Annotated in this window: 51 protein-coding genes and 2 tRNA genes (1 of these 53 cut by a window edge); 8 read left to right on the plus strand and 45 right to left on the minus strand. The window is 65.8% G+C overall.

Features of this window, described 5'->3' with window-relative positions:
• Positions 1–29 precede the first annotated feature (29 nt).
• On the minus strand, positions 30–1,454 hold the full coding sequence (locus ABFX56_RS06160; RefSeq protein ID WP_346232383.1) for a dihydroorotase: 1,425 nt from the start codon (positions 1,452–1,454) through the stop codon (positions 30–32).
• A complete protein-coding gene (locus tag ABFX56_RS06165) occupies positions 1,447–2,340 on the minus strand; it encodes an isocitrate lyase/PEP mutase family protein (protein ID WP_346232384.1) in 894 nt (297 codons plus the stop codon). The genes ABFX56_RS06160 and ABFX56_RS06165 overlap by 8 nt, the downstream gene beginning before the upstream one ends.
• 134 nt (positions 2,341–2,474) lie before the next feature.
• Here ABFX56_RS06165 and ABFX56_RS06170 point away from each other — a divergent pair, with 134 nt between their 5' ends.
• Positions 2,475–2,855: a RidA family protein gene (locus ABFX56_RS06170; RefSeq protein WP_346232385.1), complete on the plus strand. Its 381-nt coding sequence runs from the start codon at positions 2,475–2,477 to the stop codon at positions 2,853–2,855.
• On the opposite strand, the gene ABFX56_RS06175 is transcribed toward ABFX56_RS06170, so the two are convergent.
• From ABFX56_RS06175 to ABFX56_RS06205, 7 genes are all read right to left on the minus strand, one after another.
• Positions 2,845–4,101: an amidohydrolase family protein gene (locus tag ABFX56_RS06175; RefSeq protein WP_346232386.1), complete on the minus strand. Its 1,257-nt coding sequence runs from the start codon at positions 4,099–4,101 to the stop codon at positions 2,845–2,847. The genes ABFX56_RS06170 and ABFX56_RS06175 overlap by 11 nt on opposite strands.
• A 42-nt stretch (positions 4,102–4,143) precedes the next feature.
• Positions 4,144–5,397, minus strand: coding sequence for an amidohydrolase family protein (locus tag ABFX56_RS06180; protein ID WP_346232387.1), 1,254 nt, complete (start codon positions 5,395–5,397; stop codon positions 4,144–4,146).
• A gap of 51 nt (positions 5,398–5,448) precedes the next feature.
• Positions 5,449–6,180, minus strand: coding sequence for an ABC transporter ATP-binding protein (locus tag ABFX56_RS06185; RefSeq protein WP_346232388.1), 732 nt, complete (start codon positions 6,178–6,180; stop codon positions 5,449–5,451).
• An 8-nt stretch (positions 6,181–6,188) separates the two neighbouring features.
• Positions 6,189–6,923, minus strand: a complete 735-nt coding sequence (locus tag ABFX56_RS06190; RefSeq protein WP_346232389.1) for an ABC transporter ATP-binding protein — start codon at positions 6,921–6,923, stop codon at positions 6,189–6,191.
• Positions 6,920–7,942, minus strand: coding sequence for a branched-chain amino acid ABC transporter permease (locus tag ABFX56_RS06195; RefSeq protein ID WP_346232390.1), 1,023 nt, complete (start codon positions 7,940–7,942; stop codon positions 6,920–6,922). The genes ABFX56_RS06190 and ABFX56_RS06195 overlap by 4 nt, the downstream gene beginning before the upstream one ends.
• Complete coding sequence (locus ABFX56_RS06200; protein WP_346232391.1) at positions 7,939–8,832, minus strand: branched-chain amino acid ABC transporter permease; 894 nt, start codon at positions 8,830–8,832, stop codon at positions 7,939–7,941. Before ABFX56_RS06200 ends, ABFX56_RS06195 begins: the two co-directional genes overlap by 4 nt.
• A gap of 157 nt (positions 8,833–8,989) precedes the next feature.
• Positions 8,990–10,216: an ABC transporter substrate-binding protein gene (locus ABFX56_RS06205; RefSeq protein WP_346232392.1), complete on the minus strand. Its 1,227-nt coding sequence runs from the start codon at positions 10,214–10,216 to the stop codon at positions 8,990–8,992.
• A 332-nt stretch (positions 10,217–10,548) separates the two neighbouring features.
• Between ABFX56_RS06205 and ABFX56_RS06210 the strand changes: the two genes are divergently transcribed.
• Positions 10,549–11,226: a GntR family transcriptional regulator gene (locus ABFX56_RS06210; protein WP_346233159.1), complete on the plus strand. Its 678-nt coding sequence runs from the start codon at positions 10,549–10,551 to the stop codon at positions 11,224–11,226.
• A gap of 141 nt (positions 11,227–11,367) precedes the next feature.
• Here ABFX56_RS06210 and hpaB read toward each other — a convergent pair whose 3' ends face one another.
• Together hpaB and ABFX56_RS06220 are read right to left on the minus strand one after the other, a co-directional pair.
• Positions 11,368–12,822 (minus strand): 4-hydroxyphenylacetate 3-monooxygenase, oxygenase component, encoded by a 1,455-nt coding sequence (gene hpaB / locus ABFX56_RS06215; RefSeq protein ID WP_346232393.1) that lies wholly within the window; start codon positions 12,820–12,822, stop codon positions 11,368–11,370.
• Between the two features lie 112 nt (positions 12,823–12,934).
• Complete coding sequence (locus tag ABFX56_RS06220) at positions 12,935–13,468, minus strand: flavin reductase family protein (RefSeq protein WP_346232394.1); 534 nt, start codon at positions 13,466–13,468, stop codon at positions 12,935–12,937.
• A gap of 84 nt (positions 13,469–13,552) precedes the next feature.
• Here ABFX56_RS06220 and ABFX56_RS06225 point away from each other — a divergent pair, with 84 nt between their 5' ends.
• The gene (locus ABFX56_RS06225) at positions 13,553–14,257 is read left to right on the plus strand and encodes an IclR family transcriptional regulator (RefSeq protein ID WP_346232395.1); all 705 of its coding nucleotides are present in this window, start codon (positions 13,553–13,555) and stop codon (positions 14,255–14,257) included.
• Between the two features lie 189 nt (positions 14,258–14,446).
• Here ABFX56_RS06225 and ABFX56_RS06230 read toward each other — a convergent pair whose 3' ends face one another.
• Entirely contained in the window at positions 14,447–15,838 is a 1,392-nt protein-coding gene (locus ABFX56_RS06230) for an amidohydrolase family protein (protein WP_346232396.1), read from the minus strand.
• Positions 15,839–16,151: 313 nt separating this feature from the next.
• On the opposite strand from ABFX56_RS06230, the gene ABFX56_RS06235 reads away from it, so the two are divergent.
• Positions 16,152–17,810 carry an FAD-dependent monooxygenase gene (locus tag ABFX56_RS06235; RefSeq protein ID WP_346232397.1) on the plus strand — a complete coding sequence of 553 codons (1,659 nt, stop codon included), beginning with the start codon at positions 16,152–16,154 and terminating at the stop codon, positions 17,808–17,810.
• 67 nt (positions 17,811–17,877) lie between these two features.
• Here ABFX56_RS06235 and ABFX56_RS06240 read toward each other — a convergent pair whose 3' ends face one another.
• The 21 genes from ABFX56_RS06240 to ABFX56_RS06340 form a co-directional block, all read right to left on the minus strand.
• Positions 17,878–18,678, minus strand: coding sequence for an IclR family transcriptional regulator domain-containing protein (locus ABFX56_RS06240; RefSeq protein ID WP_346232398.1), 801 nt, complete (start codon positions 18,676–18,678; stop codon positions 17,878–17,880).
• Between the two features lie 15 nt (positions 18,679–18,693).
• Complete coding sequence (locus tag ABFX56_RS06245; protein WP_346232399.1) at positions 18,694–19,497, minus strand: citryl-CoA lyase; 804 nt, start codon at positions 19,495–19,497, stop codon at positions 18,694–18,696.
• Positions 19,494–20,717, minus strand: coding sequence for a CaiB/BaiF CoA transferase family protein (locus tag ABFX56_RS06250; protein WP_428834406.1), 1,224 nt, complete (start codon positions 20,715–20,717; stop codon positions 19,494–19,496). The genes ABFX56_RS06245 and ABFX56_RS06250 overlap by 4 nt, the downstream gene beginning before the upstream one ends.
• 79 nt (positions 20,718–20,796) lie before the next feature.
• Positions 20,797–21,162, minus strand: coding sequence for a hypothetical protein (locus ABFX56_RS06255; RefSeq protein ID WP_346232400.1), 366 nt, complete (start codon positions 21,160–21,162; stop codon positions 20,797–20,799).
• The gene (locus ABFX56_RS06260) at positions 21,159–22,019 is read right to left on the minus strand and encodes a DODA-type extradiol aromatic ring-opening family dioxygenase (protein WP_346232401.1); all 861 of its coding nucleotides are present in this window, start codon (positions 22,017–22,019) and stop codon (positions 21,159–21,161) included. Before ABFX56_RS06260 ends, ABFX56_RS06255 begins: the two co-directional genes overlap by 4 nt.
• 64 nt (positions 22,020–22,083) lie before the next feature.
• Entirely contained in the window at positions 22,084–22,608 is a 525-nt protein-coding gene (locus ABFX56_RS06265) for a DoxX family protein (RefSeq protein WP_346232402.1), read from the minus strand.
• 209 nt (positions 22,609–22,817) lie between these two features.
• On the minus strand, positions 22,818–24,458 hold the full coding sequence (locus tag ABFX56_RS06270; protein ID WP_346232403.1) for a D-alanyl-D-alanine carboxypeptidase/D-alanyl-D-alanine-endopeptidase: 1,641 nt from the start codon (positions 24,456–24,458) through the stop codon (positions 22,818–22,820).
• 39 nt (positions 24,459–24,497) lie between these two features.
• Positions 24,498–25,481: a Gfo/Idh/MocA family protein gene (locus tag ABFX56_RS06275; RefSeq protein ID WP_346232404.1), complete on the minus strand. Its 984-nt coding sequence runs from the start codon at positions 25,479–25,481 to the stop codon at positions 24,498–24,500.
• 57 nt (positions 25,482–25,538) lie between these two features.
• Positions 25,539–26,489 carry a hypothetical protein gene (locus ABFX56_RS06280; protein WP_346232405.1) on the minus strand — a complete coding sequence of 317 codons (951 nt, stop codon included), beginning with the start codon at positions 26,487–26,489 and terminating at the stop codon, positions 25,539–25,541.
• A gap of 197 nt (positions 26,490–26,686) precedes the next feature.
• Positions 26,687–26,762 (minus strand) — tRNA-Thr (locus ABFX56_RS06285).
• A gap of 43 nt (positions 26,763–26,805) precedes the next feature.
• Entirely contained in the window at positions 26,806–27,441 is a 636-nt protein-coding gene (locus tag ABFX56_RS06290; RefSeq protein ID WP_346232406.1) for a TetR family transcriptional regulator, read from the minus strand.
• Between the two features lie 72 nt (positions 27,442–27,513).
• Positions 27,514–29,049: an alpha/beta hydrolase gene (locus tag ABFX56_RS06295; RefSeq protein WP_346232407.1), complete on the minus strand. Its 1,536-nt coding sequence runs from the start codon at positions 29,047–29,049 to the stop codon at positions 27,514–27,516.
• 1 nt (position 29,050) lies between these two features.
• Positions 29,051–30,241: a DNA polymerase III subunit delta' gene (locus ABFX56_RS06300; RefSeq protein WP_346232408.1), complete on the minus strand. Its 1,191-nt coding sequence runs from the start codon at positions 30,239–30,241 to the stop codon at positions 29,051–29,053.
• 39 nt (positions 30,242–30,280) lie between these two features.
• On the minus strand, positions 30,281–30,904 hold the full coding sequence (tmk, locus tag ABFX56_RS06305; protein ID WP_346232409.1) for a dTMP kinase: 624 nt from the start codon (positions 30,902–30,904) through the stop codon (positions 30,281–30,283).
• The gene (topA, locus tag ABFX56_RS06310; protein ID WP_346232410.1) at positions 30,901–33,723 is read right to left on the minus strand and encodes a type I DNA topoisomerase; all 2,823 of its coding nucleotides are present in this window, start codon (positions 33,721–33,723) and stop codon (positions 30,901–30,903) included. The genes tmk and topA overlap by 4 nt, the downstream gene beginning before the upstream one ends.
• Before the next feature lie 59 nt (positions 33,724–33,782).
• Complete coding sequence (locus ABFX56_RS06315) at positions 33,783–34,127, minus strand: Rv3654c family TadE-like protein (protein WP_346232411.1); 345 nt, start codon at positions 34,125–34,127, stop codon at positions 33,783–33,785.
• Positions 34,124–34,483 carry a TadE family type IV pilus minor pilin gene (locus ABFX56_RS06320; protein WP_346232412.1) on the minus strand — a complete coding sequence of 120 codons (360 nt, stop codon included), beginning with the start codon at positions 34,481–34,483 and terminating at the stop codon, positions 34,124–34,126. The genes ABFX56_RS06315 and ABFX56_RS06320 overlap by 4 nt, the downstream gene beginning before the upstream one ends.
• Positions 34,461–34,667: a DUF4244 domain-containing protein gene (locus ABFX56_RS06325; protein ID WP_346233161.1), complete on the minus strand. Its 207-nt coding sequence runs from the start codon at positions 34,665–34,667 to the stop codon at positions 34,461–34,463. The genes ABFX56_RS06320 and ABFX56_RS06325 overlap by 23 nt, the downstream gene beginning before the upstream one ends.
• A gap of 99 nt (positions 34,668–34,766) precedes the next feature.
• Positions 34,767–35,741 (minus strand): type II secretion system F family protein, encoded by a 975-nt coding sequence (locus tag ABFX56_RS06330; protein ID WP_346232413.1) that lies wholly within the window; start codon positions 35,739–35,741, stop codon positions 34,767–34,769.
• The gene (locus tag ABFX56_RS06335; protein ID WP_346232414.1) at positions 35,738–36,853 is read right to left on the minus strand and encodes a TadA family conjugal transfer-associated ATPase; all 1,116 of its coding nucleotides are present in this window, start codon (positions 36,851–36,853) and stop codon (positions 35,738–35,740) included. Before ABFX56_RS06335 ends, ABFX56_RS06330 begins: the two co-directional genes overlap by 4 nt.
• 353 nt (positions 36,854–37,206) lie before the next feature.
• Positions 37,207–37,668, minus strand: coding sequence for a RidA family protein (locus tag ABFX56_RS06340; RefSeq protein ID WP_346232415.1), 462 nt, complete (start codon positions 37,666–37,668; stop codon positions 37,207–37,209).
• 93 nt (positions 37,669–37,761) lie between these two features.
• Here ABFX56_RS06340 and ABFX56_RS06345 point away from each other — a divergent pair, with 93 nt between their 5' ends.
• The 3 genes from ABFX56_RS06345 (at position 37,762) to ABFX56_RS06355 (ending at position 41,444) form a co-directional block, all read left to right on the plus strand.
• Positions 37,762–40,332, plus strand: a complete 2,571-nt coding sequence (locus ABFX56_RS06345; protein ID WP_346232416.1) for a transglycosylase domain-containing protein — start codon at positions 37,762–37,764, stop codon at positions 40,330–40,332.
• 14 nt (positions 40,333–40,346) lie between these two features.
• Positions 40,347–41,330 (plus strand): metallophosphoesterase, encoded by a 984-nt coding sequence (locus ABFX56_RS06350; protein WP_346232417.1) that lies wholly within the window; start codon positions 40,347–40,349, stop codon positions 41,328–41,330.
• Positions 41,331–41,370: 40 nt separating this feature from the next.
• Positions 41,371–41,444 (plus strand) — tRNA-Pro (locus tag ABFX56_RS06355).
• Positions 41,445–41,561: 117 nt separating this feature from the next.
• Here the strand turns inward: ABFX56_RS06355 and ABFX56_RS06360 are convergent.
• The 9 genes from ABFX56_RS06360 to ABFX56_RS06400 all read right to left on the minus strand — a co-directional run bounded on the left by ABFX56_RS06360 (position 41,562) and on the right by ABFX56_RS06400 (position 52,027).
• A complete protein-coding gene (locus ABFX56_RS06360) occupies positions 41,562–42,257 on the minus strand; it encodes a thymidine kinase (protein ID WP_346232418.1) in 696 nt (231 codons plus the stop codon).
• On the minus strand, positions 42,257–42,931 hold the full coding sequence (locus tag ABFX56_RS06365) for a response regulator transcription factor (RefSeq protein WP_346232419.1): 675 nt from the start codon (positions 42,929–42,931) through the stop codon (positions 42,257–42,259). Before ABFX56_RS06365 ends, ABFX56_RS06360 begins: the two co-directional genes overlap by 1 nt.
• Positions 42,918–44,066 carry a hypothetical protein gene (locus tag ABFX56_RS06370; protein WP_346232420.1) on the minus strand — a complete coding sequence of 383 codons (1,149 nt, stop codon included), beginning with the start codon at positions 44,064–44,066 and terminating at the stop codon, positions 42,918–42,920. The genes ABFX56_RS06365 and ABFX56_RS06370 overlap by 14 nt, the downstream gene beginning before the upstream one ends.
• Positions 44,063–45,286, minus strand: coding sequence for a sensor histidine kinase (locus tag ABFX56_RS06375; protein WP_346232421.1), 1,224 nt, complete (start codon positions 45,284–45,286; stop codon positions 44,063–44,065). The genes ABFX56_RS06370 and ABFX56_RS06375 overlap by 4 nt, the downstream gene beginning before the upstream one ends.
• 133 nt (positions 45,287–45,419) lie before the next feature.
• The gene (locus tag ABFX56_RS06380; protein ID WP_346232422.1) at positions 45,420–46,898 is read right to left on the minus strand and encodes a malate:quinone oxidoreductase; all 1,479 of its coding nucleotides are present in this window, start codon (positions 46,896–46,898) and stop codon (positions 45,420–45,422) included.
• 69 nt (positions 46,899–46,967) lie between these two features.
• Positions 46,968–48,047 (minus strand): aspartate-semialdehyde dehydrogenase, encoded by a 1,080-nt coding sequence (locus tag ABFX56_RS06385; protein ID WP_346232423.1) that lies wholly within the window; start codon positions 48,045–48,047, stop codon positions 46,968–46,970.
• Positions 48,044–49,309: an aspartate kinase gene (locus ABFX56_RS06390; RefSeq protein WP_346232424.1), complete on the minus strand. Its 1,266-nt coding sequence runs from the start codon at positions 49,307–49,309 to the stop codon at positions 48,044–48,046. The genes ABFX56_RS06385 and ABFX56_RS06390 overlap by 4 nt, the downstream gene beginning before the upstream one ends.
• Positions 49,310–49,397: 88 nt before the next feature.
• Entirely contained in the window at positions 49,398–49,997 is a 600-nt protein-coding gene (gene recR, locus ABFX56_RS06395; protein WP_346232425.1) for a recombination mediator RecR, read from the minus strand.
• Between the two features lie 2 nt (positions 49,998–49,999).
• Positions 50,000–52,027: a DNA polymerase III subunit gamma and tau gene (locus tag ABFX56_RS06400; protein ID WP_346232426.1), complete on the minus strand. Its 2,028-nt coding sequence runs from the start codon at positions 52,025–52,027 to the stop codon at positions 50,000–50,002.
• Between the two features lie 256 nt (positions 52,028–52,283).
• Here ABFX56_RS06400 and ABFX56_RS06405 point away from each other — a divergent pair, with 256 nt between their 5' ends.
• On the plus strand, positions 52,284–53,156 hold the full coding sequence (locus ABFX56_RS06405) for a hypothetical protein (RefSeq protein WP_346232427.1): 873 nt from the start codon (positions 52,284–52,286) through the stop codon (positions 53,154–53,156).
• 78 nt (positions 53,157–53,234) lie between these two features.
• On the opposite strand, the gene ABFX56_RS06410 is transcribed toward ABFX56_RS06405, so the two are convergent.
• The 3 genes in view from ABFX56_RS06410 to ABFX56_RS06420 are tightly spaced (at most 10 nt apart) and all read right to left on the minus strand, a layout consistent with a single transcriptional unit that may run on beyond the window.
• A complete protein-coding gene (locus ABFX56_RS06410; RefSeq protein ID WP_346232428.1) occupies positions 53,235–54,680 on the minus strand; it encodes an acetate/propionate family kinase in 1,446 nt (481 codons plus the stop codon).
• Positions 54,677–56,776, minus strand: a complete 2,100-nt coding sequence (pta, locus tag ABFX56_RS06415; RefSeq protein ID WP_346232429.1) for a phosphate acetyltransferase — start codon at positions 56,774–56,776, stop codon at positions 54,677–54,679. The genes ABFX56_RS06410 and pta overlap by 4 nt, the downstream gene beginning before the upstream one ends.
• A 10-nt stretch (positions 56,777–56,786) precedes the next feature.
• Positions 56,787–57,671, minus strand: partial view of an MFS transporter gene (locus tag ABFX56_RS06420; protein WP_346232430.1) — the 3' portion only. Its footprint extends 378 nt past the window's final position; only the last 885 of its 1,263 coding nucleotides appear in the window; its start codon lies off the right edge, out of view — the gene reads right to left on this strand; its stop codon occupies positions 56,787–56,789.

A 57,671-nucleotide genomic window follows, 5' to 3' on the forward strand; every position in this document is an offset into this window, starting at 1 on the left:
CCTGGTGTTGTCGTATCTGCGGATGTCGGTCATCGGAGCCCGGCAGCCTTCAGTGCGGCCTCGCCGGAGTGCGCCCTCGGTAGGTAGGCCGCGCCGATGGCGGGCTGCAGAACTCCGTCACGCACGGCGAACTGACCCCGGATGATCGTGTCGGTGATCCGGCAGTCCACCTCCTTGCCTTCCCAGACGGAGTACTCGGCAGCACTGTGCTGGGTAGCGGCGGTAATCGTGTAGTGCCCGTTCATGTCGACGACCGCGAAGTCGGCGTCGGAGCCAACGGCAATCTGGCCCTTTCGCGGGTAAAGCCCGAACAGTTGCGCCGGACGGGTCGACGTGAGCTCCACGATGCGCTCTAACGGGATGCCGCGGCGCAGGTGAGCCTCGCTGATCATGGTCGGCAAGAGTGTGCCAGAACCGGGAAATCCTGCCGAGGCAGACCAGATGTCCTTGTCCTTGGCCGTGAAGTGACGCGGGACATGGTCGGAACCGATGGTGTCGATCCTCCCGTCCCGCACCCCCTCCCACAGCGCATCCTGATTGCCTTCTGGGCGAACCGGCGGGTTGACCTTTGCGCGCGATCCCATCGGCGAGGACGTGTCCAGGGTCAGGTAGTGCGGGCAGGTCTCCAAGAAGATGTTCTCGTACTCCGCCTTCCGCCCGCTGAGGGCGTCTAGGGCCTCGCCGGAAGACACGTGTACGCCGTAGTAGCTGGCCCCTAGCACCCGGGCTAAATAGGCGACTCGCTGTGACGCTTCCGCTTCTACGAACGGCGGGCGGGTGGCGTTCCATCCGACCAGGCCTGCATCGGGGGTCTTCGGCACGTCCTTGCGTAGCCGCCAAATCAACTCGACGTTCTCGGCGTGGGCGTTGATCATCGCCCCGGACTTCACGGCGATGCTCAGGAGGTCATACATGAAGGAGTCATCCGCTCCTGGCACGCCAAGGTAGGCCCCCTCTTCGCCGCGGAAGTTCATGAAGAACTTGAAGCTGGAAACGCCGAGATCGGCGACGTAGGACGGCAGCGCCTCGATCTGGTCCTGGGTGACGATGCAGAAGTGAAACCCGAAGTCGGTGTGGGAATACTGTTCCATCACCTTGACGGCATTGGCGAACGGGGTTTCATACGGGCCGGGTCCGATCAGGTACGCGAGGATCGTCGTCATCCCGCCCGCCACGGCCGATGCCGTCTCGGCAGACGCGTCGATGGGTTCCTCCGGCGCGGCGATGTTCTTACCGAGGTGGACATGAGCGTCGATCGCGCCGGGCAGGATGACCCGGCCGGTCAGGTCGACGGTTTCCCCCGCCGTAGCGGTGTCGTCCCGGCTCACGATCGCGGCGACGCGGCCGTCTCGCACGCAGATGTCAACCTCGCTCAGCCCGACCCCGGGCAGCATGGCCCGCGCTCCGGTCAGGCGCAGATCGTAAGGCACTGTTGGTGTGCTGGTGTCACTCATAATTCTCCTCCATGTCATTCCCGTACGTGATGCCGAGTTCGTCGAAGACGCTTTTGCGCACCAGCCGCTGGCGCTCCTGCCAGCTGGCGATTCGCTCATTGATCGCAATGCTGTCCCCGGCGTTGAGTAGATGGGACAACGCAGACTGCATGCCGGTCATGGCCGCACGCATCGCCATGTTGGCGTAGAGCACGATGTTGAAACCAAACTCCCCGAGTTCGGCCAGCGGAGTGATCGGGGTGAGCCCGCCCTCAACCATGTTGACGAGGTGCGGCCCGGGAACCCTCGCCGGGATGGACCGCAGTTCGTCGACGCTCCGAGGTGCCTCGATGAAGGCGACATCCGCCCCGGCATCGAGGTATCGGGCGGCGCGATCACAGGCCTCGTCGAAGCCGAGCACCGCACGGGAATCGGTGCGGGCAATGATGACGAAGTTGTCATCCACCCGCGCATCCGTCGCCGCCTTCACCTTGCCGATCATTTCCTCGGCGCTGATCACCGCTTTGCCGGAGAAATGGCCACAGCGTTTCGGAGCGACCTGGTCCTCGATCTGAATGCCGCTCGCTCCGGCGCGCTCAAAAAGCCGGACCGTTCGCTGCATGTTGATCGCGTTCCCGAACCCGGTATCGCCGTCGACCACGATCGGCAGTCCTACGGCATCGCGGGTTGCGGAAACATGGCCAACGATCTCGGGGAGGGAAAGCAGGCCGATGTCCGGCGCCCCCAGGTAGCTGTTGGCGATACCCGCACCGGAGAGGTACACCGCGTCGAAGCCAAGGTCCTCGATGATACGGGCGGTGATGGCGTTGGGCGCCCCGGGAAGCAAGAGCGGTTCGCCCGGCCGCGCGATCAGGCGGCGTAGGCGCAGTGTCTGGTCGTCGTTCACCGTGTTCCCGCCTGCTGGGTTCCCCTATGCGCACGCCTGCGTGCCGGCATCCGGTTCTGGCTAGACTCTCGATCGGGACGCCGGCACTGTCCGCGCCGTCCGATACCATGCGCGTCAGCTCGAAGGAAACAGGCATGCCCAAACGGATCATTTCCACCACCGCCGCCTCCTCCCCGGCTGGCGCGTATAACCAGGGCGTGCTCGCGGGCGGCACCCTTTACACCGCTGGATTCGGTCCGAGGGATCCGGAAACGGGTGCCATCGTCGGCTCCGACGTCCAGGCGCAGACACGGCAGGTGTTCGCCAACCTCCGGGCCGTGCTCGCCGAGTGCGGCATGGATCTGTCGAACGTCGTCAAGACGACCGTGCACCTGCACGACGTGGTGAGAGACGCGCGTGCCTTCGACGAGACGTATGCGCAGCTCATGCCGACGCCCTACCCGGTGCGGACGACTGTCGGCTCTGTGCTGAGCGGAATGCTGGTAGAGATTGATGTCGTCGCCGTCACTTTCTGATGCTGCCGTGAACGAGTGCCCCGTCGACGACGACGGCATCGATGTCAGCGACGCTCGCCCGCTCAACCAGGCTGGCGATGGGGTCGGCGGAGTCGCTGAGGTTGCCCGAGGTGAAGTCGAACGCGACCAGTGTGGCTGACTTGCCCTCGCTGATCGAGCCGAGTTCGTCATCCAGTCCGAGCACCCGGGCAGCGTCGATGGTTCCGGCAGCGAGCAGGGCGCGGGCGTCGATGGCAGTGTCGTGGGTCAGTGCCCGGTTGACCCGACCGAGAAAGTCCATCTCTGCGAGGATGTCGGGGCTGTTGATCATGACGTTGTCGGTGCCGAGCCCGATCAGGGCCCCCTTTGCCAGCGCCGACGCGTACGGCACAAAGCCGTTACCCAGGGCCGCCATACCGCGGCCGCAGAAAACCATCGGCAGGCCCGCGTTGATCGCCGTGTCCAGTTCCGCATCGTTGGCATCGGTCATGTGCACGACGAAGTCCGGCATCAGGTGATCGACGACTCGATCCACGTCGCCCCGACCGGTGCGGGCTAGCGAGAGCTGACGGTAGGTGTCGGACTCGCAGGCGTGGGTGGCCAGCCGCTTTCCGGTGTCGCGTACCAGGCTTGCGGTCTGCTGAAGTCCGAGATCGGTGGTCTCGTTCGCCCAGACTGCGGAGAACCCGTCGGCCACGTCGAGGCAGCGGGTGATCTCGGCGAGGTGCTCCTCGGACAGGCCTTCGCGGTTCTCGTTGAAGGCTTCTTCGGTGTGCAACGGGGCGTCGGCGTGCCTGGCGTAAATGATGGCGCGGATCGGCAGCCCGTGACAGGCGTCTCGTAGGGCGATTACCCCCTCGTAGCCACCCTCGCGGAAGTCGGCGAACGCGACGACCCCCATCGACAGCATGTGCTGCGCCGCCCGGCGCATCGCGGCGACCAACTCTGATCGAGGTGTCTCCGCCATCCATTTCCATCGAAGTCCGTCCGGCTGCCAGAGCAGGTTCGTCTCGGTGGGAAAACCGAATCCTTTTTCCTTGAACGCGGCGTCGCCGATGTGGGTGTGACAGTTGATCAGGCCGGGGATCAGCAGTCGACCACTCATGTCGATGACCGGTAGGCCGCTCGGCGGTGCGCCGGTGCCGACCGCGGCGATCACACCGTCGCGCACGACGACATGCCCCATCCGGATCAGGTCCAGTTCTTCCCCGGCGATGACATCCCCCCCGGCCAGCACGTACTCGTTACCCAGCTGCGTGGTGCTCACGGCGTTCCCTTCGATGGTGCGCTTTGAATTTGGCCGGGCACGTCACAGCGCCCCCTGCACGAGCCGGCCGTCCACGATGACCGCTCGGATGTCGGCCGACGTGGCCCGCTCGATGAGACTGGCGATCGGGTTGACCGAGAACGCCAAGTTGGCCGACGACATGTCGAACGCCACGATGCTGGCAGACTTGCCGACGCTGAGTGAGCCGAGCAGGTCGTCGATCTGGAGCGTCCGCGCGCCGTCGATGGTCAGCGACGCCAACAGGGTGCGGGCATCCAGCACCGCCGGGTCGGCGTTGACCGATCGCACCGACCGGCCGAGGAAGTCCACCTCGGCGAGCAGGTCGGGGCTGCTCATCATGACGTTGTCGGTGCCGAGCCCGACCACCGCGCCGGCGGCGATGGCTGCGGCGTACGGCGGGATCTTGCGGCCGAGCGACGCCATGGTGCGCGCGCACATGACCATCGGGATGCCGGCGGCCGCCATCTCCTCGATCTCCGCGTCGGTGGCCACCGTCATATGCACGACGAAGTCGGGGTGCAGCAGTTCGACCGCGCGGGTGATGTCGGTCTTCCCGGTGCGCTCCAACGACTGTTCGCGGTAGTCCGGTGAGGCGGCCGAGTGGGTGGAGATCATCTTGCCGTGCTCGCGGACCAGCTGTTCGATCTGGGTGAGGGCCACGTCGGTGGTGTCGTTGACTCGCACCGGTGCGAATCCGTCCGCCACCTCCAGGGTGGCGGCGATCTCTGCCAATTGGTCCCTGCTCAAACCTTCACGGTTCTTGGCAAGCACCTCATCGGACTGGACCGGGAACACCGAGTGCCCGGCGAAGATCAGGCAGCGCAACGGCAGGCCGTCGACGGCCTCGCGCAGGGCGGCGACGCCGGCCACGCCGCCGGTCTTGTAGTCGGCGACGGCCACCGTCCCGGTCGCCAGCATCTGCTGGGCGGCCCGGCGCATGCCGGCGATGAAGTCTTCTCGGGGCAACTGCGCCATCCTCACGTGCCTGCGGCCGTCCGGCTCGAACAGCAGGTTCACGCCGTTCGGCACCCCGAAGGCGAGCTCCTTCAGGGCGGCATCCTCGATGTGGGTGTGGCAGTTGATCAGGCCGGGGATCAGCAGCATCCCGGTTGTGTCGACCACTGGCGGGCCAGCGGGCGGCGTACCACCGCCGACAGCTGCGATCCGGCCATTTCGCACCTGCACATAGCCGGGGCTCAGCAGGGCAAGATCGTCACCGGCGATAACATCACCGCCGGCCAACACGTATTCAGCGGCCAAGGTGTTCTCCGTCACCACTGACGTCCTCCCATCGTGAACCTCCATGTGCCGGCCGACCCCGGCTGGCTAGACGTACAGATCGCCCAGCGCCTTCATCGGGTCGGGGCCGAGGTCGTCCCTGCTGCCCTCGAAGACCTTCTCGCCGCCGCGAATGACCACGAACCGGTCGCACAAGTCGATGGCGACCTGCACGTTCTGCTCCACCAGCAGAATGCTCATGCCGGCCGCGCGCATCTCGGCCAGAAAATGCCCTACCTCCTTGACCAGCACCGGGGCGAGCCCCGAGGTCGGCTCGTCGAGCACCAGCAGCACCGGATTACCGATCAGAGCGCGACCGATGGCCAGCATCTGCTGTTCGCCGCCGCTCAACGAGCTCGCGCGCTGCGCACGGCGATCGCGAAGGCGGGAAAACAAGCTGAAGACCTTCTCCAGCCGGCCGTCCTCGCCTGGTCGCTTCTTGGAAAGCACCTGCTGGCCGAGCACCAGGTTCTCCTCCACGGTGAGAGAGCCGAACAGTTCGCGGTCCTGGGAGACCTGCAGCACCCCGAGCCCGGCGATCTTGTGGGCGGAGAGCTTGGTGATGTCCTGCGAATTGACCCAAACCGAGCCGGAACCCTTTTTGGCCAGGCCGCTGATCGCGTCGACGATCGTGGTCTTGCCAGCCCCGTTCGCGCCGAGGAGTCCGACCACCTCGCCGGGGCGCATGCTGAGCGAGAAGTCGCGCACGACGGTGGAACTGCCTCGGATGATGCTGAGGTTCTCGATCTGAAGTACCGCTTCGGCTGCCTGCACAGTCATCTTCGCCCCTAACCCAGGTACGCGGCGACGACCGCCGGGTCGTTCTTGATGTCGGCTGGTGTTCCTCGTCGCAGTTCTTCACCGAAGTTCATGACCACGACCTCGTCGGAGACGTTGAAAAGAAAGTCGGAACTGTGTTCCGTGATGAGGATGGCCGTTCCAGCGTCGGCGACCCTGGCCAGCAGCGCTGCCAGTTCGTCCCGCTCCGAGACGGTCAGGCCGGCGGCCGGCTCGTCCAGCATGACGACGCTCGCCTCGGCCGCCATCGCTCTGGCCACTTCGACCCGGCGGCGCAGTCCTGCGCCCAGATCGGAGCCGAGCCGATTTGCGACGTCGGCGAGGTCGAAGTCGGCCAGGATCTGCTCCGCCGCCGCCCGCACCTGACGCCGGCGGAGGAACTTTCCCGTCATCCGCCCGCCGTGGTCCAGTCCGAGCGCGATGTTCTCAATCGCGCTCAGGTCTTCGACCAGGCCGCCGAGTTGGAAGGTCCGGGCGATACCCATCCTGGCTCGTCCGTGCGCGGACAGCCCGGTGACATCCTTGCCCTTAAGGAACACCTGGCCAGAGGTGACCGGCTGGTGACCGCTCAGGGTGTTGAAGAAGGTGGTCTTGCCCGCGCCGTTCGGCCCCATCAGCCCGGTGATCCGTCCCGGCTGGAGGTCGACGGACACCCCATCGACGGCGGTCAGCCCGCCGAACCGGACCACGATGTCCTGCGCCACGAGGATCGGCTCGGTGGTCATAGTACCTGCTCCCTCAGTGCTCGGATGCGAGCCGTGACGGCGCCGTAGATTCCCTTGGAGAAGAACAGGACCGCCAGCAGCAGCACGACGCCGTAGATGATTTCGCTCATGCCGGGGAAGCCGCGCAGGTACTCGCGGAGCAGCACGAGCAGCAAGGATCCGACGATCATTCCGGTGGTGGAGCCGAGGCCGCCGACGATGAGGATGAGGAACATGAAGATGAGCTCGTTGAACAGGTAGGTCTCCGGCAAGAACCGCAGCGAGAGATAGCCGTACCAGGATCCGGCGACCGAGAGGTACACCGAAGTGATGGTGAAGGCGTACAGCTTGCTGCGCCAGACGTCGACGCCGAGCCCGGAGGCAACCCCGGGATTGCTGCGCACCGCACGCCAACTCCGGCCAAGCGGGGACCGTTCAATCCGGCGCGCGGCGAAGAAGGCGATGATGACCAGCACGATTCCGAAGTAGTAGTACGAACTTCCAGACACCAGCGGCGTGTTGCCCAGCACCAGCAGCTTCGGCATCGGGATGGAGAACCCGCCGTAGCCACCGGTGATCGCCGGGAAGGTGCGGTAGAAGAAGTCGAGCAGAAACATCAGCGCGATGCCCGTGATGGCGAAGTAGTAGTGGTTGAGCTTCACCGTCAAAGCGCCGTAGGCCAGCCCGAGTACGCCGCCGGCCAGGCCGGCGATGATGATGACCACCTCGGTCGGTAGGCCGAGCACCGCCATCCGACCGCCGACGAACGCGCCGAACCCGAAGAACGCCGACCCGGTGAAGATCAGCAGGCCCGCCCAGCCGAGCGACATGTTGAAGCCGATCGTGGCGACCATGTAGCACACGGCGAGAGCGAGAATCGAGACCTGATAGCCGTTCATGAACATCGGCGCGACCAGCACGATCGCGAGGATCACGACCGCGACGATCCAGCGCCAGCGGGAGCCGTCGGCGTTCAATCGAACCCTATCCAGCAGCGCGGTCGACTTGTTCGCCCCGGCACGCACGGTTACCTCATTCATCGGGACACCTGCAATCGGATTCCGCGGAAGCCCATGATTCCGTTGGGCCGCACGATGAGCAGGACGAGGACGACCAGGAAGCCGGCCACCGCCCCGAGTTGCGTCGACACGTAAAAGTTGGCGAATTGCTCGAGCAGGCCCATGAGCAGCCCGCCGATGACGGCGCCCGGAATGCTGCCGAAGCCGCCGAGGGCCATCGCCACGAGACCGATGACCAGCGGCGTGTTGCCGACATCCGGACTGACCAGCAAAGTGGGGGCGGCCAGAATTCCGGCGAGTCCGGCCAGCACAGCACCGAGCCCCCACATGATGGCGAAGACGCGTTTGACGTTGATCCCGACCAGGTCGGCGCCACGCAGGTTGTCGGTGCAGGCGCGGATGACCAGGCCGATGCGGGTGCGCTGGAAGAAGTAGGCGAGCAGCAGCCCGACCACGATGAGGCTGGCGATCATCATCAGATACTGCGTGTTGATGATGGCGCCGCTGACTTCCAGGTAGCCCTTGCCGCCGAGCAAGGCCGGCAGGCCGCGCTGGTCCACGGTGACGAAGCGAACGGCACCAACGATGATGAATGAGATCGCCACGGTCGCGAAGACCTGGGTGACGTGGTCTTTCTTCAGCAGCGGCTGGAAGGCAAGTTTGTCGATGGTCAGTCCGAGCACCGCCAGGATGATCAGGGCAAGCGGAATAGCCAGCAGGTACGGCACCCCGGCCATGATGAGTTCCAAGGTCAGGAAAGCCCCGAGCATGAAGAGGGCACCCTGCGCGAAGTTGAGCGTCGTCGTGGAGCGATAGATGAGCGTCAACCCGAGTGCCATCAAGGCGTAGATGCTCCCCTGGCCGAAGCCCGCTATGAGTACCTGGATCAGGTCTAGGAAGATTGAACCCACGGTGTGGCCCTTCGCAGTAGTGACGGGTGTGCAGAGTCGGTGGATGGCCGCCTGTCTGGCCGGAACCGAACCCGATCTGCAGCGCTGATGCGGGCCGATGTCCGGGCCGCACGGTGAGTCTGCGGGCAATACAGACCCACCGTGCGGGGATCGGCGATTACTTACTGACCTTCAGCCACTCGTTCCAGTCCTTGACCACGACCACTTTGGCGTCGTCCGACTTCGGGTCCAGCGCGCTGAACTTCAGCTGGATACCGGGACGGCGTGACTGCGGATCAGCGGCATCGAACGGCTTGAATGCCATGGGTCCGCTGACGACGCTGTCGAACTTCAGGGTTTCCGCCGTCTTGATCCAGTTGTCCCAGGTCAGCTCATCGCCCATTTCTTTGAGGACCGCGATGTTGAACTCCGCGCTCACCGCACCCTCGAGCGCGACGGTGTCCCAAGCAAGACTAGGGTTTGCCTTGGTGAACAGGTCCTTGTACGGAGCGAACCGGGCGTCATCGAGTGTCGCGGTGTATGAGTACACGCTGAAGAACCCCTCGGCCAATGACCTGGTACCCAGGCGGCCCATCTGCTCCTCCGGCCTGGTCCCGTCACCGGTCACGATGGGGATGTTCATGCCCTGGGGGCGTGCGCTCTGCAGGAAAACCGTCATCGGTTGCGGGTAAGCGAACACGGCCGCCATGTCCGCCTTGCTGTTGATGATCTTGCGGATGGCCGGTGTCGAGTCGCCCCCTTGCGGGTCGAGCTGCTCGATGGTCGAGATCTTGAGCTTGCCGCCGCCAAGGTCCTTTTGCAGCGGCGGAACATAACCCTGTCCCCACTCATCGCTCGTGGCTGCGACGGCTACCGTCTTGGCATCCTTGTTCGATTCCATGAACGCCGCGATCGCCTTGATCTGCTCTTCCACGGTCGCCTTGGCGTGGAAGAGGTTCTTCACAGCCGGGTTGGAGATGGTGGCGCTGGCCGCGTTGACGGTGAGGAAGGGAATCTTCAGTTGCTCGATCAGCGGCTTCGCCGAGACGATCGCGTTGCTGCACGATCCGCCGTTGATCATGAAAACCTTGTCCTGCTCGACGAACTTACGGATGATGCCCTGGAGACTGGCCGCGTCGCAGTTGGTGTCCCCGGTCACGATCTCGATTTGGCGACCATTGATGCCGCCCTTCTCGTTGACCTGCTTGTACAGCGCCTCCGCCATCCGGTCGGCCTTGCTGTAAATCGACGCTGAACCCGAATACGGGCCGAGGATACCGATCTTGATGGTGTCCTTAGTGACACCCTGGTCGGTAACCGTGGCTTCCTTGCCGGGGTCGGGTGTTTCGCCCGGTCCGGCCGCGCACCCGGTGAGAGCGACCGCCGATGCTATGAGCAGGGGCAAGGCTTTCCAGACAACACCCCGACGAAGCCGAGGGCCATGGACGGTATTGCTGCGTGACTGCACGTTGACCTCCGTAGGTGGCGTCTTCTCTGACGACATTCCTCGAAAGTTACCCAAGCCAACTCGCACTTGTCAAGTTGCTCATCATATGTATTATCTATCAACATCTTGTCATATACGATGGAATATATCGATGTTATATATAGCATGTTGCTTTGTGGCGTCGCCGGGTAAGGAAGCGGGCCGGGCGGGCAACTCTTGGCGGAGTACGGCAGCAGCACAGAGAATTGAGAGCGGCACTACCCGGCTGATCAGACGAAGGAGCCACGACAATTCACGCTGACACGTCAACAAGCGGTAGCAAGTCTGAGCGCGCCCGTAACTTCATCAAGACACGAATATCAAATGGAACGTACTCGTCGGGATTCCGGCTTGTCCTCGGCCAAATCGCTGCCGAACTCGAAATGAGCGTTGTGCCGGTGCGCGAGGCGATCAGAATGCTCGAGTCGGAAGGCATGGTCACCTTCAAACCCAACATCGGCGCACAGGTCGCCGTGCTGAATACCACCGAGTACGTCGCCACTATGCAGGCCCTCAGCATCGTCGAAGGTTACGCAACCGGTGCGGCGAGCGCGTTCATCACTCCCGGCGAACTCGAGGTCGCGCGTCGGCTCAACGGCGAACTGCAGGAATGTCTCCAGCACTTCGATCCGAACAAGTTCACCAGGTTGAATTTCGACCTGCACGCCGTGCTGTATGCCCGCTGCCCCAACACGCACATCCTTGACGTCGTGAACAAAGAGTGGATACGGCTGCGTACGCTGCGGGAAACCACGTTCCGTTTCGTTCCGGGACGGGCTCGGCAATCGATCGAGGAGCACTCAGCCCTGCTCGACCTCATCGAAAGCGGTGCCGACCCCTCGACGGTGGAGATGGCAGCCCGCAACCACCGCCTGGCAACTTTAGAGGCGTTCCTCTCGCACGAAACAAACTTGCCGTTCGGGCCCTAATGCCGGGTCACACCGCCTGCGACCCACGCCCGTTTCAAGGAAAAACTGTCACCGAGGGGCCTGCCCACCGATGCGGGGAGCCAGGGACGACAGAATCTCCTTGAGACGGGTTGGGCAGCCGGGGTGGGAGTCGGGATGCGGTCAGTCGGCGCGGGCCAGGAAGTCCCGGATGCGCTGCTGCAGCGGCTCGGCGTCGTAGCTCTTCACCAGGGCGCCGGCCATCCGCACCGGGTCGCCGAAGAAGAAGTACTCGTACAGCGCCTGCCGTGAGGAGAACCCGGAGATCGACGCGTCGTAGGCGAGCTTGAACAGCTTGATCCGCTCCGGCCCAGTCAGCGACTTGCCCTGCAGGTACAGCTCGATGTCCGGCAGCGCGTCGCTGGCCAGATCCGCCTCGCCCGGCAGCGCCATCAGGCCGCTGGCGCAGAAGGTGCGGATGATCTGCGGGAACCGCTGCGCGATCTTCGGGTACCAGTTGCGGGCAGCGTTCAGCGTCTCCCACTTGGGCTGCATCATCCCCCACTCGTTGAGTTGCGCATCCACCTCGGATGCACGCATCAGCGCCTTGCCGATTTCCACGTCGACGATGAGCTCGGCCAGCGACTCCTGGATGTGCAGGAAGCCGTCGATGCCGATGGCCGCGGCGATTTCACTGGCCAGCCCGAGGAAGAACTGGCTCTTCGCGATGGTGCGCGTCACGACCTGCTGGGTCATCAGCGCCGCGGCGCCGGTCTCGGAGTAGAACGCGTTGCACAGGTCCGGGTGCCCGAGCATGAAGATACGCTCGTTCGGCACGAACACGTTGTCAAAGATGACCACCGCATCCATCTCCTCGAAACGGCCGGCCAGCGGCTCGTCGAAGACGCTGCCTCCGTTGTGCAGCGACGTGCGGCACAGGTAACGCAGCCCGGGCGCGTCGTTCTGGATGGCAAACGCATAGGAGTACGGGGCATCCTCGGGCGTGCCGCGCAGCACGGTCGAGGGGAACACGAGCAACTCGTCGGCGATCGGGCCGATGGTGGCGAGCATCCGGGCGCCGTGGATGACGATGCCGTCCTCGCGCTCCTCAACGATGCGCGCCGACAGCTGCCCGCCGAGCTGCTCGCTGCCGGACACCGAGCGATTCACCTGCGGCGGAATGAGCGTGTGGGTGGCCAGCAGGTCGTTCTCCCTGGCCAGCTCGTAGTAGTTGCGGATGCGCTCGCCGTACTCTGGGCCGGCCTGGCTGAACCACTTCTCGGCTGCGGCCAACGCGGTGAGCGAGCTGTTCATGTAGTCACCGGTGCGACCCAGGAACCCGTTGGAGTACTCAGCCCAGACCTGGATGCCGGCGCGGCGGTGCTCGAGGTCCTCTATGGTGCGCGGGATGAGGAAGGAGACGCCGACCTTGTCGCCGGTGCTCGGCGAGTCATAGGTGAGCGCATCCTGGTATTTCGGGTCGTGCTGCATGTCGAAGAGCTTCGCGTACGTGTGCGCGACGTTCTTGAACGCCGGATGCTCGGTGAGGTTCTCGCTGACCACTTCGCCGTCGATGGTGATGTGCGGCCGCATCGAGTTCAGCTTGTCGAGGTACTGCTGCCCGGTTCTGATGCCCATGTGATGACTCCTTTGTTCGGTGGGAAAGGTTGTGCTGTTCGGTGGAAAGGATCGTGCTGTTCGGTGGAGGGATCGTGCTGTTCGGCGAAAAGGATCGTGCGGCGAAAATGTGTCAGAGAAGCGCTTCGTGCCCGAGCAGGTACTCGGGAATGGTGGTGAACTGGCCGTTGACGAAACCGAGGGCATCGCCGGCGCGGTAGTCGAAGTTGATCACTTCACCCAGATACAGCGTGTGATCACCACCGTCGTAGGCCGCCCACGGCGTGCACTCGAAGAACGACAGCACACCGGAGAGCCGCGGCGCCACCGTGCCATCCACCCAGCGGGGTTCCCCGGTCGGCGCGCCGGCGAAGTTGCTCGCCAGGGCCCGCTGCTCGGCGCCGAGCACATTGACAGTGAACGGCCGGCCTGCCAGCTGATCGTGGGACTTCGTGGTCTTGGCGATGCTCACCAATACCAGCGGCGGTGTGAGCGATACCGAGGTGAACGAGTTGACCGTAATCCCGTGCCGCCCCTCGTCGCTGTCGAACGTCACCACTGCGACGCCGGTGGCGAATCGTCCCAGGCTGCCCCGGAAGTGCTGCGCGTGCGGGTGCAGCACCGAAGAAACCTTGGTGCCTGGATGCTTGGGCGTAGCAATCATCATTGATCCCTTAGGCTGATCGTGTTCGATTATCGAACGCAGTACTCTATAGTGGAACTCTGCTTACGATAGGGCACGATGACGTCAATGACAAGCCGGACCGTACCGCACTCTCAGACACTGTCTCGGGGCATCCGCGTGCTCGAGTTGCTGAGCGAGTCCCGCGAGCCGATGACGATCGCGGAACTCGCCGCGGGACTCGGGGTGCACCGTTCCATCGTGTACCGCATCATGCGCACCCTCGAGGATCACCGCCTGGTGGTGCGAGACCATGCCGGCGGTGTGGCACTGGGACCCCGGCTGGCCGCCCTGGCTGGCGGAGTGTCCCGCAACCTGCAGGCCGCGGTCCTGCCCGAACTCACCGCGCTGGCGGGCGAACTCGGCATGACGGCGTTTCTCGTCGTGCTCGATCGTGACGAGTGCGTGACGTTGGTGAGCGTGGAGCCCCGGCACCTGAACGGGTCGGTGGCGCAACGGCCGGGTACCCGGCACCACGTCAGCGTCGGTGCGCCGGGTATGGCCATCCAGTGCTCCCTGCCCGATGAAGACCTCGCACTGCTGCTGCCGCACGGGCATCCGCGCGGTGAGGTCGGGCTTGCCCGAGAGCGTGGCTTCGCCGTCAGCCATGGTGAGGTGATCGCCGGCGTGTCCTCCGTCTCGGTGCCCGTGACAGTGCACGGACAAGCACCGTCGGCGATTTCCGTGGTCTACGTGACGAGCAATCAGCCCACCGAGGTCATCGCCGAGCGGCTCAAACTGGCGGCGAAAACGGTGCAGGCCAACTACGCCTAAGCTCTCCGTCGCCGAGGTCAAACGGTAGCGAATGCGTCAGCGTACCGAGACGGCCGAGGCGACGATCACCATCGGTGCGGACGGGTTCTCCTACACCCGGGAGGGCGAACCGATGCCGGACTACAAGCTGGGTAGCCAGGTGCAGCCGGTGGGTCGCCCCGTGTGCACGGGGCGACCCCCACGGCCGGGTCAGTCCTCCGCGCGCACCAGCCGGTCGCCCCCGTCCCATGACGTGTAGGTGTAGGGGTTCGGGATGAGCTCCGCTGGTGGCAGCTCCGGCGTCATGCCTTCGGCCCAGGCCTCCTCGCCCATCGATGACCGCAGGTAGTCCACGGTGTTGGCGACGGCATCCTTCGCCTGTCGCAGGTCGCCCGTGAGTCGGTGGCCGTCGAACTTGACCACCTTTCCGTTGATGACCACCGTGTGCACATCGCCGCGGCCAGCCTGGAACACCACGTGAGCGTAGGGGTTCAGGATCGGGGTCATGGTCGGGGATTCGTCGTTCTTGATCAGCACGATGTCGGCCTTCTTGCCCGGCGTCAGCGTGCCAATGCGGTCCTCGAGACCGAGCGCGTGGGCGCCGCCCACGGTCGCGTAGCGCACTACGTCCTCCGCGCGTACGTCGTTGCCGACCACCGTCTCGTTGCGCGCGTGGGCGCCGAGGTGGTCACGCGCCCGGTCGGCGTTCAGCGTGGCACGCATGGCGGAGAACGCGTCAGCACTCCACCACACGCTCGTGTCCATGGACAGCGAAACGGGGATGCCGTGCCTGCGCAGTTCGTAAGTGCACGGATAGCCCTGACCGGCGCTGTCCTCGCTCTCGGCCGACACCGACGCGTTTCCGCCGCTGGCGGCGATGCGCTGATAGGAATCCTGGCTCAGCGTCGACGCGTGCACATAGGTGACACGGGGGTTCATGAATCCGCCCTCCGACATCTGCAGGATGCCATCGTCGGTGGTGGCGCCCCAGACGCCGGCATGAGTGGTGACCGCGAGGTCCAGATCGCGCGCCACCTCGAACGCAGCCCGCTCGGGGAACTCCGGCTGGCCGGTGACGTCGAAGGCGAGCTGCAGTGAGAGCATGTCGTTTGCTGCGGAGAAGTGCCGTTCCACGAAGGCCTTGAACTCCGGGGCGGTTGCCCACTCCCACGGTGCGCCGAGCAGGTTGCCGTAGCCGAGCACGAATCTGCCCGGCACCGCCTTGAGCGCTTCCAGTGCCGCCTCGGCGTGATCCGTTGTCTGCAGTCCGTGCGACCAGTCGAGCGTGGTGGTCACGCCGCTGTCGATGGCCTCGATGGCGCCGAGCAAGTTTCCGGCGAAGACATCCTCCGGCCGGAACAACTTTCCCCAACTGAGGTAGTAGAACACGAAGTACTGGCTCAGCGACCAGTCCCCGCCATAGCCGCGCATCGTGGTCTGCCACATATGGCGGTGGGTGTCGATCATGCCCGGCATCAGGATGCCGTCGGCGGCGTCGATCTCGATGGTGCCCTCCGGCACAGGGAGGTTCCGGCCCACCGCCTGGATGTTCTCGCCGACGACGAGCACGTCGCCGTCATGGATCACTCCGGCGGAATCCATGGTGAGGACCGTTCCGTGGCGGAATACGACTGGGTGCCCGGATTCGAAATCGGGCCTGGGGGTCTGCGACTGCACGATAATCCTTCTCTACGTTGAGTTGACTGCCGGGTTCAAAAACTGCGTACGGCTGTCCGCGTGACGGACACTGCCATAGTACTCATGGCCGCGGGGCCCCGTCAACGACGGTCGGAGCCACAGGGCGGAGGGCGCACGCTTGACACAGAAGCAACGGTTGAACCATAATTTCAGATAACCTCCGCCGCCGGTCACTTGTCCGCATGGCGGACACCCTCGAAGAGCAACGGAGCCGACGATGACAGATGCGACCATGACGCAGGACCACACCACCCCGGTGTTGATCGTGGGAGGCAGCCTGGTGGGGTTGACCACCTCGCTGCTGTTAACCACCTACGGGATACCCAACATCGTCGTGGAAAAGCATCGTGGAACCGCCATTCACCCGCGCGCGGCATCGTTCCATCAGGGCACCATGGAGGTCTTCCGTCACGCCGGCGTGCAAAACGTCGTCGAGGAGGCCGCGGCCCTCGAGTTCGAGCAGAACGGCGCAATCGTCGCCGTTGAAAGCTTGTGCGGGAAAGAACTGCAGTACTTCTACAAGTCCTGGAACGAGGGCGTTGAAGATCTCAGCGCCACGACTCGCCTCTTCATCACCCAGGTTGGCCTAGAGCCGGTTCTGCGAGACGCGGCGGCGCAGCGCGGCGCCGCCCACTACTTCGGTTCCGAGGTCGTATCGCTCACGCAGGGTGACGACGGGGTCACCGCCCAGGTGCGCTCCCGGGACAGCGGCGAGACGCACACCGTTCAGGCCCAGTACGTGGTCGCGGCCGATGGCGCACACAGCAGCACCCGTGAGCAGCTGGGTATCGAGATGGACGGGCACGGGAGTTCAGAGTGCATCACCGTCTACTTCCGGGCCGACATGCGCGAGATGATCGGCGACCGCAACCTCAGCGTCATCTACGTGCTGCACCCCGAGCTGCTCGGCTTCTTCCGCTTCTCCTTCGACAAGCAAGCCGGCTTCCTCTCGATCTTCTCCGTGACCGATCCGGCAACCGGCCAGCACCGCGACCTCATCGCCGACCTCAGCGACGAACGTTGCATCGAATACGTCAAGACGGCACTCGGCTGCCCGGCAGACACGGCGGTCGAGATTACGAGCGTGCAACGCTGGGAGGCCTCCGCCAGCTCCGCACGCCGCTACAGCGACGGCCGGGTGTTCCTGGTCGGCGACGCCGCCCACACGATGCCGCCCACTGGCGGCTGGGGTGGGAACACCGGAGTCGCGGATGCCCACAATCTGGCGTGGAAGCTCGCCATGGTGTTGCAGGGCAAAGCGCAGCCCGAACTGCTCGACAGCTATGACGCGGAACGGCGTCCCTCCGGGCTGATGACGATGGAACAGGCCTATGCGATCTACGCCGGCCGCTACGCGGAGCGAGCTACGACAGACACCAAGCCACTGGCTGCTCCGCTGGCCGCCGAGGCTGTCGAACTCGGCAGCATCTACCGCTCCGGCGCGGTCGTCGACCCGAGTGGTGCCTCCGTCGACCCGGATCGCGAGAGCGCGGTGCACGATCCGCGCGCTCCGCTGACCGACGTCGGCGGCCGCGGCCCGCATCTGTCCGTGGAGCACGACGGATCCGAAATCTCGATCCACGATCTGTTCCGTGACGCGTATGTGCTGCTGGCCGGATCCGACGGCGCTGCCTGGCGTGATGCGGCGGCCGCGGTGTCGAAGCGGGCATCCTTGCCGTTGAAAGGCCTCCTGGTAGGGTCCGGCGGCGACGTGGTCGCCCCGGATGGGCTGTTCGAGCAGGCGTACGGGCTGGCCGCCGACGGCGCCATCATCGTCAGGCCCGACGGAGTGGTTGCCTGGCGCTCCCCCGCCGCGGCCGAGGGCGCAGAAAGTGCCGTCGAGGAAGCGATGACCAGCCTGCTCGGTCGCGCCTAACCGACGCTACCGATCGCTTTCCGGACGAGCGTGGCCGCCGCGGCGCTCACACTTGTCCGGAAAGCGATCACTCGGAGATGACCTGAAGCGGGCGGGAATGCCAGGCGATCCAGTCCGAGCTGATCGCATCCGCGCACGCTAGAAGGAGCGGCAGGTGATGGCCGGTCAGCGTCTCGATCGAGGTCTCGGCACTGTTGGAGTTGACGTTGACGGCGGCCACGGTGCGGCCGTCCCCGTCGCGCACCGCGGTCGCCACCGAACGGATGCCGCGCGCCAGCTGTTCGTCGGTGATGGCCCAACCACGTTCGCGGACCACGTTCAGTGCCGCATCGATCTCGTCCCGATCCGGCTGCCATCGCGGAACCAGGCCGGAGCGGGTCGGCAATTCGAGCGTGCGATCCAGTTCTTCCGGCGTCAGCGCGGCCAGTAGCACCTTGCCTAAAGACGTGGACAGCGCGGGGAACCGCGTGCCGATCGTCACCGACAAGGTCACCAGTTTCGGCACGGCGACCCTGGCAACGTAGACGACATCCGACCCGTCCAGTTGCGCCACGGAGCTCGACTCATTGGTCTGTCTCACCAGGTCGGCAAGACTCGGCCTCACGACGTCCCAGATGCTCATCGAACCGATGTACGCCATGCCCAACTCGATCACCCGTGGGGTCAGGGTGAACCCGTCGTCACTGGAACGGACGTAGCCGAGCTGCTCGAGCGTGATCAGGATGCGCCTGGCGGTGGGGCGGGGCAGCCCCGAAGCCACTGCGACCTCGCTGAGGGACATCACCGGCCGGTTGGCGTCGAAGCCGCGAATGACGTCGAGACCCCTGGCGATCGCCTCAATGAAGTCCGGGCTGGAGTCTCGTCGCATTCGGTGCCTTTCGCGTCAGCTGCGGTCGTCCGGTGCGTAGTACGCGTGGCGATCCACAGTCATGTATACCGCCTCGCCGATCGGACGCCGCATTTCTTCGCCCAGGTGGCCGAGCAGACCGGCGCACCGGGCCAGCAGCACGGCTCCGCGAAGTAGGGCGAGTGGCACACCGATGTCGGCCAGCGCCGCACCGCAGACCCCGGCGCCGTTCAGCGGCAGCGTCTTGCCGAGGATCTCGCCGTGTACCCGGCCGATGGCCTCGAAGAGGCGCAATTGCGGCCCGCGCAGGCCCTCCTCCTCGGCAATGGCGATGATCACCGGCGTGCGGGGATCGCCGGTCTTGTGCACCGGATGCCCAAGGCCGGGGACCAGCTTCTTTTCCGCACGCGCCGCGCGGACCGCGGCCCGGGCCAATTCATCGAAGTCGGCATCCGACTCTGGTGCGCGCTCGGCGGAGTCCAGTGCCTTGGCTAGGAACCGTCCGGTGTCTTCGGTCACACCGAGGAACCGCGAGCCGCCGCCGAGCAACCCCGCGGCGAGCGCGCCCTGGATCGACTCGGGTGCGCTATACAGCGTGAGCCGGGAGGCGATGGCGATCGGGGTGAGGCCGTGGTCGGCGAGACCGGCCATCACCGCGTCGAACACCCGCGCCTGGCCTGCGGTGGGCCGCACGCCGGTCATCAGCCACATCGCCAGCTCTCCGAAGGCAACCTTGCCGAGCATCTCGGTGGCAATGTCGTGCCCGAGCAGCGACATCGTGGTGGGGGTAGAGGTGCCGATCGAGGTGGGGAACGACGGTTGGTCGGCGGTGTCAGTCATGCGGGAAGCTTCCGTTCGGTAGAGGGGAGGGAGTCGAGCCAGTCGAGCACCGCGCTGCGGTCGCCGTCGAGGCTGGGCGGCGCGAGGTCGTAGGTTGGCGGAGTCCGCGAGAAGGTGATGGGGTTGCGAATCGTCGGCATTGCGGCCTCCCCGGCGCCGGCGCTCACCACCGGCTCCAGCCCGAGACGCTCTGCCAGTTGCACACCCTGCGCGACATCCTGAATCGGTGCGCACGGGATGCCTGCATCGGAAAGGATCGTGAACCACTCCTGGGCGGTGCGTCGACCCAGCCGCTCCAGCAGGAGCGGCCGGAGTTGTTCTCGCTCGCTGTTACGCTGCGCGGGCGTGGAGAACCGCGGGTCCTCGGGCAGGTCCGGCAGATCCAAGGCGGCGCACAACTTCGCGAATTGACCGTTGTTCCCCGCGACCACGATCAGCTCGCCATCGCCGGTGGGCAGCGGTTCGTAGGGGAACAGGCTCAGGTGCGCGTTGCCCATCCGTTGCGGGATGAAATCTCCCGCCACGTAGGCCGAGGTTTGATTCACGAGTCCGGACAGTGCGGAGGACATCAGGTTCGTTTCGACGTGCTGGCCCTCGCCGGTCTCGGTCCGGTGGTGCAGCGCCGCCAATATGCCCAAACCGGAATGCAGTCCCGTCATGACGTCGAAGACCGAGATGCCGGCCCGGTAGGGCGGCCCGTCGGGGGAACCGGTGAGACTCATCAGACCGGACAGTGCCTGCACCAGCAGGTCGTAGCCCGGCAGGCCGGCGCCCTCCTTCGTGCCGAACCCGCTGATCGACGAGTAGATGATACCGGGGTTGTCGCGAGCCACCGAGTCGTAGTCCAGTCCGAAGCGCTTCAGCCCGCCGGGCTTGAAGTTCTCGATGAACACATCGGCGCTGGCGGCAATCTTGTGCGCCACCGCGAGGTCGCCGGCATCCTTAAGATCAAGGGCAATCGAGCTCTTGTTGCGATTGATGGCGAGGTAGTACGTGGCGTCGTCACCGCGGGACGGCGGGCTCCAGCTACGGGTGTCGTCCCCGGCCGGCGATTCGACCTTGATCACCGTCGCACCGAGGTCCGCGAGCAACATTGTGCAGTACGGGCCGGCGAGGATGCGCGAGAAGTCGGCGACGATCATGCCGGCCAGCGGCCCCGTCGCGGCCGGTCTCAGGCGCGCCCTCGCGAGCACATCCCGCTCGGTCGATGTCGTGGTCACTGCTGGCTCCTCATAATGCTGGACTGTGCACCGGACACACGGATGTTCGGCGAAGCGGTTGTGGGATGGAACTCCCGGTTCAACAGATCACCGACGGGTATTCCTTTCCGCGCCAGTGCTGGAGCTTCGCGCCGTATTCGAGTTGGAACGAGAGCGGTCCGGACTTGGCGACGTAATCGTCGTTGTAGATGCCGATGTAGATCGTCAACGACAGGAAGAAGTGCGCGCCCAGCTCGAACAGCGTCACGTAATCGTGGTCGATCAGGGCCTGCCGCTCCTGCGGGGTGAAGCTGGTCCAACTCGTGGTCTCGGCGTCGCTGAGGCGCGGCCCGATCTCGCGTTCCCAACGCTCCATGTAGGCGGCCGGCTCGCTCTTGTACTGCTGGAGCAACAGCGGGTCCCGGTCAGTGGTGTACAGGAACTTGTCGACGTAGTACTTGCTCATTTCTCCACCCCATTCGGATACCAGGTGATGTAGGCCTCACGCGTATGGAAGAGGTCCAGTTGATCGACGTACGATGCCTCGATCGGACCGGCGATCCCCATCATGGTGACCAGGTCCAGGAAGCCGTGCGTGGCATTGCCTGCGGTGCCCAGGTTCTCCCGGGTCACGTTGGCCAGCAGGCCCTCCACGTCGCCGGTGGCCAGCCAGTTGATCGCCCGCTTGTCGAACTCCGGGTCAGGACCGTGCTGTTCGAACTGGCGCGGCCCGCCGAGCTCCAGTGAGAGATGCCCGCTGCCCACCGCGGCGATCCGCTGGTCGGAGGGGTACTCGTCGATGATCTCGCGAATGGCCCGGCCCAGGTCCCAGAAGCGCTGCGGCGTCGGGAACGGCGGCGCGAAGATGTTGGTGTAGATGGGCACCACCGGAAGGTCGGCATCCGGCCTGGTGGTGATGATCGGGCAGATGATCGAGTGGTCCAGCTTGAGTTCGTTGCTGAACGCCATGTCGAAGCCGCGGTCGATCAAGCCCTCCAGCATGAACTGCGACAACTCTTCGTGGCCCTCGAGCACGTACTTGGGGATCTCGAATTCGCGCTCTTCGTTGTAGAAGGTGGCGTCGTACCTGGGCGCCTTGCCGATGAGGAACTGCGGGTAATTGTCCAGGAAGAACTGATGGAAATGGTCGGCGCCGACCATGACCAGGACGTCTGGCTTAGCGGCCGTGAGGGTCTCGCGGTATGCCTCCACCTTGCGTTTCCACTCGGGTGCCTGCGGGATCTGCTCCTCGGGAGGCGCCGAGGTCAATTTGAGGTAGAACGGATGATGGGTGGTCGCCAGCACGGCGGCGAGATGTGCCACGGTGTTTATCCTTCTTTCGTCATCGAACAGTTACGGAGCGAAAACTGGTGTCCTGTTGTGAGGGTCAACGGGCAAGGCCTGCTTCTGGCTCGGCGGCCTTTTTCATCCCGGCACGACGGAGCGCGAGTGGGCCCTGGGCACCCAGTACGCCGACCACCAGCGCACCGCCCGCCCAGGCGGCACCGTGGAACCAGCTCAGCCCAAGCAGATAATCGATCGACCATCCCCCGGGTCCGGTGGCCGCCAGCACCACCGCCAGCAGCCCGTAGACCAGTGCGACCTCGTAGCCGCCTTGGTGAGCCCAGATTCCGTGTCGGAAGTTGTACGCCACCGCAACGAACATGGTGCCGACCACGATCGTGGCACCCAACGGCACGAGCGCGCCAAGGACGATCAGCGTCGCGCCGACCAACTCCGAGCAGCTGGAGAGAATGACGAAGGGAAGTCCGGGACGAAGTCCCCAGGCCTCGAAGCTCGCGGCAGTACCCCGTGCACCCTGGCCCCGGAACCACCCGAAAACCTTCTGCGTCGCGTGGCCGAACAACAGGGCGGCGAGGATCACCCGGAGCATCAGCAAACCAAATTCCACCGTCGTTCCTTCCCCATCGTTGGGTCACTCTCAGAGCCATCGTAGCAATATCGGACTGCTGTCCGCTAAGTGGACAACTCCACTATGGTCGACACTATTGAACGATGTCAATGGCACGGCAGGATTTGATCGGTGCGACTCCGGCGGCTTCCTCACCGGTTGCGACTCGGCGGTCCGCCTTCGCGACGGCGAGCGCCATCATTCTGGTTTCAGTTGTTCGAGAGGTTGTTTCCGCACTTGAGAACGCCCGCGGTGAGGTTGTCCAGCGCCGTCATGGCGTTGGCCGCCACATTGCTGCCAAGGGCGAAGAAGGCGAAGGACAGCGCGCTGCCATCCGGCGAGTGCGCGATACCGGCCAGGGTTCGGGAACTGCCAATCCAGCCGGTCTTGGCGTTCACCAGGCCCCGTGCGGCGGCACTGTCACCGCTGAAGCGGGTTTTCAGGGTTCCGGTCTTCCCCGCCACGGGGAGCGCGGAGTAGATGATCCCGAGATTCTGCTTGCCGGCCAAGACCTTGGTCATCAGTGCCGCGAGATACGCGGGCGGCACCGCGTTGTCGGCACTCAGGCCCGAACCGTCTTTGATGACGACTCCTGTGGTAGGGATGCCGTAGGCGGCCAGCGCCTTCGGGATGACCGTGGCCAGTGATGCGGAGGTTCCTCCGGCGCCGGACGACACGGAGGTCACCCGGGCCAGCATCTCGCCCAGGGTGTTGTCCGAGTCGATGAGCATCTGGCCGATCAACGTCTTCACTGGCTGCGATTGCACCTGGGCGATCGGCTCGCCCGCTTTTCCGGTTCCCGGCACGATGTCGACCCCGGCTGGCAATCCCAGCGCCTTGGCGAATGCGGCGCCGGCGTCGGCCACGGGTGTGGCGCTGCGCCTGCTGGATCCTCGCGATGGATCAGACCTTCCGGCATCCACCATCAGTGCGTTGACCCTGGTCTGGTCGCCGTCAGCGAGCGCCCTTTCGCCCCAACTCGCGTTCCAGTTGTCGGCGGGATCCCACATCGTCGCATCCAGGATCACCTTGGTGATCGGCTCGTCGCTGTCTTTTTCCCAGGCCGCCTTGGTCTGTGCGGCCAGATCCGCTAGGCTCGGCGCGCCGGCGTACAGAGTGGGCGAGCCGGCATTGAGCGTCGGGTCGCCGCCACCCACCAGCACGATGCTGCCGGGTTCGGTGCCCTTGAACACCCGGGTGGTCAATCGGGCGTCGGGGCCGAGGATGGCAAGCGCCGCGGCGGCCGTCAAGACTTTCAGAACGCTCGCCGTGGGTGCCGGCTTCGACGCGGAACGATCGAAGAGCACGTCCCCGGTCGCGGTGTTGACCACGACCCCCTCGAAGGTGCGCAGTCGTGGGTCCGCCGCCAACGCGGCCACCGAGCAGGTGCGCAGCGCAGTCGCGGCCGCAGGGTGGGCCGGCACCGGCCGGGCCGGGTCGGCGGTGGGAGTCGGGGAGGCGCTGGTGGCCACGAGCGGTGCCGCGGTGTTCGGCTCGGCTGGGGCCTCGGGCGCCATCAGGCTTCCGGCGAACACGGAGCCGGTGCCCAGCAGTACGAAGACGACCGAGAGTGCCGTGGCGATCCAGGCGCGCGGATGCCTGACGAACAGCCCGGCGAGAAAACCGGACGGGGCAGGGCGCTCCGGCTCTGGCACAAATTCGCTAGTGTGCGTCGGTGCTGACGTCGGTGGTGCGGGAGGCAGGAAGAAGGCCTCCGTTGCCGGCACCTCGAGCCGCTGGGTGGCCTCACCACCCTCCGGCTGCCCGCCGTTGGTGGCGCCGTCTCTGGTTGCGCCGTCTCTGGCGGCGCGCGCGGCGCGGCGGCTGGTCGGCTTTTCTGGCGGGATCATCCGTTACATGATAACCGGCACCTAGTGCCTGCCTTCCCGTCACTCCCCCGGGTAACGCAGCCCGATCTGGTGGCGGATCTCATCGAGAACCTCCATGATCCGCAGACTCTGTTGCGGCGGGAGGATGGTCCCGGCGCTTTCGCCAAGCAGAGCCAGCCGTTCCAGCTCCTCGGCCTGATACTGCATGCCGCGTCCGGTGATCTCGGAGGTGAACCGTTCGATAGGCGTGCCCCGGCCGTCGTAGACGGTGAACCCGGTGGCCGTGTACCAGACCGGGTCGATCTCGATGCGGCCGGCGGTGCCGATGATCGCCGCGGTGTTCGGCCCAAGGGTGTCCAGTGCGGTGTGCAGCACCGCCTGCCGTCCGTCCGGGTAGCCGAACAGCATCGCGGTTTGGCGGTCCACCCCGGTTGCGGTCTTCGCCGCGATCGCATGAATCGAGTTCGGCACACCGAACAGATCGACGGCGAGCGACACCGGGTAGATGCCCAGGTCGAGCAGGGCACCACCGCCGAGGCCCGGCGCGTTGAGCCGGTTGGTGGGGTCGCCGGACAGCAACTGGTTGTGGTCGGCGATCACGGTGCGCACCTCGCCCAGTGTGCCGGCGGCGATGATCTCGCGGATGCGCAGCATGTGCGGCAGAAACCTGGTCCACATCGCCTCGAGCACCACGAGGTGTTTGCGGGCCGCGAGTTCCACCACTGCCCGGGCCTGGGCGGCGTTGAGCGTGAAGGGCTTCTCCACCAGCACGTGTTTGCCGGCGCTCAGTGCGAGTTGCGCATTGGCGGCGTGGAACGGATGCGGGGTGGCCACGTAGATCGCGTCGACCTGAGGATCCGACACCAGGGCCTCGTAACTGCCGTGTGCCGTGCTGATGCCGAATTGGTCGGCGAAGGCCTGAGCCGACTGCCGACGCCGTGAGCCGACCGCGGCGACCGTGAAGCCGTCGCCCATCAAATCGGCGGTCTGCAGGTGTGCTATCGCGCCGGTGCCCAGGATTCCCCAGCGAAGCGCGCCTGCCATGGATTCCTTCCTGCCGAACCCGTTCGGATTCGCCAGGAGGAATCTAGCATCCAGTCGTCAGCAGCCGCCCCAACGAGACGCGGCCCTGGTGAACGCGTACGATTCGTTCGGGATGCCGCCGTGAGTCATCGCGAAGTAGATGCACACGCCGGCCGTACTGCCCGTGTAGGACGGCTTGTAGAGCGAGAGGCGGTGCGAAAGCGAGTTCCACCATTTCTGCGCCACCGTCGCGCCGGTGTTGCCTGAGCCGCCGGCAAGGTTGCCGTCGCAGCCGCGGCTCGGTACCCCGTCGCTACGCTGTGAGCCCATGTGCCCCCAGGCGCTCATCGGGTCGGTACTCGGGTCTTCGGCCATCCAGACCAGCCGGGTCTCCATGCATCCGTCGAAGCGGAAGTGGCTCATCGGCACTGGCTGGAGGCAGTTCGCCACCCGGATGGAATTGTAGGTAGCCGCGAAAGACGCGAGGTCGGCGGATGTCGTACCGGTGATCGCGCCGCCGTCGTAGGAGGCCCCGGGTGCCCCGCCGGTGCCGCCGCCCACAGGTGGCGGGCAGCCGCCTCCGGATGCCGCGGGAGCGCCTGCCGGTGCCCCTGCCTTGGCGGTTCCCGCCGTACGCGGTGCCGCCGTGCGGGCCCTCGCAGCGCTCCCGGTTCCCGGGTTCGCCGTCGGCGCCTCGGCCTCCACCACGACCGGCTTCGGAACGGGTTTCTGCGCAAGGTGCTCGGTGTCGAGCGCGGTGGTTGCGGTGGCTGGTGTTGCTGACGTGGTGGGCTTTTGCAAGCTGCGCGCTGAGGCGGAATAGGCGATGGGCGATACCGAACTGGCCGCGGGTGAGACGACAGCCGACGCCGCGGGCCTCATGACGGAGGCGAAGACCGGAACTCCGGTCTGTGTCGCGGCAGCGGCTGTCTCGCCGACCAACGAAGGCCCGCTACCTCCGACAAACGGAAGTACGAGCGTGATCACCGCCGTCAACACGGCAACCAGCAACGCAGATCGCTTCTTCACTTGAATCCCCCGATTGCGGAACATACCCCTCTGCAGTGCCGCACCTCCCACGCTAAACGTGTTGAGAAGGGCTTGACAAGCCGCAGTGAGCCTCAAGCTTCGATTGCCCCTCGGTTTGGGGGCGTTTCGCTCCGCCGGTTGTCCCCCTTGGTGGGGACGCGGGCTCGATCACCGGCGAGGGTGAGGGGCAGCCTCTGTGGAGCCGCCTGTCAGAATCGAACTGACGACCTTCTCATTACGAGTGAGATGCTCTACCGACTGAGCTAAGGCGGCGTGGCGTAGGCGTAGCCACGACACAGCAAGAAAGCTTATCCGATCATCGTGCTCCGACGGTTCCGAGAACCGTTTCGAGCTCGTCGAACGATTCGCGCACCCGACGTGGCAATCCCGGGCCACCGCCGGCACCGGCCCACTTCGACCAGGCGTGCCGCAACGCCGCCAATGCCACCAGAGCGATGAGCCTGGACCGTTCGGCGAGCGCCGTTGGATCGGCGGCCAGCACCGGGTCGTCAACGGTGAGCCGACGCGCAACCACGGCCGCGAGTTGATCTTCGAGTTGGTGCATGGCGCTCATCCGCATCGCGAAGAGATGAGGGTACTTGTTCAGGAGCCTGCGTCGCAGGTTGACGATGTCCTTGTCCTCGGTGGTGGCTGCCGAACGGGCCAGCAGGCCGCCGATCCCCGAGACGATTCCCTGTCCGGTACCCGCACTGACAAATGCCGCCACTTCGTCCTCGGCCGGCAAGGCGGGTGGGTCGCCGACCAGGGCTGCCTCTTTGGTCGGGAAGTAGTTGAAGAACGTGCGTGGTGACACGTCCGCCTGGGCGCTGATCTGCTCGACTGTAACCTTGTCCAGGCCGCTTTCGGCGACCAGGGTGAGGCAGGCGAGCTGAATGGCGTGTCGCGTCGCCAACCGTTTGCGTTCGCGCAGTCCGGGAGCCTCGGTGTTCATGTCGGCTCCTCGGCCACGAGGGTGCAGGTGAACCACGGCATCATCCTCATGCCCACATTGTCGCACCGACGATCAACACTGCGGGTCTTTCTTCGGCACTGTTCCGTCGACGAAGAAACCGTCCACGGCATCGTTCACGCAGGAGTTCGACTTGTTGTACGCGGTGTGACCTTCACCGTGAAAGGTCACCAAGTGACCATTCTGCAGTTCCTTCGCCACGGTCTTCGCCCACACATAGGGCGTCGCCGGGTCGTTGGTCGTACCGACGACCAGGATCGGGGCTGAACCGGCGGCGACGATCGGTTCCCGGTCCCGCGTGGCGGGGAACGGCCAGTTCGCGCAGGAAGTTCCGCCGTAGGCCATCTGTGGTCCGAGCACGGGTGCGGCGGCCTTCAGTTGGGCCGCCTCTTCCCGCAGGCTTGCCCTTGTACTCGTGGTCTTATAGTCCAGACAGTTGATGGCGATGAAGGCTTCGGTGGAATTGTCGTTGTATCCGCCGCCCGGTCTGCGGTTGTTGTAACTGTCCGCGAGCTGGAACGCGTAGTTCGCATCACCGTTCATCACCTTGCCGAACAGGTCGGTGAGGTACGGCCAGTTGCTGTGGCTATACAGGGGCAGGATGATGGCACTGAACATTGTGGCACTGCCGAGCATCCTGCCGTCGTCAGCGCGCAGCGGGCTGGCATCCAGACTGTCGAGCAGGCCGCGAATGGTGTGCATCGCATCGTCCACGCTGCCGCGGAACGGACACTTGCTGCCTGATAGACAGTCGGTGACGAAGGCGCGCAGCGCGCTTTCAAATCCGGTCGCCTGGGTCTTGGTCACCTCAAATTCCGTGGTGGCTGGGTCGACGGCGCCGTCGAACACCAGGCGGCCTGTCTTCTTGGGAAACAGTTCGGCGTAGGTGCCACCAAGCAGCGTGCCGTACGAGTACCCGAGGTAATTGAGCTTCTTGTCGCCCAATGCGGCCCGCAGCACATCGAGATCGCGGGCGGCGCTCACCGTGTCCACGTGGCCGAGCAGGGCCCCGGTGAAGGACTGGCACGCCTTGCCGAATTCGGCGTTGGAGTTTTCTTGGTAGTCGATCCACTGATCGGTGCCGATCGGGAAGGGTGGAATGTCGTAGAGAAACGCGTCCATCTGCTTGGGGTCGTCGTAGCACTTCACCGCGGAGGAGCGGTTCACCCCGCGCGGGTCGAACCCGACGATGTCGTACGCAGCCTGCAGCTTGGGCGAGACCGCGTAGGAGAGGCTGTCGCGGATGAAGTCATACCCGGAGGCTCCCGGGCCGCCCGGATTCACCAGGAGCGAGCCGTGGGAGGTTCCGGTGGCGGACTTGCGGATCAGGGCGAGGGTGATGGTGGCTCCGGATGGCGCATTCCAGTCCAGGGGAACGGTTGCGTCGGCGCAGTGGAACGCTCCGCACGCCGACCAGCGCAACACCTGTTTGTAGTACGGAGCCAGGTCGGCCGCCACCTTCTCGTTGGTGGGCGTCGACGTAGTGGTCTCCGGTTTCGGCAGGAAGGACGTGACGCATCCGGTAAGCATCATCACGGCCACCAGCGCGAGCGCCAGGCCCGCGGTGCGCGCGGTTCGAGCCTCGGTCATGTCAGGCTCCTCGTTTGGCCGTGATCAGCATCGCTTCCAACGCGAGCGCCGCGGACACGTTGCCGTCGATGCGTTCCCGCGCGGTGGTGATCGCGTCGAGCATTTCCAGGGTTACCGCGGCATCCGTTGCCTCGGCCGCCCGCACCAGATCGGACCGGATCGCGAGATTCACCGGCTCGGTCGGCGCGCCCAGTTGGATGAGGAGCACATCGCGATACAGCGACAACAAGTCCACGAGAATGCGGTCGATCCCGTCGCGCAAACTCCTCGTCGCCCGGCGTTTCTGGTCTTCTTCCATCGCCTTGAGCTGCGACCTCAGCACCGCAGGGATCGTGGCGCCCGGCTCGATGCCGAGCGAACGCAGTGCGTGATCGCGTTCCTGAGCGTCGCGTTCCACGGTGATGGACTTGGCGTCCTCGCCGGCAAGGTCAAGCAACGTCGCCGCGGCCATGACGGCATCCGACACCGAACGGATGCCGAGGGCGAGTTGCAAGGTACGGGAGCGGCGGGCGCGCGCCTGCTCGTTGGTTGCGAGCCGCTGGGCCATACCGATATGGCTTTGCGCTTCGCGGGCGGCGCGAAGCGCGTCGCCGCGGTCGACACCCATCCGGCGCACCAACAGTTCGGCCACTTCGTCAACGGACGGCACTCTCAGCCGCACGGTGCGCACTCGGGATCGGATCGTGGGAATCAGGTCGGCCTCGCTCGGCGCGCACAGAATCCAGACGGTGCGTGGCGGAGGTTCCTCCAGGGCCTTCAGCAGCACGTTCGAGGTGCGTTCCACCATCCGGTCGGCGTCTTCGATCACCATCACGCGGTACCGCGACACCGACGGCGAGAACTGGGAGCTGGCGACGATCTTCTTGACGTCCTCCATTTTGATGATGACGTTTTCGGTCGCGAGCACGCCAAGGTCGGGGTGGGTTCTGGCCTCCACCTGCCGTCGGGTCAGCTCATCGCCTTCGTCGGTTCCGGGGCTCAACAATGCCGTCGCGAATGCGTAGGCCAGGTTCGACCGGCCGGATCCGGGCGGGCCGGTGATCAGCCACGAATGAGTCATGGCGGAATCCTCCGCCACGTCCATCGGCGAGGCCGTCGTTCCCGGAGTCGTTACCCGCAGGGCTGACTGTGCCGCGGACCGGAACGTCGCGATCGCGTCGGCCTGGCCGGTCAGTTCATCCCACACGGACATGTGCACAGCCTAAACGGCGCCGCCCGCATTCTGGCTGGATCACGGCGTGAGCAGCGGATGAACCTTGGCCCGCACCGCGGCCGCGAGAGACTCGCGGGAGTCGCTCGCATCCAGCACCACGAACCGGTGGGGTTCCGCCGCGGCGAGGCGGAGGTATGCGCCGCGCACTCGGGCGTGGAAGTCGTCCTTTTCCGCCTCGAGCCTGTCGTAGCCGGTACTCGAGCGCCGCACCCGGTCTCGGCCGATTCTCTGGTCAAGGTCGAGCAGGAAGGTGAGGTCGGGCATCAGGCCGCCGGATGCCCACAGTGATATTCCGCGGACTTCCTCCGCCTCCAGCTCGCGTCCGTCGCCCTGGTAGGCGACGGACGAATCGAAGTAACGATCCTGCACGACGATGTCGCCGCGTTCCAGGGCCGGCTTCACCTTCGTGGCGATGTGGTGTGCCCGGTCTGCCGCGTAGATGAGCGCCTCGGCGCGCGGCGCGATGTCCCCGCGGCGGTGCAACACGATGTTGCGCAGTTCAACTCCGAGCTCGGTGCCGCCCGGTTCGCGGGTGCGCAGCACCGTGTGTCCTTCGGCACTGAGCCACTGGGCCAACAGGCTCGCCTGGGTGGACTTGCCTGACCCGTCACCGCCTTCAAAGGTGAGAAACAGACCGCTCACGCCGTCTCTTTCTTGGCGGGAGCTTTCTTGGCCGGAGCCTTCTTCGTGGTGGTCTTTTTGGCGGTGGTCTTCTTCGCGGCGGGTTTGCGCTTGGCCGGTGCCTTTTTCGGTTTCGCCGGCCCCTTGGCGCGTTTGTCTGCGAGCAGCTGAACGGCGCGCTCGAAGTCGACCTCCTCGACCGTTTCCCCGCGGGGGATGGTCGCGTTGGTCACACCGTCGGTCACGTACGGGCCGAATCGGCCGTCCTTGACCTTGATCGGCTTGCCGCTTTCCGGGTCCGCCTCGAATTCTTTCAGCGCGCTCGAGGCGCGGCGGGCGCCGTACTTGGGCTGGGCGAACAGTTCGAGAGCGCCGGGCAGGTCGATCTCGAAGATGAGGTCCTCGCTCGCCAGCGATCGGGTGTCCGTTCCCTTCTTCAGGTACGGCCCGTACCGTCCGTTCTGGGCGGTGATGTCGTTGTCCGACTCGGGGTCCTTGCCCACGATCCTGGGCAGGTTGAGCAGCTTCAGGGCCGTGTCGAGGTCAATCTCCGCGAGGTCCATGGACTTGAACAGCGACGCGGTGCGCGGCTTGGGCGCGTTCTTCTTCGCCGGCTTTTTCTTTGGCTTGGCGGCGGTGATCTCTCCCGTCGATGCGTCAACGGTCTCGGCGACGGCGTCTGTGCCAGTGTCAGGCTCCAGTTCGGTCACGTACGGTCCGAAGCGTCCGTCTTTGGCGACGATCTCTTTGCCGTTGGCCGGGTTCACGCCGATCACGCGGTCGACGACCACCGGCGCGTCGATCAATTCCCGTGCCTTCTCGGCGGTCAGCTCGTCGGGGGCCAGGTCGGGTGGAATGTTCACCCGGCGCGGTGCGGCGTCCGGTGTGCCTGTGGCGTCCGGTACTTCGAGGTAGGGACCGTACTTGCCGATGCGCAAGGTGATGTCCTCGGTCAGCGAGATCGAGTTGATCTCCCGGGCGTCGATGTCGCCCAGGTTGTCGATGACGCTGCGGAGGCCGCGATACCTCTCGCCACCGAAGTAGAAGCCCTTCAGCCAGCCGACCCGGTCCTGCCGTCCTTCGGCGATGCGGTCGAGGTCGTTCTCCATCTCGGCGGTGAAGTCGTACTGCACGAGGTACGCGAAGTAGTCCTCGAGCAGCCTGACGACGGAGAACGCCGTCCAGCTGGGCACCAGAGCGGACCCGCGCGGCGTGACGTAGCCGCGATCGATGATAGTGGAAATGATCGAGGTGAATGTGGACGGTCGCCCGATGCCGAGTTCCTCGAGCTTCTTGATCAGGCTGGCCTCGGTGTAGCGCGGCGGCGGCGTGGTCTCGTGTCCCTTGGCCTCGATCCCGACCAAGGCGAGCGCCTGGCTCTCGGTGAGCGACGGCAACTTGGACTCGCTCGGCTCGGCGCCCTGCTCGCGCTCCTCGTCATGACCCTCTTCGTACGCCGCCATAAAGCCGCGGAACGTGATCACCGTGCCGGTCGCGACGAGTTCGGCGATGGTGACGCCGCCCGCAGCGCCGGGAAGGGTCAGTCCTTCGACCCGGTCGTGGATGAGCGCCTTGATGGTGACGGATGCCGTAGAGCCCTTGGCGTCGGCCATTTGGGACGCTACCGTGCGCTTCCAAATCAAGTCGTACAGTTTCCACTCGTTGCCCCGCAGCGAGCCCTTGAGGTCGGACGGCACGCGGAAGGAGTCGCCGGAGGGACGGATGGCCTCGTGCGCCTCTTGGGCGTTCTTGCTCTTGCTGGCGTAGACGCGCGGTTTCTCGGTGACGGAGTCCGCTCCGTAGAGTTTCTTTGCCTGCGTGCGCGCGGCACTGATCGCCTGCTGGGAGAGCGCCGCGGAGTCGGTGCGCATATAAGTGATGTAGCCGTTTTCGTACAGGCCCTGGGCCAAGCTCATGGTCTGACGCGCGGAGAAATGTAGTTTGCGTGCCGCTTCTTGCTGCAGGGTGGAGGTGGTGAACGGGGCGGCGGGTTTGCGGGTGTACGGCTTGGAGTCGACGGCGCTGACGATGAGGGCGACGTCCGGGTTCCGCAGGGCCGCGGCGAGGGATTCCGCGGAGACGCGGTCGAGGGCGACGGCATCGGAGGTGAGCGTGCCGGTGTCATCGAAGTCCCTACCGGTGGCGACCCTGCTGCCGTTCAGCCGGGCTAGGCGGGCTTCGAAACGCGCCGGGTCCCCCTGTGGTGTGAGTTTCGCGGTGAGGTCCCAGTACCCGGCGGCGGTGAACGCGAGCCGTTCGCGCTCCCGGTCGACGACCAGGCGGGTGGCCGCAGACTGCACTCTGCCGGCGGACAGGCCGGGTCCGACCTTGCGCCACAGCACCGGGGACACCTCGTAGCCGTACAGACGGTCCAGGATGCGGCGGGTCTCCTGCGCATCGACCAAGGCGCTGTCGATGTCGCGCGTGTTGTCCTTGGCGAACTGGATCGCCTCTCGAGTGATCTCGTGGAACACCATGCGCTTGACCGGCACTTTGGGTTTCAGAACCTCGAGGAGATGCCACGCGATGGCTTCGCCCTCGCGGTCCTCATCAGTGGCGAGATAGAGTTCGTCGGCGTCCTTCAGCGCACGCTTGAGGTCCGCGACCGTCTTCTTCTTCGCATCGGACACAACGTAGTAGGGCTCGAACCCGTTCTCAACATCGACGGAGAACTTGCCCAGTGAGCCCTTCTTGAGCTCCGGCGGCAGGTTTTTGGGCTCAACCAGGTCGCGAATATGGCCGACCGAGGCTTGCACCTCGTAGCCATCGCCCAGGTACTGGGCGATTGTCTTTGCCTTGGCCGGCGACTCGACAATCACCAGTCTTTTCGTGCCAGGCACGCGACTCCTTCAGCTTGGTATGGACACGGACACCATACACACGAAAACCGGCCGCACCACTACTTTGGGAGCGCGCCGGGCGGACCGGCAGTTGCGATGCCCGGAACCGTGAAGCCCAGCACGCTGGCACTCACCCGCACTGTCACAATAACGCCTTCCAGCCTGCACTCGCGCAGTGAGGCATCGTTCGCCCGCGCGACCGACGACGCGGAGCGGCAGGGAAACCCCGGTGCGGCGCCCACCGCAACGTCGGCGGCGGCGAGCGCGGCGAGGTCAGCGGCGCCTGCCGCTTGCCGCTTTGCGAGCAGCACACCATAAAGAGGAATGGCGGCAAGGCTGACCACGACTACGGCGGCGATGATCGCGACGCCCAGAACGGACCCGGACCCGCGCTCGCCCCTCACGGCCCGGCAGCCAAGGCACAACCGGAGGCGGTGAGTGTCACCGTGCCCAGCAGCCCTCCGGCCACCGCGGCGGGGGCACTGAGTCGGGCGCAGACCATGCCGTCTCTGGTCTGCCGGTCAACAGCAACACCGGGCACGAGCTGCCGGGCGCGCTGATCTGCGGCTGACGGCTCTCCGCGGGCTAGGATGCGCGCCGTATCCGACGCCGCGTCCTGCAGAACCAGTCGCCGGCCGGCCAGCTGCACGAATCCGAGGCACACCACCAGAATGAGGATGATGGCCGGGACCACCGCGGCGAATTCCGCGGTGACCGTACCGGCGTCGCTGCCCGAGCTAGCCGGCGAACGTGAGAGCACGGTGGATCAGATCCATCAGCATTCCCCGGACCGCATCGCTGCGCAGAATCACCACGAGTACGCCAGCGAAACCCACCGCAGCCAGTGTGGCGATGGCGTATTCCGCCGTCGCCGCGCCGTCATCCAGCGCCGCCCGTGCCCGGATCCTGGACATCCAGTCCCTGACTGCTGACCATTGCCTCATCATTGCTCTTCCCTTCGTCGGCGTCGAAAACGGTAACGCCCAGTGTCGCCCTGCCAGGGTGCGGACTTCCGGTCGACGCCGGTCATCGGGGGTGAGCCATTAGAGCGCCGCCTCTGTGGACGAGAGGATCGCGATGAGTAGCGGCGCGACGCTGAGCAGCATGAACGCGGGCAGCACACAGAGCCCGAGCGGCAGCATCAGCGTCACCGCGAGTGTGGCCGCCTTCGCTTCTCCGCTGCTGCGGGCCTGGCGCCGTGCCTCGTCGGCCTCACTGTGCAGCAGCGCCGCGGCCGGAACACCGGCCCGCCTGGACAACTCCAACACCTCGGTGATGGAGGCGACGCCGTCCGTCTCGATGCCGCAGCGCTGGTGCGCCTGCCTCACCACCTCCTTCGCACGCGCTAAGGATGCTCCACCCGACACCGCGATCGCCATGAGATCCATGGCCAGGCCGGGCGTGAGAAGACGCGGTCGGGCTCGGGCCAGGAGCCTGCGGTTCCAGGCGCGTGCGGCGATCAGCAGCACCGTGCCGGTGCTGAGACAAATGAGTCCGGGGACGGAGGTGAACAAGGACTCCACGGCATTGAAGCCGAGGACCAGTCCGAACAGAATGCCCACCGCGGGCAGGATCATCACGAGCTTCGCGGTGGCGGCGGGTCCCGCCAGTGCGGTCGAGAGGTCCCGTTCGGTCTGCGCCAGGTCGCGCAGGCCCTCCGCGAAATCCCGCAGCGACGACGCCAGCGGCGCACCGGCGGCGGTGGCCACGAACCAGGCGGCCGCCAGTCCGCGCCAGGCGGCGGCATCCGGCTGGTCGAAATGGCGGCCCGGCGATCCGCCGGCGCGCCGCCGTGGCACGTTCTGTGGGCGTACGGTGGCGAGGATTGCCTCGGCGACAGTGGCCCCGGCGCCGAGGGCGCGAACGATGTTGTGCAATCGGTGTGATTGCGGGCCGCCTGCTTCGGCCAGATAGTGCCAGGCGGAGACCGGAGCGACTCCTGCGGCGAGCAGCACGGCCAATCGTTGGACGACTGCGGCGACCGGTTCCAGCTCCGCCCGACCGCGGCGCGCCGTCACGGCCGGCTCTCCGTCATCGGCGGGGCAGCCGACACTGGTAGCCGGGGATCGAGCGGCTCGATTTTCAACCGGTCCCGCCGGTCAAGCTCCAGACGCCCCGCCTTCACCAGCCGTCGTACATCCAGGCGGCGCTCCAGGTGCAACACGATTCCGATGGCACTCACCGCCTGACGGGCGATCGCGTCAGGGCTGAGTCCCCCCAGTGCGCCGAGCGCCTCGATCCGAGCCGGAACGTCACCAAGGGTGTTGGCGTGCATCGTGCCGCCGCCACCGTCGTGTCCGGTGTTCAAGGCGGACAACAGTTCGCGCACCTCTGCTCCCCGGCACTCTCCGACCACGAGACGGTCCGGACGCATCCGCAGGGCTTCGCGAACCAGGCGTTGCGCCCCGACAGCGCCCGCGCCCTCGAGATTCGCCTGTCGGGCTTCGAGCGAGACGAAATGCGGATGGTCGACACGCAACTCCGCGACGTCCTCGATGGCCACGATGCGGTCGGTCGGTGCGGCCGTCGCCAACAGGGCCGCCAGCAGCGTCGTCTTGCCACTGCCGCTGGCCCCGGTGATCAGAAGGTTGCACCGCTCCCGCACCGCTTGAGCAACCAAAGCCAGCGGCACGTCGCGGAAGAAGCCGGCCGCGTCGAGGTCACGGACACTGGGACGTACCACGGCGGGCAGCCTGATCGACAGAAGGGTGCCGCCGGTCGAGATCGGCGGCAGCACCGCATGCACTCGGATGCCGTCACGCAGTCGAACATCCACGCACGGCGAAGCCTCGTCGATGTGTCGGCCACCGGCGGCGATCAGCCGAACCGCGAGGTCACGCAGTTGCGTCTCGTCGAGCGCGAGCGGAGCAAGCTGCTCAAGGCCGCTGCCTCGATCCACCCACAGTTGCTGCGGACCGTTGACAAACACGTCGGTGACCGCCGGGTCGGCCACGAGGGGTGCGAGCGGTGCGAATTCGGCGAAGTCGACGACGCGACCGGACGACAAGGTGCCCACCCGCCTCTCGACGCGAGTCTCGGCGGCGGGATCGCCCGGATGCGCCTGCGGTCGTCGGGCGACGAACCGCGGGGCACCGATCCAGACGGCTTGCGGATCTACGAGTTCGGCCATTCGCCGACGCTAGACCGCCGGCACGGAGGCGGATGCCGCAGGACCCGCGGTGGGGGAAGATGCGCCGGCGTCGGCACGGTGGAGGAGACGCGACGGAGCAGGCGCGACGAAGGAGGCGCGACGAAGGCCAGGCAGGTCGCGTGTAACGAGTCGCGTCTTAACGAGAGGGGCGGCACCGGTTGGGGGGAACTGGTGCCGCCACAGCAACGCTGGATTGGGGGGAATCACTGGCGCGTTGCTCGCCGAACTTGCGCTCGACGGCCCCAAGTCTATCGCAGGGACCCCAGATATCAATGGGAATTTTCCCGGCCTTCAGCACACCCGAACGGTCCACCGAGCGGCGCGTTGCGCGCTCAGGCGAACTCGACGATGAACTCCACTTCGATGGGCGAATTCAACGGCAATGCCGCCATGCCCACCGCGCTGCGGGCGTGGAATCCGGCCTCGCCGAAGATCTCACCGAGCAGTTCCGATGCTCCGTTGACCACCCCTGATTGCCCGTCGAACGACGGTTCGGAAGCGACGAAACCGACGACCTTGACAATGCGGGTCACCCGATCCAGGGAGCCGATGGCCGACTTCACCGCGGCGAGCCCGTTGAGCACGCAGGTGCGTGCCATCTCTTTGGCCGCCTCGGCCGACACGGCTCCGCCGACCTTGCCGGTCGCCGGCAGTGCGCCGTTGATGAAGGGCAATTGACCAGAGGTGTACACGAGGTTGCCGGTCACCACCGCGGGCACGTACGCCGCCACCGGTTTGGCCACCTCCGGGATGGTAAGGCCTAATTCGGCAAGGCGGTCATCTAGTTTCGACATCGACGTCTTCTTCTCTCTTTCCGGCAGCAGTCGCACGGATGCTTCGGGCCCCGTTCAGCTTCGCTCAGGATTCCATCCCGTACCCTGTATCTTATGTCTGCCCAAAAATCGAAGCCTTCCGGCCTGCTCGGAGCGTTTGCCGGACTGGTGGGGGTCAGCGCGGTAGCCGGCATCCTGGTCACCGCGATGGTCGCTCCGGCGCTGGCGGTGACGAGCATGACCGTCAATACTTCCATCGGCGTCTTCGACAGCATCCCGGACTACATCGAATTGACCACGCTGCCGCAGCGCAACACGCTGTACGGGATGAAGGGTGGAGTGCCAACACCGTTCGCTCAGGTGTTCAATCAAAACCGCGAAGAAGTGTCCTGGTCCAACGTGTCACCGTTCGTCAAGGACGCGGTGGTGGCTGCGGAGGACCGCCGGTTCTACGAGCACGGCGGCGTGGACCTCGCCTCCCTGGCCCGCGCGACCCAAGGCTTCGTGAGCAGCGGCGGCGAGGCCAGATCCGGCGGCGGGTCGACGCTGGCCATGCAGTTGGTGAAGAACATCCGCGTCGTTCAGGCGCTGAACTTGCCGACCGAGAAAGAACGCACGGCCGCGTACAAGGCCGCGATCGAGACCTCCCCCGATCGCAAGCTCAAAGAGATGAAGCTGGCAATCGGTCTGGAGAAGCGATACACGAAGAACCAGATTCTGCTTGCCTACCTGAACATCGCCGGTTTCGGCGGAACCACCTACGGCATCGAATCCGCCGCCCAGCAGTATTACAGCGTGAGCGCGAAAGACCTCACCCTGGTGCAGGCGGCGAGTCTGATCGCGATCGTGCAGCAGCCGAACGTGCGCAACCTCAACGACCCGAAGAAATACCCGGCCAACAAGTCGCGTCGCGATTTCATCCTGAACAACATGCTCGAACTGGGCAGCATCAACCAGCAGCAGCACGACGACGCGGTGAACACCCCGGTGGAGCCCAAGCTCTCCAACCCCAGCAACGGCTGCCTGTACGCAACCGAGGCGCAGTTCTTCTGCGACTACGTCGTCGCGAATGTCGAGAACTTTCCACAGCTGGGCGCCACGCCGAGCGAGCGCAGGGCGAACTGGAACCGCGGCGGCTACGAGTTGTACACCACCATCGACCTGGACCAACAACACGTCGCTCAGGCTCAGATCGACGCGAACGTGCCTGGCACCGACACCCGCTACGAGATCGGGGCGGCGCTGAACGCCGTGGAAGCCGGCACCGGGCGCATCCTCACCATGGCGCAGAACAAGAAGTTCAACAACACTCTGGACGGCGACGCCACCACGACGTCGGTGAACTACAACACCGACTTCAAGTACGGCGGGTCGGGCGGATTCCAGACCGGATCGACGTACAAGATCTTCACCCTCGTCGACTGGTTGCAGAACGGGCATGGGGTGAATGAGGTCGTCAACGGCAACGCCGTCCGCCGCTCCAGCGCGCCGGCGAGCTGTCGCCCGGGGGGTGAGTGGAAAACAGCCCCTCCGGTCATTCTGAGAAACGATGGCGGAAGCAACCCGGGACCGGTGAGCGTGCGCCGCGCCACGGCCCAGTCCATCAACAACGCATTCTTCGACATGGCAATGAAGATGGACCTGTGCGAGATCCGTGATGTCGCGGAATCGATGGGTGTGCACACCGCCAAGGGTGAGGAACTCAACACCACGCTGTCGTCCGTTTTGGGCACCAACGAACTGGCACCCCTGACCATGTCGGCAGCGATCGCGACCATCGCCAGCGGCGGCACCTACTGCGAACCGATCGTGCTCGACAAGGTCATCGAACCGGACGGCAAGGAACTGCCTGGGCAGAACGCCAACTGCCGTGCGGCGCTCTCGGCCGATGTCGCCGCCGCCGCCGCCTACGCGCTCGGCGGCCCGACCGGTGGTTACCCCGGCTGGACGACGGGCTCCGCGGCCAACCCCCGCGACGGCCACGCCCTCATCGGCAAGACCGGAACGACCGACAACCGCGAGAATTCCTGGATGTTGGCCTCCACCAGCAAGGTCAGCATGGTGGTGTGGGTCGGCAACATCAAAGGCCACCAGGACCTTGGCCGGGTCAACGTCGCCGGCGGCAACGCCAACAGCGTGAAGTTCCGCATCTTCAAGAACACCATGGCCTCCATCAACACCGTCTATGGTGGCGACGCGAAGTTCCCGGATGCTCCGGATGTGCTCATCAACGGCGTCACCCAACCGGTCCCCGACGTGACCGGGCAGACCGTCGAGCAGGCCACATCGCTGCTGGAGAGCCTGGGACTGCGCGCGAACGTCGGCGACCCACAGCCATCCGCAATCGAGGCCGGCAAGATCGCCCACACCGACCCCGGCGCCGGAGCGCGGGTCTCCAAGGGCTACAGCGTGACGCTGCACCCGAGCGACGGCACGTTGGCCGCGACCATGCCGGACGTGATCAAAAAGTCACCGTCAGAGGCGACGGCCATCCTGCAAGCGACCGGGTTCACCAGCACACCGTCGGTGATCTGGACGAAGATCGACACGCCGACGCCAGGCTCGATCTGCCGGGTGCTGAAGAGCGACCCGCAGCCACAGGCCGCCACCACCAAGGATGTGGCGGTTACGCTGACGGTGAGCAGCATCGAGGACGGAACACCGCCGCCCGGCTGCGTTCCATGAAGGGGTCACCATCGATGAGCGAGCAGATCACGGGGAACTCAATGCGCGGCGGTTCGGTGCTCGGAAGCTCGCTCGCCGCGGTGGGCGCGCTGGCGCTCGGGGCCGTGGCGTGGGGTGCCCTCGTGGAACGCAACCGATTCACGCTGCGGCATGAAACACTTCCGGTGCTTGAGCCCGGGGCGCGTCCGCTGACAATTCTGCACATCGCCGACCTGCACATGGCACCGTGGCAGCGCGACAAGCAAGAGTGGATCCGCACATTGGTCGACTTCGAACCGGACCTCATCGTGAACACCGGGGACAACCTGGGCCACGTGGACGGTATCGACGGCGTGACGAAGGCACTCGAGCCGTTCCGCGGCGTCCCCGGCGTTTATGTGAACGGATCCAACGACTATTACGCGCCCGCCGCCAAGAGCCCCCTGGCGTATTTCTCCGGCCCCACCACGACGAAACCCAACCCGGTGAACCTTGACACCGAACTGCTGGAAGGCTTCTTCGACTCCCTCGGCTGGCTGAACCTGAACAACACGGCCCGCGCGATGTCGATCAAGGGGTCCCGACTCGAATTCGTCGGCGTGAACGACGCCCACGTCGGCTGGGACCGGCTCAGCAGCATCCCGGGAGCCATGGACGACATGCGTGAGAACGTCGGCTGGCGCGGGGAGGAGGGCCCCGAGCCGGTCACCATCGGGCTGACCCATGCGCCATACCGACGGGTACTGAACTCGTTTGTCAACTACGGCGCAGACGTGATCTTCGCCGGACACACCCACGGCGGCCAGGTGCGGATCCCGGGGGTCGGCGCGTTGGTCACCAACTGCGACCTTCCCCGTGACCAGGCCAGCGGACTCTCACTGTGGCACCACGCCCGCAATACGGCGTATCTCAACGTCTCGGCGGGGCTCGGGACCTCGATTTACGCCCCGGTCCGCTTCGCCTGCCCACCCGAAGCGGTACTGATGACATTCACGGCCAACGAATTCGGCTATTCTTGATAAGGCTCCGGACGAACCGCAGGGTGAGGCCGGAAACAATCGGGGTGTGGCGCAGTTTGGTAGCGCGCTTCGTTCGGGACGAAGAGGTCGCAGGTTCAAATCCTGTTACCCCGACACACACAAGTACTAGCGGGACCGCGTTTCGCGCGCGAGCGATGCCATTTCGGACGAGTGATGCCGCCGCGGCGGGCGGTGTGGTCCGGAAAGGTATCGCCCGAGGCGATCAGCGGGTCAGGTGAAGTCCGGGTCCGGGGCGGAGTCGTAGCTGAAGTCGATCCGGGGTTTCCTGCCGTTGTTGAGCACGCCGTCGCTCTCGTCGAGGTAGCACGCACCGCAGAGCGATTCGTAGGACACCTCCGAGACGTCTCTGGCGCTGTGTCGTCCCGAGGACGTGTCGATGGCGACCTGATCGCCGGAGAACACGAACTGGCCATCGATCTTCCGGGCGTTGAACACCGCTTTGCGGCCACAGCGGCAGATCGTCTTCAGCTCCTCGAGCGAGTGCGCGATCTCCAGCAGCCGCCGACTGCCGGGGAAGGCGACCGTCTGAAAGTCGGTGCGGATGCCGTACGCAAGCACCGGGACGTTCTCTTGGATCGCGATGCGCAGCAGGTCGTCGACCTGGGACTCGCTGAGGAATTGCGCCTCATCCACCAGCAGGCAGCTCACCGGGACGCCGGTCTCGCGCAGCACCCGCGCGCGCTGGGCGGCGAACTCGGCGTAGGCATCTGCATGCGGCGCCAGCACGAAGTCGGCGCGTCGCGTGACCCCGAGGCGCGACACGATCATGGCGTCACCCTTCGTGTCGACCTGCGGTTTCGCCAACAGCACCTGCTGACCGCGTTCCTCATAATTGAACGCCGCCTGCAGCATCGCTGTGCTCTTGCCACTGTTCATGGCTCCGTAGCGGAAGTAGAGTTTGGCCACTAGCGCAGATATCCGTCCTCGGCAGCACGGCGGATGAGGTCCGCCTTCTTACTGGCCGGTCGATTGGCTTTTGCGTACTTTTCCCGTACGCGTCTCAGGTAGGTCTTCGCCGTCTCATATTGCACGTTCATCCGGTCGGCGACCTCGGTGGTGCTCAGCCCGGTCACGTACAGCTTCAGCGCATCGATCTCACCGTGGCTCAGTTTCGGACGGGACTGGTTCGTGGCGCCGATCGGTAACGGACGCCAGTCTTTCTGCAGTTCTTCTCCGTGGTCGATTCCCATGATGCGACGGGCGGTTTCCATCACCTCGCGCATCGGCAAGGTTTTCACGAGGAATGCTGCCGCTCCGGCCGCCAAGGCGCGGTCCCGTGCCTCGCGGGTGTCCAGGCTGCTGATCACGATCACCTTGGCTCCCGCGGCGCGGCAGGTGCGCACCCGGGCTTCGATGGAAATCGTCTCCTGCAGTTGGAAGTCGATGAACACGAGGTCGGTCGGAAAGTTGTCGCTGTGCACGAGCTCCAACCAGGTGCTGGCGCTGAGAACGAGGTCGAAGTCCGGCGCGTTCGCGAAAATCCAGCTGCTGAGGGTGTCGAGCAGGACTTCATGATCGTCGAGCAGGGCTAGTCTGACACGGCGCGGCCGCTGTTCGCCGGTCGGGTCAGTGAAGCTCATACGAGAACCCTATCTCCACCGAGGGTTGCAGACTGGCGATCCTGACCTGCGCGAACGACACGCGCATGATCGCCAAATAGGGGGCCATGAGGGACCGTGCGATGCGCTCGCTCTGGGCAAAATCGGCGGTGAACGTCACCCGGGCCAACGCTCCGTCGGCTTCGAGGCGGAACCGGATACTGTCCCGGTCGAAACCGGGATCTTCGCACAGTGCGGTGAGCAAGGCCCGAAGAACCGTGCGCTGTTCTCGCCTCATGTCCGAGGCCAGTCGTGCCTCATCCCACACCCGGCCGCCCTCCGCTCCGGGTCCGGCCACGCTGTCCACCAACGCCTCCAGCCAGCTGCGATCCGCTTCCGTCACCATGACCCGGCGGATAGCGGCGGCGATGTCCCGCGCGCGGTCACGATCATCGTCGGTGATCCTGTCTCGGGCCAGGATGTCGCTGAAATAGGGTAAGACGTCCCTGCCGAGGATGGTGACCCTGTCCTGCTGCACCGAACGGGTGATCCCTTCCCGGAATCGATTCACCATGGCCGCTCCAGCCTGTTTCGTCTGGCGGCGCCACTGCTCGAGCGAGTCCACACTGGTGTCCGCGTAGGCCACCGAGGCGAAGCACAGCGCCAGCATCGGAGTCATGGCCGTCAGCACATACGCGGCCGGCGGCGCGGCCGTAGCAAGACCTTCGGATTGGAGCAGCGTGAGGAATCCGAGGAACAGCGCCGAAATGCTCCCCCACGCGGCAAGCTCTTTCGCCGGCCGGTAGGGGCTGAGTGCGAGCACCAGCAGCCCGAACGACACCGGCCACCAGTCATCCCGAACGAATCGATTCGTACCCCACCCGGCTGCGGCGGACGCAATGACGGCCACCCAGACCACGCAGTGCACCAGCACGTGGCTGCGCCTACGAAATGGAGCACGGCGGGCGCTCGTGGCCACGATAACCAGTGCACACGCGACGCCGAGCACAAGAAGAGACAGCACGGACAGCGCGGGCCACGTGATCTCCTCCGCCGTGAGCACGGTCGCGCTGAGCGCGTATCCGAACGCCCCAATCGCCAGCAATATTGTCAGCGGCCACGCGCCGAGAGACGCCGACGGGTCTAGCTGTTGCCGGGTGCGCTCGTGTCGGATCACGACGCCTGCCCCGTTCCGCGAGCCGGCGACGCGTCCTGCAGCCGCGCGGCGGGTACGCGGATCACAATCGACGTGCCGCGTCCCAGGGTGGAAAAGATCTTGACCGAGCCACCAGCCTCCGTGATGCGGTGTTCGACTGATCCACGCAGGCCGAACCGATCTGGGGACACCGCGTCGGGATCGAACCCCCGACCGGTATCCACGACCATCACCGACAGGTCGGCACTCGAGGCGAACACCGCCACTTCGGCGTGAGTGGTCCCCGAGTGCTTGAGCACGTTGACCAGGCACTGTTTGACCGCCAGACCCAACGCCCGCCCGTTGTCGCGACTGAGGCGACCCAGACACGAAGGGTCTCCCGTCACGTCCACCTCGAGGCCGAGCAGACGGCTTTCTTGAACCGCATCGAACACATCGCTGCGCCGCCAGTCCTCGCGATTGGTTCCGGCATCCGTCGACTGCTCACTCAGCCATTCCTCGCCAACCAAGATTTCCAAGTCGCGCTCGATCTGCACCCTGAGTCCAGCCGGAAGGGCCGTCGTCGAATCGGCGATGGATGCCAGGTGGCTGAGAATCGTGTCGTGAATCAGCGTCGCAGCCTTCAGTTCGACCCGGTAGCGCAGCGCGGCGAGTTGTTCATCCCGCGCGGCACGGTGTAGCCGCGGTGGGGCGAGCTGCATCCCGCGGCGGCCCAGTGTGTTGAAGACGAGAACCGCCGCCGTGATCCCGAACACGACCACCGTCGTGGGCTCCAGCCAGAATCCGTACCCGGTTTGCACGCCGGCGATGCCCGTCGCCAACTCTCCCAGAAGCAGCCCGGCCAGAGCCCAGGCGAGACCGGAGACCAGCCCGACCCCCGGACCACCCACCATGACCATGGCGATTTGCAGCAGGGCCATCGACAAGACGTCACCGTGGGAGATCGCGTCGACTTGAGAGAAGAAGGTGCTGGTGTACCAATAAGTGCTCGCTGCGCCGACCACCAGGTAGCTCAGCGAAAAGAACGCACTGTTCGTGCGGCCACTGATGATCAGGATGGCGACCATCGGCAGCAGGGACAGCGTCGCGGGCCACAGGATCAGTGCCGGGTAGTCCGCCTGGAACACAACCACGGTGACGAACGCGACGCCAAGACAGGTGAACGCGATCGCGTGCGAGGCGCGTGCGAGAGAGCGACTGCTGGTCGACGCGATAAGGTGCGCCGGCAGGCCGATGGACACGGTATTCCTTCCCGCCAGTGCCTGTGGAGGGCAAATCCGAGTATCTCACGCATATACGGCGACGTTGTACCCCGCTTTCGTGGGACCGGGGCACGGTGAGAAGGGATCCGAAAGAGCTTTGTGCCCCGAAACGCTAAACGATCGAAAGAGTTTTTTCGATAGCCTTGATCGTTTTCGCCGCCAATTGCGGCTTGGCGGCGAGCTTGGTCCCGTAGCTGGGCACCATCTTTTTGATTACGGGTGCCCACGCGTCGAGGCGGTCGGGGAAACACCGCTCGATGACGCCGAGCATGATCGGCACCGCCGTTGACGCACCGGGCGAAGCACCCAGCAGCCCCGCGATGCTGCCGTCCGCCGACGCCACCACCTCGGTGCCGAACTGCAGCACGCCGCCGCGCTTGGCGTCCGGCTTGATCACCTGCACGCGCTGCCCTGCGGTGATCTGGTACCAATCCCGAGGGTCGGCATCCGGCACGAAGTCCTTCAGAGCGGCGAAGCGGCCGGCCCGAGTGGACAGCACCTGAGTGATCAGATACCACACCAGGTCGAGGTTGTCTTTGGCCACCGCAAGCATCGGCACCAGATTGCGCCCGGTGACCGAGCCGGGGAGGTCGAACCAGGAGCCGGTCTTCAGGAACTTGAAGTTGAGGCCGGCATACGGGCCGAACATGAGGCTGGTCTTGCCGTCGACGACTCGCGCATCCAGGTGCGGCACCGACATGGGCGGTGAGCCGACCGCGGCCTTGCCGTACACCTTGGCGTGGTGGCGGCTGACCAGCTCCGGCTTGTCGGTGCGAAGGAATCGGCCACTGATCGGGAATCCACCGTAGCCCTTCGCTTCGTCGATCCCCGACTTCTGCAGAAGTTTGAGCGCCCCACCCCCGGCACCGACGAAGACGTATTTCGCGTAGGCGGTGAACGGCGTCGCGCCGACGCTGTGCCGCACCCGGATCCGCCAAAGGCCATCCTTCTGCTGCTTCAGCCCGGTGACGCGCTGTTCTAGGCCGAGCTTCACGCCGTTGGCGGTGAGGTAGTCGACCAGGCAATGCGTGAGCGAACCGAAGTCCACGTCGGTGCCCACGGTGATGCGGGTCGCAGCGAAGACCTGGCCTTTCTTGCGTCCGGGCAGCAGCAGCGGTGCCCAGGAACGGATGACCTCGGGGTCGTCGCTGAACTCCATGCCGCGGAACAGCGGGTGGTCTTTTAGCGCTTCGTAGCGCCGCCGAAGGAAGTTCACGTTGTCTTCGCCCCACACAAAGCTCATGTGCGGCACCGGGTTGATGAAGGCCTTCGGATCGGGAATGGCTCCCTTGCTGACCAGGTACGACCAGAACTGGCGCGACACCTGGAACTGCTCGTTCACCTTCACGGCCTTGGAGATGTCCATCGTGCCGTCTTCGGCATCCGCGGTGTAGTTCAGCTCCAGAAGCCCGGAGTGCCCGGTGCCGGAGTTGTTCCACGCGTTGGAACTCTCCAGGGCGACATCGCTGAGGGACTCGAAGATGCGGATGCTCCAGTCCGGTTCGAGTTGCTTGAGGAGAGCGCCGAGCGTGGCGCTCATGATTCCGCCGCCAATCAGGGCAACGTCGAGGGGGGAAGACTGAGAACTCACCGTCTCAGTTTAGTGGGAGCTAACGGCTGGCTCCGGCCTCGGGCGGATGCCACGGCGGCGTACGAAACGCTAGCGAGAGGCGGACACCAGCCCGGCTGCGACCAGTTCGGCGATTTGCACGGCGTTGAGGGCAGCGCCCTTGCGCAAGTTGTCATTGCTGATGAACAGCGCCAGCCCGCGGTCGTTCGGCACCCCTTCGTCCTGTCGGATGCGACCGACGTAGCTTGGGTCAGTTCCCGCGGCCTCGAGCGGTGTCGGCACCTCGGACAGTTGCACGCCGGGGGCATCCGCGAGCAGTTCTCTGGCCCGCGCAGCGGTGAGCGGCGCGGCGAACTCGGCGTTGATCGACAGGGAATGGCCGGTGAACACCGGCACCCGCACGCAGGTTCCGCTTACTAGCAGCTCTGGCAAGGAGAGGATCTTACGACTCTCGTTGCGCAGCTTCTTCTCCTCATCGGTCTCGCCCAGCCCATCGTCGACCACCGTGCCGGCCATCGGCACCACGTCGAACGCGATCGTGCGCGGAAACTTCGACGCTGCGGGGAAGTCGACGGACGCGCCGTCGTGCAGAAGACCGATCGTGTTCTGTTCGACCGCGGCCCTCGCCTGGGCCAGCAATTCTTGTCCGCCGGCCAGTCCGGCACCGGACACCGCCTGGTAGGTACTGACGATCAGGCGTTCCAGTCCTGCCTCGTCGTGGAGCACCTTCAGCACCGGCATCGCTGCCATGGTCGTGCAGTTCGGGTTCGCGATGATGCCCTTGTGTGCCTGTCCGATGGCATCCGGGTTGACCTCGCTGACGACGAGCGGAACCTCCGGGTCCATGCGGAACGCGGACGAGTTGTCGATGACGAGCACTCCGGCGGCCGCAAAGCGCGGCGCCTGGACGCGTGAGGTGCTCGCCCCGGCGGAGAAGATCGCGATGTCGAGCCCACTCGGATCGGCGGTGGCGGCGTCTTCCACCACGATCTGTTCGCCCCGGAAAGGCAGGGTTGTGCCCGCTGACCGGGCCGAGGCGAAGAAGCGGATCTGGCCGAGCGGGAACTCACGCTCTACCAGCAAGCGCCGGACCACGGCGCCGACCTGCCCGGTGGCGCCGACCACGCCGATGTTCACCGCGGCTCGTCCCGAGCCTGTCGATGCGCTCATCGTCCGGTCCCCGCGTACACGACGGCGTCGTCTTCGCCATCGAGCCCGAAGGCGTGGTGTACTGCCCGCACGGCGTCGTTGACGGTGTCGGCCCTGGTCACGACGGAGATCCGGATCTCACTGGTAGAGATCATCTCGATGTTGATACCGGCCTCGTACAGTGCGGTGAACAGCTTCGCCGACACACCGGAGTTGGTGCGCATCCCGGCGCCGACCACGGCGAGCTTGCCGATCTGATCGTCGTATTGCAGGGCGTCGAAGCCGATGTCGTCTTTGCGTGCGGTCAACGCCTGCAACACCTTCGCGCCGTCCGACATCGGGAGCGTGAAGGAAATGTCGGTGAGGCCCGTCTCGGCACCCGACACATTTTGCACGATCATGTCGATATTCGATTCGGTCGCCGCGACGATGGTGAAGATCTGACCGGCTTTGCCCGGCACGTCTGGCACGCCGACGACGGTGATCTTCGCCTCGCCCATGTCCACGGCGAGGCCGGTGATGATTGCCTCTTCCACGTTGTCTCCCTCGTTTCGATTGACCACCAGCGTGCCCTCATTGTTGTTGAAGGAGGAGCGCACATGGATGGTCACACCCTGGCGACGCGCATATTCCACTGCGCGAATATATAAGACCTTGGCTCCGGCTGCCGCAAGTTCCAGCATCTCTTCGGTCGAAATGCTGTCGATTTTTCGTGCGCTGTGCACGACCCGCGGGTCAGCGGTGAACACGCCGTCGACATCCGTGAAGATCTCGCAGACGGAGGCGCCGAGAGCAGCGGCCAGAGCGACGGCCGTGGTGTCCGATCCGCCGCGTCCGAGGGTGGTGATGTCGCCAGTGCCCCGATTGAATCCCTGGAATCCTGCGACGATCGCGATTGCACCGGCATCCAGGGCCTGTCGCACCCGCGCCGGGTTCACATCCACGATCCTGGCGCTGCCGTGGCGGGCATCCGTGATCATGCCGGCTTGGCTGCCGGTGTAAGACCGGGCCTCGTGCCCCATCGCCTTGATGGCCATCGCCAGCAGCGCCATCGAGATCCGCTCGCCGGCGGTGAGCAGCATGTCGAGTTCGCGGCCGGCGGGTAGCGGTGCCACCTCCTTGGCGAGGTCGACCAGCTCATCGGTGGTGTCACCCATCGCGGACACCACGACGACCACCTCATTGCCCGCCTTGCGGGTCTCGACAATGCGTTTGGCAACGCGCTTGATGCTTTCCGCATCGGCGACGGACGAGCCACCGTACTTCTGTACGATCAACGGCACGAAGAATCTCCCAAGAAAAGGCCCAGCTGGGGAAGCTTCGATTCTACCGGCTCGGTGCGGCCTGCCTTGCCGTGTGACGAACGAGCGATCAGCCCTCGACCAGCCGGCGGCCTTCGAAGGCGCGGCCCAGGGTGACCTCGTCGGCGTACTCCAGGTCGCCGCCGACCGGCAGACCGGAGGCGAGCCGGGTCACCCGCAGTTCCATGTGTTGCAGCAACCGGGAGAGGTAGGTGGCGGTCGCTTCCCCCTCGAGGTTCGGGTCGGTGGCGATGATGACCTCCGTGACAGTGCCGTCGGCGAGGCGCTGCAGCAGCTGGCGGATGCGCAGGTTGTCCGGTCCGATGCCGTCGATCGGCGAGATGGCGCCGCCCAGCACGTGGTACAGCCCGCGGAACTCTCGCGTGCGTTCAATGGCGACAACATCCTTCGCCTCTTCGACGACGCAGATGGTGGCCGGTGAGCGGCGCGGGTCCCGGCAAATGCCGCAGGTGGCCTCTTCGGTCACATTGCCGCAGATGTCACAGAAGCGGACCTTGTCGCGCACCTCCATGAGGATTTCAGCCAAGTGGGTGACGTCGAACGACTCGGTTTGCAGGATGTGAAATGCGATTCGTTGAGCGGACTTCGGCCCGATTCCGGGAAGACGGCCCAGTTCGTCGATCAGCTCTTGGACGATACCCTCGTACACGGTCAGAATTCCTTCGGCGTGACGAGCGGTTCAATGGTCTGCTCTTCGATGAAACTGGCGCCGAGAATCTCCCGAACGACCGATTCGCCATACCGTTGCCGAGGTTGCAGGCCCGTGGACGCTGCCGCCTTCTCGACCTTCGCGGCGACGGTCGCGGCTGGGGCCGTCGGGGACACCTTCGGGTCGGACTTCACCGGTGCCGCCTTGGCGGGCTTCGGTCGCGCAGCGACGCTGGGAGTACCGCCGGGCGCGGAGCCATCGGGTGCGGAGCTATCGGGCGCGGAGCTATCGGGTGCGGAATTGTCGAACTCCGGCACCGGGGCGGTGTACCACGAGGTGCCGTCCGCTTCGGGGGGCGCTGGTTCGATGTCGGGCTCGGTGGGCTCCGGCGGTTGCCCGCTGTCCTCTGGGCGCGTGTTAACCGGGCGCCCACTCGCAGGCGAACCGACCGGTTTCGGGTCAACCTTCGCCAGGAGTGCCGGCCGGATGCCCAGAACCTGGAAGGTGGCGTCCTTCAGATAATCGCCGATCCCCTGCCCTGGGGCCGACCGCTCCTTGAGCCCGTCGACGTCCTTTTGGCTGGGGAACGTCAAGACCAGCACGTTGTTGTCGCGCAGTTCGCGAGGTCTCGCCGTGGCCAGGACCATCCAGGCCGTGCGCTTGGCTTCCTCGACGACCTTGAGGACCTGGGGCCAGGCATCCTTCACCTGTTGCAGGGTGATGGGGCCGGCGGGTACCGGCGGTTCGGCAGCGGGCACCACGGCGGGCACGTCGGTGGGGACCGCGACGGGCACCGTGGTGGAGCCGGAGGAGGGTGCTGCGACGGAGGGCGCCCTGGGCGCTGGCACCGACGGGGTGCCGGCATCCGCGACCCCGATGCGACGCTCCAGTCGCTCGAGCCGGACTAGCGTGCCGCGCTCGGTGTCGTCGCTTGAGGGAAGCAGCACGCGCGCGATGAGCAGCTCGAGGTGCAGACGCGGCGAGGTGGCACCGGTCATCTCGGTGAGCGCGGCATTGACGACATCCGCCGCCCGGCTCAGTTCCGCGACGCCGAACAGTGCCGCTTCGCTGGCCATCCGGTCCAATTCGTCCTGTTGGATGCCCCGTAACACCGCGGCTGCGCCGCCTCCGGTGGCGGCGACGATGATCAGGTCGCGGAGGCGTTCGAGCAGGTCTTCAACGAACCGACGCGGGTCTTGGCCGGTTTGGATCACACGGTCCACGGCGGCAAACGCTGCGGCAGCATCCGCCGACCCGATTGCCTCCACGACCTCGCCGAGCAATGCCGCATGCGTATAGCCGAGTAGGGCGACGGCGCGCTCGTACTGCACCGTTGACCCTTCGGACCCCGCGATGAGCTGGTCGAGCAGGGACAGGGTGTCGCGGACGGAACCGCCGCCGGCGCGCACCACGAGCGGGAGTACGCCGGGTTCGACGTCGATTTTCTCACTCTGCGAGATCTGATCCAGGTACTCGAGCATCTGCGCGGGCGGCACCAGCCGGAATGGGTAGTGGTGCGTGCGCGAGCGGATGGTGCCGATGACCTTCTCGGGCTCGGTGGTGGCGAAGATGAACTTGACGTGCTCCGGCGGTTCTTCCACGATCTTCAGCAGCGCGTTGAAGCCCTGCGGCGTCACCATGTGTGCTTCGTCGAGGATGAAGATCTTGTAACGGTCCCTGGCCGGTGCGAACACGGCGCGTTCACGCAGGTCTCTGGCGTCGTCCACACCGTTATGGCTGGCGGCGTCGATCTCCACGACGTCCAGCGATCCGCCGCCGTCACGGGACAGTTCGACACAGGAGTCGCACACGCCACAGGGGGTGTCAGTGGGTCCCTGGGCGCAGTTGAGGCAGCGCGCGAGGATGCGTGCGGAGGTGGTCTTGCCGCAGCCGCGAGGCCCGCTGAACAGGTAGGCGTGATTCACCCGGTTGGTGCGCAGCGCCGTCATCAGCGGCTCGGTCACCTGGGACTGGCCGATGAGTTCGGCGAAGGTCTCGGGCCGGTAGCGGCGATACAGGGCGGTAACCACGACCCAATGTTACTTGGCGCACCCGACAGCCGGAGCCGCGCGCTCTGGGCCGCGCTTGCCACCGACCAACGCGTACTCAACCGAGGGGGAAAAGCGACACCCCGGGTTTCGGCGCCGCGACACGCCGGCCGGCTGCAGCATCCCCTCGGTTGTGTAGCGCGCCCTCCGCTCCTCCCCCAGAGCCCGAGCCAACCGGCTTTGCACAGACCGAGCCGACGGGCGGCGGAATGCGGCTTGCGGCGACGACACTGCAGGGATGAATACGCTGTGCCGGCTCGGTCACGTCGCGTCATCGCGTCAACTCGCCGCGCACGGAGTGGGTCGACGGCGGATGCGCGCGGCGCTGGCCGACGGCACCGTCGCGCGGCTGCGCCGTGGCATCTACGGCTGCGCGCACCTGGATGCCGCCACCATGCATGCCGCCGCAGTGGGTGGAGCCGTCACCTGTGTCTCGGCGCTCGCGGCGGCCGGGGTGTGGAGCGGACCGTGGCAAGGTGGGACACCGCCGCAGCTGCACGTGCAGGTGCCACCCACCGCATCTGAGCGAACCGGCGATCCTCAAGTACGCGTGCACTGGGATGCGCCGCGTTTCGGGATGCGATCGCCGTGGTGGGTCAGCCCCAGGCAAGCCCTGTGGCAGGCGATGCACTGCCTCGACGAGGAGAATGCCATAGCCGCCATGGAGTCCGCCGCACACGAGGGTTTTCTCACGTTCGAGCAGGTGCAGCAGCTTGGTCGGCTCGCTCCTCGCCGGCTGCAGGATGGCATCCGTCGCCTGATTCCCAACAGCGGGTCGGGCAACGAGACGATCGCGCGCCTTCGGCTACTGCGGGTCGGTTATCGCGTTCAGGCGCAGAGCGCGGTTCCTGGAATGGGTCACGAAGATCTCGTGGTGGAGGACTGCGTCGGCCTCGAGGTGGATAGCCGCACCTGGCACGGATCGGAAGACAGCTACGTGCTGGACCGGGATCGGGACCTGCACGTCGCCGGGCTCGGCAGGGTTGTGATCAGGCTGCGCCCGTCGTACATCACCGACACCTGGCCGCACACTCTCTCGGTGATCGATCGCACGGTCGCCGACGCGCTGCGGGAGCGGCGCAGGCGCAGCGGACGCCCGCTGGCCGAGTAACGGACGCAACCGAGGGCGAGATGCGACACACCGGGTTCCGGTGCCGCGACACGCCGACCGGCCGCAGAATCCCCTCGATTAGGTGCCGGATGCGACGGCGAGCGTTTGGCGGGCGATCTCGAGTTCCTCATTCGTCGGCACCACGAGCACGGCGATCCGAGAGTCGTCCGCCGAGATGACCCGAGCCTGGCGGGAGGTGCTCTCGTTGCGCTGTGGATCGACCACGATGCCGAGGCCTTCGAGTCCGGCGAGCGACCGGGCGCGCACGGCGGCGTTGTTCTCGCCGACCCCGGCGGTGAACACGATCGCATCCGCCCCGCCGAGTTGCGCGAGATAGGCGCCGACGTAGTGGCGGATCCTGTGCAGATATACCTCGAAGGCCAGCCGCGCGGTGGGGTCGGAGTCCGCAGCAGCAGACACGTCCCGAACGTCGCCGTGGCCGGTCAGCCCGAACAGCCCGCTGTGATGGCTGAGCAGATCGTCGATCTCAGCGAAGCCCATCCCTGCCGATCGCTCGAGGTGGATGAGCACTCCCGGATCGATGTCGCCGGGCCTGGTACCCATCACCAGTCCCTCGAGCGGGGTCAACCCCATCGAGGTCTCTACCGAACGCCCGCCGTCGACGGCGCAGGCGGATGCGCCGTTGCCGATGTGCAGTTCGATCAGCTTCAGTTCGGCGACCGGCCGGCCCAGCAGCGTAGCCGCGGCATCCGTGACGAACGCGAAGGACGTGCCGTGGAACCCGTAGCGACGGATGCCGTGCTTCGCGGCCACCGTCGCATCGATCGCGTAGGTGTATGCAGCGGGCGGCAGGCTTTGGTGAAACGCGGTGTCGAACACCGCTACGTGCGGCAGCGCCGGAAAGGACTGCTGCGCCGCGACGATGCCGGCGAGATTGGGCGGGTTGTGCAGGGGCGCCAGCGCCGACAAGTCGTCAATGTGCTGCTTCACCTCATCGGTGATCAGCGTGGGCTGCGCGAACCGGTCCCCGCCGTGGACCACCCGGTGGCCGACCGCCACGGGCGGGTTGGAGTCGAGGTCGGGGCCGTACGCGGCGAAGTTCTCGAGCATGACCGCGAACGCCGCGGTGTGGTCGGGGACGGTGAGCTCGCGGGTGGAGGTGCCCTTCGAGACACTCGCTGGCGCTCGCTCCTCAGGGACCGCCTCCGAGACACTCGCTGGCGCTCGCTCCTCAGGGACCGCCTTCGAGACACTCGCTGGCGCTCGCTCCTCAGGGACCGCCTCCGAGACACTCGCTGGCGCTCGCTCCTCAGGGACCGCCTCCGAGACACTCGCCGGCGCTCGCCCCTCAGGGACCGCCTCCGAGGCGGGCGCTAGAGCACCCACCTCAGGGACCGGGGCGGAAGGGACAGGGACCCCGGCCGCGACCGTGTGGCGCGCGACGCTGTGCGCTTCGCCGATGCGGTCGACGAGGCCGCTCGCGAGCATCCGCTGTGTGCTCATCTCGATGAGCTGGTACTTGAGCGACGACGAACCCGCATTGACGACGAGGATGCGACTCACCGGCGTGGCTCCTCGGTGGCGGTTTGCGCCTGGATGGCGGTGATCGCCACGGTGTTGACGATGTCCTGCACGAGCGCGCCGCGTGACAGATCATTGATCGGCTTACGCAGACCCTGCAGCACCGGCCCGATCGCCACCGCCCCGGCGCTGCGCTGCACCGCCTTATAGGTGTTGTTGCCGGTGTTGAGGTCGGGGAAGATGAATACGGTGGCGCGCCCGGCCACCTCGGAGTTGGGCAGCTTCGCCGCGGCCACCGCCGCATCCGCCGCCGCGTCGTACTGGATCGGTCCGTCCACCGCCAGATCCGGCCGTCGCGACCGCACCAGGGCGGTCGCGGCGCGCACCTTGTCGACGTCCGCTCCGGTGCCAGACTCGCCGGTGGAATACGACAGCATCGCCAGTCGCGGCGCCACCCCGAACTGCTCAGCGGTCGCCGCGGAGGACACCGCGATGTCCGCGAGCTGTTCCGCGGTCGGATCCGGCACCACGGCGCAGTCGCCGTAGACGAGCACGCGGTCCTCCAGGGCCATGAAGAACACGCTCGAAACGATGGACACGCCCGGGCTGGTCTTGATGATCTCGAAGCCGGGCCGGATGGTGTGTGCCGTGGTGTGCGCGGCGCCGGAGACCATGCCGTCGGCCAGGCAGAGGTGCACCATCATGGTGCCGAAGTAGGACGGGTCGGTGACGGTCTCCCTGGCCACATCGATCGTCATGCCCTTGTGGGCCCGAAGCCGCACGTACTCCTGCGCAAACCGCTCCCGCAGCTCCGGGTCCTGGGTGCTCAGCACCGCCGCAGCCGAAATGTCCAGGCCGAGTTCCGCTGCTCTGGTGCGCACCTCCTGCTCCTCGCCGAGGATGGTGAGCTCGACCACGCCACGGCCGAGCAGCGTGCTCGCCGCCCGCAGCACGCGGTCGTCGTCGCCCTCCGGCAGCACGATGTGCCGGATGCTGGACCGGGCCCGTTCGATGAGGCCGAACTCGAACATCAGCGGCGTCACCACATCGGAGTGGCCCACCTCCAGGCGGTCCAGCAGCACCGCCGCATCCACATGCCGCTCGAACAGCGCCAGGGCGGTGTCGTACTTGCGCTGCGAGTCGGCCGCGAGTTTGCCCCGCGACTGGGCGATTCGCTGGGCGGTGTCGAACGTGCCGAGCTCGGTCGAGATGATCGGCAGCGCGGGGTCGAGTCCCGTAATGAGCTTCTCGATGGTCGGTGAGATGTCGAAACCGCCGTTCAACACCACGCCGGCCAGCGACGGGAAGGTGCCGGACGCGTTCGCCATCAGCAGGGCGAGCAGCACCTCACTGCGGTCCCCGGCAACCACGACGATCGCGCCGTCGTCCAGCCGGGTCAGCACGTTCTCCATCGACATTCCAGCGATGACCACGCTGAGCGCTTCCCGGTGCAGGAGCGCCGGGTCACCCTTGATCAGCCGTCCGTCGCAGGCGGCCATGATGGTGCCCACCGTAGGCGCCACCAGCACCCGGTCCTCCGGAATCGACCAGGCCGGGATGCCGGCCGCCGCCGACACGGAGCGGGTGATCTCCTCGAGGTGCGCGGGATCGGCGCGATTGACCACGACGGCCAGCACGGCAGTGTGGGATGCGGCGAGCTCCGGCATCGTGATTTCGGTGATCTGCCGCAACTGGTCGGCACTGCGTCCGCGCACCTCGTCAGCGTCCCGGCCGGTGAGCACCAGCAGCACCGGGGCGCCGAGGTTCGCGGCGATGCGGGCGTTGAAGCTGAGCTCGGTGGGGGTGGCCACATCCGTGTAGTCGCTCCCGACGATGACGACGGCATCACAGGCGTGTTCGACGGCGTTGAAACGCTCGATGATCCGCGAGAGTGCGGCATCCGGATTCGCGTGCACTTCGTCGTAGGTGGCGCCGACGCATTCGTCGTAGCTCAAGTCGACGCTGTCGGCGGCTAACAGCAGTTCGAGTACGTAGTCGCGCCCCTGCACGGATCGGGCGACGGGCCGGAACACGCCAACGCGGCCGACGCGGTGACTGAGCGCATCCAGCACGCCCAGGGCAACCGTCGACTTTCCCGAATGACCTTCGATCGATGCGATGTAGATGCTGCGGGCCACGTTTCTAAGACTACGGGGTGACTACTCGCGCTTTGGTGTCCAATTGCCGCCAGGACCGCCCAACCGTTGGTGCGAGCGTGACCAGCGCGTACGCTGCGGCAACGACGATGAGGGTCGGGAGCAGGCCAGCCTTTTCGACCGCGACGCCGCCGAGGAGGCTGCCGAGCGGCATCCCGGCCGTGACCCCGGTGGTCAGGGCGCCGAGGACGCGGGCACGCATTGCTCGGGGGATCTTCGCGTAGAGCATGGCGTCGAGGAGCGGGTTGATCGAGCCGGCCGAAAGCCCAGCAAGAACGAACACGCTCAGCAGGGCGGGCACCGGCAGATCCAACGCCATCGCGATGTAGGTCGGCGGTCCAGCCAGGATGAAACACACGACGAGGGTCAGCCGGGGTGGCAGCCGGTGCCCGAACCAGCCGAACAGGCCGGCGCCGGCGAGCGCTCCGAACGCGAAGCAGGCCACCATGATGCCGAACAACGAGCCGTCTGGGCTGACCGTGCGCGCGTACACGGGTTTGAGTACGAGCATCCCCGCGGCGTCGAAGCAATTGGTGACTACGATCATCAGCACCAGGTTGCGGATCAACGGCTCGGCAGCCAGGTAGCGCACGCCGTCGGCGAACTCCCGCCAGAACCCCAAGGCCGTCGCCTCCTCCGGCGCCGACGCCGCGGTGCGTGCCGGCACTCCACTCCACAGCAGCGCCGCCGAGACCGCGAACGAGACGGCATCCAGCAGCAGCGAGTTGAGCGGTCCCAGCCAGACCACGGACACCGCAGCCACCGACGCGCCGACCATCATCGCGCTGCGCGAGATCGCGGATGCCGCTCCGGTCGCTCGGGTGAGCCGCACGTCGCACGAATCGGCGAGGTCGGGCAGCAGGGATTCCTTGGCGGT

The organism is Parafrigoribacterium mesophilum (assembly GCF_039652555.1).
GTDB lineage: Bacteria > Actinomycetota > Actinomycetes > Actinomycetales > Microbacteriaceae > Parafrigoribacterium > Parafrigoribacterium mesophilum.

What these genes read in the sequence shown, in the direction of transcription:
- ABFX56_RS06270 (WP_346232403.1), bottom strand. Translation starts at nt 24,458, where the DNA reads ATGATCCCGCCAGAAAAGCCGACCAGCCGCCGCGCCGCGCGCGCCGCC.
- ABFX56_RS06185 (WP_346232388.1), bottom strand. Translation starts at nt 6,180, where the DNA reads ATGACTGTGCAGGCAGCCGAAGCGGTACTTCAGATCGAGAACCTCAGC.
- ABFX56_RS06340 (WP_346232415.1), bottom strand. Translation starts at nt 37,668, where the DNA reads ATGTCGAAACTAGATGACCGCCTTGCCGAATTAGGCCTTACCATCCCG.
- hpaB (WP_346232393.1), bottom strand. Translation starts at nt 12,822, where the DNA reads ATGGGCATCAGAACCGGGCAGCAGTACCTCGACAAGCTGAACTCGATG.
- ABFX56_RS06350 (WP_346232417.1), top strand. Translation starts at nt 40,347, where the DNA reads ATGAGCGAGCAGATCACGGGGAACTCAATGCGCGGCGGTTCGGTGCTC.
- ABFX56_RS06365 (WP_346232419.1), bottom strand. Translation starts at nt 42,931, where the DNA reads ATGAGCTTCACTGACCCGACCGGCGAACAGCGGCCGCGCCGTGTCAGA.
- ABFX56_RS06240 (WP_346232398.1), bottom strand. Translation starts at nt 18,678, where the DNA reads ATGCGACGAGACTCCAGCCCGGACTTCATTGAGGCGATCGCCAGGGGT.
- ABFX56_RS06290 (WP_346232406.1), bottom strand. Translation starts at nt 27,441, where the DNA reads ATGAACACCGAGGCTCCCGGACTGCGCGAACGCAAACGGTTGGCGACG.
- ABFX56_RS06160 (WP_346232383.1), bottom strand. Translation starts at nt 1,454, where the DNA reads ATGAGTGACACCAGCACACCAACAGTGCCTTACGATCTGCGCCTGACC.
- ABFX56_RS06385 (WP_346232423.1), bottom strand. Translation starts at nt 48,047, where the DNA reads ATGAGCGCATCGACAGGCTCGGGACGAGCCGCGGTGAACATCGGCGTG.
- ABFX56_RS06325 (WP_346233161.1), bottom strand. Translation starts at nt 34,667, where the DNA reads ATGAGGCAATGGTCAGCAGTCAGGGACTGGATGTCCAGGATCCGGGCA.
- ABFX56_RS06225 (WP_346232395.1), top strand. Translation starts at nt 13,553, where the DNA reads ATGACAAGCCGGACCGTACCGCACTCTCAGACACTGTCTCGGGGCATC.
- ABFX56_RS06255 (WP_346232400.1), bottom strand. Translation starts at nt 21,162, where the DNA reads ATGAGCAAGTACTACGTCGACAAGTTCCTGTACACCACTGACCGGGAC.
- ABFX56_RS06275 (WP_346232404.1), bottom strand. Translation starts at nt 25,481, where the DNA reads ATGGCAGGCGCGCTTCGCTGGGGAATCCTGGGCACCGGCGCGATAGCA.
- ABFX56_RS06195 (WP_346232390.1), bottom strand. Translation starts at nt 7,942, where the DNA reads ATGAATGAGGTAACCGTGCGTGCCGGGGCGAACAAGTCGACCGCGCTG.
- ABFX56_RS06335 (WP_346232414.1), bottom strand. Translation starts at nt 36,853, where the DNA reads ATGGCCGAACTCGTAGATCCGCAAGCCGTCTGGATCGGTGCCCCGCGG.
- ABFX56_RS06235 (WP_346232397.1), top strand. Translation starts at nt 16,152, where the DNA reads ATGACAGATGCGACCATGACGCAGGACCACACCACCCCGGTGTTGATC.
- ABFX56_RS06220 (WP_346232394.1), bottom strand. Translation starts at nt 13,468, where the DNA reads ATGATGATTGCTACGCCCAAGCATCCAGGCACCAAGGTTTCTTCGGTG.
- ABFX56_RS06405 (WP_346232427.1), top strand. Translation starts at nt 52,284, where the DNA reads ATGAATACGCTGTGCCGGCTCGGTCACGTCGCGTCATCGCGTCAACTC.
- ABFX56_RS06300 (WP_346232408.1), bottom strand. Translation starts at nt 30,241, where the DNA reads ATGTCCGTGTGGGATGAACTGACCGGCCAGGCCGACGCGATCGCGACG.
- ABFX56_RS06230 (WP_346232396.1), bottom strand. Translation starts at nt 15,838, where the DNA reads ATGGATTCCGCCGGAGTGATCCATGACGGCGACGTGCTCGTCGTCGGC.
- ABFX56_RS06170 (WP_346232385.1), top strand. Translation starts at nt 2,475, where the DNA reads ATGCCCAAACGGATCATTTCCACCACCGCCGCCTCCTCCCCGGCTGGC.
- ABFX56_RS06190 (WP_346232389.1), bottom strand. Translation starts at nt 6,923, where the DNA reads ATGACCACCGAGCCGATCCTCGTGGCGCAGGACATCGTGGTCCGGTTC.
- ABFX56_RS06345 (WP_346232416.1), top strand. Translation starts at nt 37,762, where the DNA reads ATGTCTGCCCAAAAATCGAAGCCTTCCGGCCTGCTCGGAGCGTTTGCC.
- ABFX56_RS06245 (WP_346232399.1), bottom strand. Translation starts at nt 19,497, where the DNA reads ATGACTGACACCGCCGACCAACCGTCGTTCCCCACCTCGATCGGCACC.
- ABFX56_RS06295 (WP_346232407.1), bottom strand. Translation starts at nt 29,049, where the DNA reads ATGACCGAGGCTCGAACCGCGCGCACCGCGGGCCTGGCGCTCGCGCTG.